Here is a 55,355-nt window from a genome sequence, read left to right on the forward strand (position 1 = left end):
CGAACTTCGAGACCACCGAGTACGTGCCGTTCACCGCCTATGGCCGCTCGAAGACCGCCAACATCCTGTTCGCCGTCGAGTTCGACCGCCGCCACAAGGATCGCGGCGTGCGCGCCGTGGCCGTGCATCCGGGCGGCATCCAGACCGAGCTGGCCCGCCACCTGGATCCGGCCTTCATCCAGGCCTGGATCGACGACCTGAACGCCCAGGCCGCGGCTCAGGGCAATCCGCCGATCGAGTGGAAGACGATCCCGCAGGGCGCGGCGACCAGCGTCTGGGCCAGCGTGGTCGCGCCGATCGAGACGGTCGCCGGCCTCTATTGCGAGGACTGCCACGTGGCCCCGCCGGTCGAGGACGCCTCGGAGGTCCGCTTCGGCGTGCGGTCCTACGCCCTCGACCCCGCCCGCGCCCAGGCCCTGTGGGCGCTGAGCGAGACGATGGTGGGGGAAACGTTCTAGTCAAACCACCCGTGTCATCCCGGAAGCCTCGCAGAGGCTATCCGGGACCGCCGGAAGCGCAGAGCTTTCCGCGGTCCCGGCTCTCCGCTTCGCTGCGGCCGGGATGACACGGGAAGGTGCGTTCGAGGATTTGAGCTCTAACCCGGCATCCTGTCGAACCGCGTCACGCCTGGGGCCACCGTGTCCCAGGCGTGGGCGCTGGATGCGAACAGGGCCACGGCCGGCTGGTAGCGCTCGGGCTCGTCCAGGCTGCCGGCGTGGACGATGAAGATCTCCGGCATGGCCGGGAAGGTCAGGTGGGTCGGCGTTCCGCAGGTGGGGCAAAAGTTGTGGCCCTTGACCGTGCCAAGGTCGCCGACGACCTCCCAGGTCGAGGCCTGGCCGGTGACCGTGACCGCCGCGTCCTTGAAGGTGACGTACGAGCCGTGGCCCGTGCCGCTGCGCCGCTGGCAGTGGCGGCACTGGCAGTCGTTCATCATCAGCGGCGCGCCGGCGACGGCGTAGCGGACCGCGCCGCAGGCGCAGCCTCCCGTAAAGGGCTTGCCGCTCATTGGGCGTCCTCGCCCAGCACGGTGTCCAGCTTCTGGACGACCTTGGTCCAGCCGTCGCTCATGTTGCGATAGGCGGTGTCGTTCCTGGGCAGCACGAAGCCGGCGTGGACCAGCCGTACGCGCGTGCCGCCCTCGCTGGGCGACAGAGTCCAGGTGACCACCGTCTCCAGGCGCGAGCCGTAGCCGACATTGGCCTCGTGGCCGCCGGTCCAGGCATAGGCGAAGCGCTGGTTCTCGACGACCTCCAGCACCTGGCAGCGGATGGTCCCGTCCCATTCGCCGGCCGGGGTCGTTTTGAACGTGAAGCGATGGCCCTCGACCGGGGCGAAGTCGGTCGGCGGCATCAGCCAGCGGGCGATCAGCGCGCCGTCGGTCAGGGCCTTCCAGACCACGGCGGGCGTGTGCGGGAAGACCTCGTCGACGACGATGTCCTGGGTGTCGGCATTCGGTTGGCGGGCGAGGCTGTTCATTTGGCGGTGTCCTTGCGGTCGGTGTCCTTGGGGGCGAATTCGGGGGGATCGATGTCCTTGAGCAGGGCGCGCAGGTCGTCGAAGCGGTCGCGCCAGAAGACACCGTAGTGGCTCATCCAGTCGACCAGCGGGGCCAGGCCCTGGGGCTGGACGCGGTAGTAGACCCTGCGCCCCTCGGGCCGCTCGGCGACCAGACCGGCCGTCTTCAGCGCCTTCAGGTGCTGGGAGACCGCGCCCTGACTGACGCCGCTGTGACGGGTCAGGTCGGCGACGGTGATCTCCTCGGCGCGGACGATCCGCTCATAGACCGCGCGCCGGGTGGGATCGGCCAGGGCGCGCATCACGGTGTCGATGGGGATGGTTTCGATCATGCAGACTGATTAGCAATGGCTAATGCATTAGTCAATACTAATTGATATGGGCAAAAGAAAACCCCCTCCCGTCGCCGGGAGGGGGCTTCGTCAATCGTCAGCCGTAGTGGATGTCGTAGCTGCCCGCGCCCGTGCCGACCGTCAGGCCGGTCACGCCGACCAGCTTGATCAGGCCGTCGCCGGTGTTGACGCTGGGGCCCATGTTGACGCCGACCGTGCCATCTTGGGCGTAGACATAGGTGTCGCCGTTCCAGGTGAAGACGGCTACGGTGTTGGCCGCCACGTGGGCCGAGACCGCGATCACGGCGTCGGTCAGGCTCGTCTTGCCGTCGGCATAGGTCTGGACGTTGGCGGTCACCGCATGCTCCAGGGCGTCCAGCACCAGGTGGTCGACGCCCTTCTGGAAGCCGATGATCTCGGGCGGCGTGTCGACGGTGAGGTTATTCTGGATGTGCAGGTTGGCCAGCGAGGTGGCGGCAAACACGTTGCCGCCGGTCGGCGACGGCATCGCGTCGCCCGTCAGCTTGATCGTGTCGACGCCGGCGCCCAGATAGAACTTCACTGACGCCGGGGTCAGGGCCGCGGTGTTGCCGTTGAAGAAGATGCTCAGCGTGTTGGTCCCGTCGCCCAGGCGGAAGGTCTGGGCGGTGGTCGAGGTCATCGCCTCGTAGGTCAGGTTCAGGTCGCCGGCCTGGGTGGCGTCGACATTGGTGAAGTTGCTGGAGATCTGGGCGGTCAGCTTGCCGGGGCCGGTGATCGTCAGGTTCTCGACGCCGTAGCGCGTGGTGGGGCCGAAGATCGTGTTGATGCCCCGGCCGTAGATCAGGCCCGCCGTGCTGTCGGTGTCGACGTGAAGGGCCAGGGTGGCGTGGCGATCCTCGACCGAGTCGGCGCTGAGGATGAGCCCGATGAAGCCGCCGTTGGGGCTGTAATAGCCGCCCATGCCGGTCGAGACCGCCGTGGTCGGCGCGCCCTTGTAGTTCTGCAGGTGGATGTCGACCTTAGTCCCGCCGTTCGCCAGGGGCGCCGTGTTGATGATGGCCGCGTTCGGCGAGTCCTTCAGGACCACCGTCTCCTTGGTGACGCCCAAGGTGATCGCGCCGGTGTCGGCGGCGTTGTCGACGACGCTGTAGAGCACGCCGGCGCCGGTCACCGGCGCCGCGCGGGTCGTGTGGTAGTACACCGTCTGGAAGCCGCTGATCGTCCCGGCGTAGGAGGCCGAGGCGCCGCCGTCGACATGCAGGGTGTTGGCCGTGCCGGTCGCCGTCAGGCTGGTCCCTTGGACCATGTCGCCCTTCAGCGTGACGGTCGTGCCGCCGCCGGCCAGGGTCACGGTCCCGTACTGGGCCGGCACGCCCAGGGTCGGGGTCGAGGCGCCCAGGGTCCCCAGCGTAATAGTGTCGCCGCCGTCGGCGGTGGTGATGGCGCCATAGATCGTGCCGGTCAGGTTGATCGTGTCGTGGCCGGCGCCGGAGTCGATGCTCTGGCCGGCGTTGAGGCCGGCGGTTCCGGTGATCGTGTCGTTGTTGGCCGTCGACCTCAGCGTCACGTCGGTCGCGGTCGGCGAGATCGACTTGTCGGGAGACACGGTCAGGGTCGCGCCCGTCGTCCCAGTGGTCGGCGTCCCGTAGGCCGTCACGAGGCCGCTGCGGAAGGCGGCGACGCCATCCTGGGCCAGGTCCGCCAGGAAGGCGTCATTGGCCTGGGCGTAGACGCCGGTGTCGGCCTTGATGGCCTCGGCCATCAGCCAGCCGACCATGGCGGCCTTGGTCCCCTGGCCGGTCAGGCCGTCGGCGCCCCAGCTGGCGAAATACATCTGGCGGGTATAGGTCCCGCCCACGCCGTTGGGCACCTGGGTGTTGAGGATGGCGTCGACCTTGGCCGCGTCGGGCGCCGTGCCGAAGATCTCGGTATAGGCCTTGATCAACGCGTCGCTCATGCTGAGCGCGCCGTAGTTGGCGGCGAACCAGCTGGCGCCTTCGCCACCCTTGCCCAGGTTGATCGCGAAGTTGATGTAGCGGTTCTCGAGCGTGACCGACTGGTAGTAGGCCGAGTTCAGGTTGTTGGGGTTCGAGCCGTTCGGCGACACCAGATAGTCGAAGCCGCTGGAATACGGGATGCCGCCGGTGAAGAAGCTGTAGGCCAGGCTGGCGACCGAGGTGGTCTCGCCGGCCAGTTTCAGCACCTGGCTCTGGGCCGCGGCCAGGGTCAGAGTCCCGCTATCGACTTGGTTGGACAGGTTGGCGATCAGCACCTGGTGCGCCGCCGGGATGTGGGCGAAGTCCGTCCGCATCAGGTTGTCGTAATAGGTTTTCAGGGTCAGCTGGGTCGTGGCCATTACGCGCGCTCCAATCCCTCGCGTTCGTGGGTGAACGCGTTTCAATCTAGGGATCTATATAGAGTTTACTAAACACCCTCAAGCTGAGCGTTAAAATTTTCCTAGCCGAAGGTGGAGCTCCGGCCGGCGCCCTGGGCCAGGCGTGTCGGGGCCAGGCGCGGCGGGGCCGGGGCGGCGATGTCCGGGGCGAGCGGAAAGGTCGCTTCCACCGTGAAACGGCTCCCCCGGCCCGGCTGGCTTTCGACGGCGAGGTCCCCGTCCATCATCTCGACGATCTGCCGGGTGATGCTCAGGCCAAGGCCCGCGCCGCCGCCGCGGCTCTCCTGGTCGCCGGCCTGCTCGAACGGGCGGAAGATGGTGTCGACCTGGTCGGCGGCGATGCCGACACCGGTGTCCTCGACGACGAAGCGCAGCCGTGTGGTCTCGCCATCGGAAGCGGTCCTTGGCGTGACCCTCTGGACCCGCAGGGCGACCTCGCCCCGCGCGGTGAACTTGATCGCGTTGCCGACCAGGTTGATCAGCACCTGACGCAGGCGCTTGCGATCGGCGACGACACTGGCCGGCAAGTCGGGCGCGAACTCGACGACGAAGTCGAGGCCCTTTTCCTGGGCGGGCAGGCGGAACATCTCGCCGACGCCGGTCACGCAATCCTCCAGGTCGAGCGGCGCGGCCAGCAGCTCGAACTTGCCGGCCTCGATCTTGGCGATGTCCAGGATGTCGCTGATCATGGCTAGCAGGTGCTCGCCGCTGGACTGGATGGCGCCGACCGCGTCGCGTTGCTTGGGATCGAGACTGGTGCGGTTCAGCCAGTAGGCGTAGCCGAGAACCGCGTTGAGCGGCGTGCGCAGCTCGTGACTCATATTGCCCAGGAACCGCGACTTGGCGCTGCTGGCCGCCGCCGCGGCGGCGTGGGCGCTGGCGAGCAGGCGGGCCTCGTTGGCCTGGTGGCGCTGGCGAGTCTCGTAGTCCCGCCGCATCCGCAGGACCCGGTAGGCCAGGAACGCTCCGGTCACGACCAGCCAGGCGCCCAGGATGATCAGGTAGAAGTGCTCGCTCGACAGGTGCGAGCCCTCCAGCGTGATGGCGTCGACCGACACGGCCATGTCGCTCGGCGGCTTGGCGTTGCTGCTGGTGATGGCGACGACGTGGACCTCGTCCAGGACCGGCGCGGCCTCTTCCGGCGACAGGCCGTGGCTGGCGATCCACCATTGCTCGGGCGCCAGCTGGGCCAGCGGCAGCCGCACCGTGTTGCGGCCTCGCACGACCGGGAAGTCCGTCGCCAGCGGTACGAACTGGTCCTTGAGCTTGCCGCGCAGGGCAGGCGGCGGCGCGCTTCGGACCAGCAGGCGCAGGCGGTCGCCGGTTCCGTGATAGGTGAACCGCAGGGTGATGGTTTGCAGGGGCGTGAAGTTCAGGCCCTCGACCTTCCCGGTCTTGCCGACGGTGTCCAGCTGCAAGCCGTAGCCGCAATAGGGATAGGTGACGCCCTCGCGGATCCGGCACGACCAGGATAGCGGCCTCTTCGGATCGGCCGAGATGGCCGAGCGGCCGCCATCGTCGGCGTCCGAGAAGGTGAAGCCCGCGAAGCGTCCGGAATCCGACGTCAGGTCCAGGGTCTGGGTGGTGATGGCGCCCTTGCCCAGCACCGCGGCGAAGGTCACGGCCAGCAGCAGGAAGATCGCCGCCTCGAGCTTGAGGTTGGCGTAGGCCAGCCACGGCGCGCGGCGCGCCTCCCGCCCGTCCTGGACGGGCGTTTGCGAAACGGCGAGCTCCGCCGTGGACGCATGGTGATCCGGACTCTTCGGCAACTCTTCCCCCGAACCCCGTCGAGGCGCGCTCGAGGGCTGTGGCGTCAGCCTTAAAGCGTCAGCGTTTCCCCATCGTTTAGGCTGAGGGGGTGCGACACTTTGTTCCGCGCGCCGGCGGACGTCGGCCGATCTTCTCGAGCGCCGCGCGCATGGCCTGCGCCTGGGCGGCTGGCGGCCTGGCGGGGGCGGCGTGGGGGACGTCCTCGACGGCGATGGCCTCGACATCGACATCGACGGCGGGCGGCGCGGCGCGAGCCGGGCCCCTGTCGCCGCGCGGCTCGCCGCGGGGCGGGGGAACCAGGGCGGCGATCTTGCGGGCCTCGGCCGCCATCTGGCCGGCCAGCCTGGCCTTGTCGCGGGCCTTGGCGATGACGGCCGGATCGTCGCTGCGCTCGGCCATGGCCCAGGCGGCGTCGATCGCGTCCATCAGCTTCTTCTGCAGGGTTTCGCACCAGGTGCGGGCGGGGGTCTGGGTGTCGCTCATGGGGAGAAGCATGAGGCCGCCGACAAGGCCGGGGACAGGAAACCTGCGTTTTCCTGTAAGACATTGTCGGGAAACGGAAACGTGGGTTTCCGAGCGGGGATATCCACGGGAATTGGGTGGCCGCGCGCCCCCTCCGTCACGATGCGGATACGCGACGAGACGAAGGGAGCGCTCCAGTGCTTGCCCTGTGGATAGCTTTTCCGCCTACGCCCCGAACCCCGCCGCCACGATCGCTCGGGCGACCTCGGCGTGGACCGCGTCGCGGGCGTCGTCGTCCGCGCTGCCCCGGTCGTGGAAGCAGGCGATCAGCACGGGCTTGCGGCCGCGCGGCCAGACGATGGCGATGTCGTTGGTGGTGTCCTTGCCGTTGTTGCCGGTCTTGTCGCCGACCCGCCAGCCGCGCGGCAGGCCGGCTCGCAGGCGCTTGTCGCCCGTCCGGTTGGCGACGACCCAGTCCGTCAATTGCTGGCTGGAGGCTGGGGAGAGGGCGTCGCCCAGCAGCAGGGTCTTCCAGGTCTCCAGGATCGCCGACGGCGTGGTGGTGTCGCGCGGATCGTCGGGCGCGCCGGTGTTCAGCTCGGGCTCGCGCCGGTCGCAGCGGGTGGTCTGGTCGCCGATCGCCCGCAGGAAGCGGGTCAGGCTAGCGGGGCCTTCTAGAGCATCGAGCAGCAGGTTGGCGGCGGCGTTGTCGCTCCTGGTGATCGTCGCCTCGCATAGCTCGGCCACCATCATGCCCGCGCCGACGTGCTTCTCGGTGACCGGCGAATTACCCATCAGCACCTCGGGGCCGTAGGCGATCCAGCGGCCCAGCCGCTCGCGGCCCTGGTCGACCCGGCGCAGGATGGCGGCCGCCAGCGGCATCTTGAAGGTGCTGCACATCCGGAAGCGGTCCTCGCCGCGCCAGGCGAAGCGTTGGCCGTCGTGGGTGTCCAGCACCGCCACGCCCAGCCGGCCGCCGCTGCGCTGCTCCAGGTCGCTGATACGTGAGGTAAGGGCTGGCGGCGCCGTTTGGGCGGCCAGCGACCAAGCGGGCAGGGCGGCGGGCGCGGCCGCCAGGGCCGTGAGGAACGTTCTGCGATGAAGCATGTGGGGTCTCCTTGCCCACGGACCGTGCCCCGGGACTGGTCATCGCCGCAAACGACGATACCTTGGCGGAGTCCCTAGTTTTATTTGGGTCTACCGCATGAGCCGCGCCCAACTGCCGCTGAACGCCCTGCGCGCCTTCGAGGCCTCGGCCCGGCACCTGTCGTTCACCCGCGCGGCCATCGAGCTGTGCGTGACCCAGGCCGCCGTCAGCCACCAGGTGAAGGGGCTGGAGGCCCGGCTGGGCGCGGCCCTGTTCCGCCGCCTGCCGCGCGGCCTGGCCCTGACCGACGAGGGCCTGGCCTTGCTGCCCAGCGTCCGCGACGCGTTCGACCGGCTGGGCGACACCCTGGCCCGGTTCGAGGGCGGGCGGGTGCTGGAGGTGCTGAGCGTCGGGGTGGTGGGCACCTTCGCGGTCGGCTGGCTGCTGCCGCGCCTGCCCGCCTTCCGCGAGGCTCATCCGTTCGTCGACCTGCGGCTCTTCACCAACAACAACCGCACCGACCTGGCCGGCGAGGGCCTGGACTGCGCGGTGCGGTTCGGCGACGGGGCCTGGCACGGGACCGAGGCCGCGCCGCTGTTCGAGGCGCCGATGAGCCCGCTGTGCTCGCCCGCCATCGCCGAGCGGCTGACCGATCCGGCCGCCCTGTTCGCCGAGATCCTGCTGCGCAGCTACCGGGCCGCCGACTGGCCGGACTGGTTCGCCGCCGCCGGCCTGTCGCCGCCGCCGATCCGCGGGCCGGTGTTCGACAGCTCCTGGGTGATGGTCGAGGCGGCGATGCAAGGAATAGGAGTAGCGCTCGCGCCGCCGATGATGTTTGCTCGCGATCTGCGGGAGGGCCGCCTGGTGCGTCCCTTCCCGACTCAGGTCAGCGCCGGTCGCTACTGGCTGACCTGGCTGAAGTCCAAGGCCCCGAGTCCGGCCCTGCGGACCTTCCAGCTGTGGCTTTCAGACACGTCCAAGGAATAAAAAATCTTGGGAACCAAAGTCCGGACACGGCGCTTGCGCGCGATATAAGAAGTGCTCGAATTGTTGAGCTGGATCAATGGTCTAGCTTGACCCCGAATGGCCGGAATCGCGCCCATCTTTGGCCTAGTTTGGCTTGCCGATTTGCAACGGCGAGCGTTGCAGGACGTCTCGCGCCCCCTTCTACGGACGAGACCCAGACAATGATAGCAAGCACGAAGACCATGATGGTCGCCGCCGCCCTGGTGATGGGCGGCCTGTCGGTCAGCGGCTGCGCGACCAAGAAGTTCGTCAACCAGCAGGTCGGTCAGGTCGAGACGCGGGTCAGCGCTCACGACACCCAGATCAGCGAACTCGACAAGACCGCCAAGGACGCGCTCGAGCGCGCCACCGCGGCCGGCAAGCTGGCCGAGGGCAAGTTCCAGTACGCCCTGGTGCTCAGCGACGACTCGGTGAAGTTCCCGGTCAACGCCGCGACCCTGTCGCCGGAAGCCGAGCAGCGCTTGGCCGAGTTCACCGAGAAGCTGAAGGCCGACAACAAGAACGTGTATCTGGAAATCCAGGGCCACACCGACAATTCGGGCGCCCCGACCTACAACCAGAAACTGGGTGAGGAGCGCGCCGAAACGGTCCGCAAGTTCCTCAGCATGCACGGCGTGGCCCTGAACCGGATGGCCACGATCTCGTACGGCGAAGACGCCCCCGTGGCGCCCAACGAGTCGCGCGAGGGCCGGGCCCAGAACCGCCGCGTCGTGGTGATGGTGCTCAGCTAGTTTTACGCGTTCCAGGCCGGCTTTCCCGGGAGGCATCAACCCGGAAAGCCGACCAGGGCGGACTCGCCGGCGCGGGAGTGAGCGCCGCGCCGGCGAGCTTTCGCCATATGATTTGTCATCCCGGAAGCCTCGCAGAGGCTATCCGGGACCGCCGGAAGCTCAGAGCTTTCCGCGGTCCCGGCTCTTCGCTGCGCTACGGCCGGGATGACAGTTCGTATTGTACCTTCACGCCGCCTTGAACCGATCCGCCGGATAGCGGCGCGACAGGTTCGGGGCCAGCTTGCCGCGGGCGCCTTGGAAGGCGGCCCAGTCGGCCGGATCCGGCAGCGACGGGATGGTGACCAGTTCGCCCTGGTCGAAGCCGGCCAGCGCCGCGTCGACCAGGTCGTCGACATCCATGACCATGTTCGGGTCGAGCTCGTTTACGTCGCGGCCGGCCCGCTCCCAGATCTCGGTCCGGGTCGCGCCCGGCAGCACGGCCTGCAGGCGCACGCCGGCGGGGAACTCCTCGCGCAGGGCCTGGGTCAGATAGAGCACGAAGGCCTTGGTCGCGCCGTACACCGGCGAGCGGAACTCCGGCATCAGCCCGACCACCGAGGCCAGGTTGATGATCGTCCCGCGCTCGCGCGGCACGAAGGCCGACGAGGCCGCTTGGGCCAGGCGCGCGACGGCCGTGACGTTCAGCTGGATAAGGCGGTCGATCGCGTCGCGGTCGGTGGTGGAAAAGCCCACGAAGCCAGCCGCGCCGGCGTTGTTGACCAGGATCTCGACGGCCGGATCGGTGGCCAGGCGCTCTTCCAGCGTCACCAGGTCGGCCTTGTCGGTCAGGTCGGCCTTGATCACCTCGACCTTGACGCCCGTCTCGGCCCGCAGGCGCTCGGCCAGGGCGTTGAGGCGGCCCTCGTCGCGAGCCGCCAGGATCAGGTCGTGGCCGCGCTTGGCCAGGCGGTCGGCATAGACCGCGCCGATGCCGGTGGACGCGCCGGTGATCAGGGCCACGCCTTTGCTGTTGTTGTCGCTCATCGTCGTCTAAGTCCTTTGCCGAGGCCCCAGCGGTCCGGCGTTTCCCTTAGCTATGAGGTAACTTGCATTTCGCAAGTGAGTAGCCAGATTATTCGTCATGAGCAAATCTGAACGTCCCCCCACCCAATGTCCGGTCGGCCGCACGCTGGAGCGGGTGGGCGACGGCTGGACCTTCCTGATCCTGCGCGACGCCAGCCATGGGCTGACCCGCTTCGACCAGTTCGAGAAGAGCCTGGGCGTCGCGCCCAACATCCTGACCAAGCGGCTGGCGGCTCTGGTCGAGAACGGCCTTCTCGAGAAGCGGGCCTACAACGAACGGCCGCCGCGCTTCGAATATGTGCTGACGGACCTCGGCCGCGATTTCGGCGGGGTGCTGACCGCGATGTTGGCGTTCGGCAATCGCCACTTCGCGCCCGAGGGGGCGGCGGGCCAGCTGGTCGATCGCCAGACGGGCAAGGTCGCCGAGCCGATCCTGGTCGACCGGGTCAGCGGCAAGCCGATCACCGCCGAGGCCTTCGCCTATGCCCCGGGACCGGCGGCGGGGCCGGAGGTGCTGAACCGGGTGGCTTTCATCGCCGAGCGGGCGAAGAAGCCTTCCCAATGATCCGCTCTCCCCGGCGAAAGCCGGGGCCCAGATCTCACGCTGTTTGGCTGACTGGAGGAACGCGGCGCTCCTAGCGCCCCACTCCAGCGCCCTTCCATCTGGACCCCGGCCTTCGCCGGGGAGAGCGGGAGTTGGTGTGGGCTAGGAAAGTGTGTTGTCTGAAGGCGCGCGCAACGGCAACGTTCGACCTCTGCCGTTCCGGAGTCCGCATGCGCCTGTCTCTCGCCCTCGTCGCCAGCCTCGCGGCGGCCAGCGTCGCTCACGCCGAAACCCCCGCGCCGTCGACCGACCAGCCGCTGCTGCGGTCCATCGCCGCCGACGTCGACGCCAAGGCGCTGGAGAGCACGATCCGCGCGCTGGTCGGCTTCGGCACGCGCCATACCTTGTCGGATGCGAAGTCGGACAAGCGCGGCATCGGCGCGGCCCGCCGCTGGGCCAAGGCCCGCTTCGAGGCGATCTCCAAGGACTGCGGCGGCTGCCTGACGGTCGAGACGCCCGCCCAGACGGTCACCGGCCGCCGCGTGCCCAACCCGACCGAGGTCATGGACGTCCTGGCCATCCAGAAGGGCACGAGCGACCCCGACCGGGTGATCATCATCGCCGGCCACATCGACAGCCGCGTCACCGACGTCATGGACTTCACCAGCGACGCCCCCGGCGCCAATGACGACGGCTCGGGCGTGGCGGCGGTGATCGAGGCCGCGCGGGTGCTCAGCAAGCACAAATTCCCGGCCACCCTGGTGTTCGCCGTCCTGTCGGGCGAGGAGCAGGGCTTGCTGGGCGGCAAGGTGCTGGCCGACTACGCCCGCGCCAATGGCTGGAAGGTCGAGGCCGACCTCAACAACGACATCGTCGGCAACAGCCGCGGCCAGAGCGGGGTGATGGACAATACCCACGTCCGGGTGTTCTCGGAAGGCACCAAGGCGGTCGAGACGCCGGAACAGGCCAATGGCCGGCGCTACAACGGCGGCGAGGTCGACAGTCCCTCGCGCAACCTGGCCCGCTTCCTGGACGGCCTGGCCGACCGCTACCTGACCAATTTCGACGTGACCATGGTCTACCGCACCGACCGCTACGGCCGAGGCGGCGACCAGGTCCCGCTGCTGGAGGCCGGCTATCCGGCCGTGCGCGTCACCGAGGCCGTCGAGAACTACGACCGCCAGCACCAGACCCTGCGCACCGAGAACGGCAAGCCCTATGGCGACGTGATCGAGGGCGTGGACTTCAGCTACCTGGCCCAGGTGACCCGCCTGAATACCATCGCCATGGCCAGCCTGGCCTCGGCCCCGCCGCCGCCGTCAGGCGTCAAGATCGAGGGCGCGGTCAGCCCGGACACCAAGGTCTCGTGGGCGGCGACGCCGGGCGCGGCCGGCCACCGGGTGTGGTGGCGCGTGACCACCGACCCGACATGGCGCTTCAGCCGCTGGGTTCCGGAAGGAACGGCCACGACCTTGAAGGACGTGGTGATCGACGACTTCTTCTTCGGGGTGTCCTCGGTCAGCGCCGACGGCTGGGAGAGCCCGGTGGTGTTCCCGGGCGCGGCGGGCAGCTTCGAGAGCGTGGTTCCGGCGGCGCCGGCTACGCCTAAATAACCCGCTCTCCCCGGCGAAAGCCGGGGCCCAGGTCGAACCCAGGGCGCTTGAATTGGCCAACTCGGCGTAAGGGCGCGATCACTCAAGCCGCTCAGGCTGAATCTGGACCCCGGCTTTCGCCGGGGAGAGCGGATTGTGGGGGTTCTAGGCGATCAGGTCCGGATCGTTCCGCTTCAGCCAGGCGGCCGCGTAGGAGCACAACGGGGTGATCCGCATGCCCTCCGCGCGCGCCGTCTCGGCGACCTTGCTCATCAGTCGTCCGGCCGCGCCGGTGCCGCGCAAGGCCATGTCGGCCTCGACGTGCGGGATCACCAGCCGGTGCCCGGCGCGCTGATAGTCGGCCACGGCCAGCAGGCCGTCGACCTCCAGTTCATAGCGGCTGAGTTCGGGGTTGTGGCGGAAGGTGTCGGTCATGACGAGGGAACGCGCCTTACGGGCAAGAGATGCTACGGCTTAGGTAAGCCGCTCCGGCAGCGCGGCAAGACGCATCAAATTCCGTCATCCCGGCGCTTCGCTGCGCTGCGGCCGGGATGACAGATCGGCTAAACCAGCTCGATCGCCATCGCTGTGGCTTCGCCGCCGCCGATGCAGAGCGAGGCCAGGCCCTTTTTGCCGCCACGCGCCTGGAGGGCCGAGATCAGGGTGCACAGGATCCGCGCGCCCGAGGCGCCGATCGGGTGACCCAGGGCGCAGGCGCCGCCGTTGACGTTCAGCTTGGCCGGATCGATGCCCAGCTCCTGCTGGGCGATCATGGCGACCACGGCGAAGGCCTCGTTGACCTCGAACAGGTCGACGTCCGAGACCTCCCAGCCGGCCTTGTTCAGCGCCTTGCGCATGGCCGGGACCGGGGCGGTGGTGAACAGGCCCGGCTCGTGCGCGTGGGCGGCGTGGCCGACGACCTTGGCGACGATCGGCAGGCCCAGGGCCTTGGCGACGCTCTCGCGGGTCATGACCAGGGCGGCCGCGCCGTCGCTGATCGAGCTTGAGTTGGCCGCGGTGATGCCGCCGTCGCGGCTGAAGGCCGGGCGCAGGGTCGGGATCTTGGCCGGGTCGGCCTTCAAGGGTTGTTCGTCGGTGTCGACGACCTCGGTCCCCTTGCGGGAGACGACGGTCACCGGGGTGATCTCGGCCTTGAAGGCTCCGCTCTCGATGGCGTGCTTGGCCTTGGCCAGGCCTTTGGTCGCGTAGTCGTCCATGGCCTCGCGGCTGAACTGGTAGGTCGCGGCCGTATCCTCGGCGAAGGCGCCCATCAGCTTGCCGGGGGTGTAGGCGTCCTCGAGGCCGTCCAGATACATGGAGTCCCACATCTGGTCGTGGCCGATCCGGGCCCCGCCGCGGTGCTTGGACATCAGATAGGGCGCGCCGGTCATGCTCTCCATGCCGCCGGCGACCACGACGTCGACCGAGCCGGCCGCCAGGGCGTCATGGGCCATGATCGCGGCCTGCATGCCACTGCCGCACATCTTGTTGACCGTGGTCGCCTCGACCGACAGCGGCAGGCCGGCGCCGATCGCCGCCTGGCGGGCCGGGGCCTGGCCGAGGCCAGCGGGGAGCACGCAGCCCATGATGATCTGCTCGACCTTGTCGCCCGCAACGCCGGCCCGCTCGATGGCCGCCTTGACCGCCGTCGCGCCCAGCTCGGTGGCCTTCACCCCGCCCAGCGCGCCCTGGAAGCCGCCCATCGGCGTACGGGCGTAGGAGACGATGACGACGGGATCGGACGCGGACATGAACTAGGCTCCCTGAGAGTATTTTGAGGCGAGATAGGCCCTGACTGTCCCGTCATACGCAAGAGGGTTGCGAGAATGTGATGAGAAAGGGGCGAGCGGCGCCGACGGGGGATCGCCAGGCCGCTCACCAGTCATGCAATAACCGAGAGAGTCAATTGCGATTAAAAACCTACGCCGGTTCATCTTCAAACGCAACGGTCTCTTGCTTTCCCTCGCGGAACGCCGCACCCTGCCAAAATGGGTCGTACAGCTGACTATACGAACGAACGTTGCTCGGTCGCCGCCACGCTGGAAGTGGTGGGCGATCCGTGGACCTTGCTGATCCTCCGCGACGCCTTCGCCGGGGTGAAGCGCTTCGAGCAGTGGCAGGAGCGGCTGGGCGTGGCCCGCAACGTCCTGGCCGCGCGGCTCAAGACCTTGGTGGGTCATGGGGTCATGGAAACCCGCCGCTATTCCGAGCGACCGCCGCGCCACGAATATTGGCTGACCCAAAAGGGCTTGGCCTTGTCGCCGGTGCTGCTGACCATGGCCGAATGGGGGGACCAGCACGTCTACGGACGCGACAAATCGCCGGCCTTGTTTCGCCACAAGAGCTGTGGCTGTGCGTTCCATCCCGTCCTGGCGTGCGAGGAATGCAAGGAGGTCGTCCAGCGTCGCGATCTCGAACGCATGCCGCAGGACGAGCAGATGCCGACCGTCGGCGAGGCGCTGGAAGCCTCCCGCATCGCGGCTGAGTGAGGCTGTCCGCCGCTAGTCCGCGACGCCGCCGCGCAGGGGATCCTCGCCGGTCAGTTCCTTGATGTGCTCGCGCTGACGCCGCACGCCTTCGGCCGTCGCCTCGTCCGCGGGTTCGGGCGCTGGTGGCGCCTCGGGACTTTCGTCCTTGGGCTTTTCCGTCGTCATCCGAACCCTCCTCAATGGCGGGGCAGGGCGCGCGTGACCAGCTGGGCCGCGCCGACGGTCAGGGCGTCCTCGACCAGGCCGGTCGAGGTCTGGCCGAAGCGGCGCATGGCCTTCATCCGCGCGCCGAACGTGACGTAGGCGGCCGCGACCGCCGCGCCGGCGCCGATCGCCGCGCCCAGGATCAACCACTTGCGGGGCGCCAGCGCCGCGCCCGCCAAGCCGCCGGTGACGACGCGCGCGGCGAGGCCGGCCGGCACGATCCGGTCGGGGGCGGAGGGCAGCTTGTCGCCCCACAGCTCGCCGGCCGCCAGGGCCTTGGAGCCCGCCGCGACCCAGGGATGGGCCAGCAGGCGCGCCGCCTTGTTGTCGGCGGCCAGGTGGCCGCCATGGGCCGCCTCGCTGACGGCGGCCAGCGGGGTCATCGAGCGGGAGCCGGCCGAGAGACCGATGAGTAGAGAGCGGAGCATGCGGGCGTCCTTCACGCGGAGGTCTGCCAAGACAAACCCCGCGCGCCCCGGTTTGATCCCGTCCGATCTACGCCTCGGCCAGGAAGCCCCGCACCAGGGCGTTATAGGCGTCCGGCTGCTCGACCATGGTCATGTGCGAGCAGCCCTTCATCACCACCATCCGCTTGGGGCCGCCCAGGCCGTCGCGAATGGTTTCGTGGCAGTCGAGGGTGACCTCGTCGAACTCGCCGGTGGTGATCAGGGTCTTCTGAGTGATGGTCTTCAGGTCCTTACGGCGGTCCCAGTCCTTGATGACGCCGGTGATATAGAACTCGTTGGGGCCGTTCATCACGCGGTAGGCGATCGACTTGGACAGGGCCTCGAACGAGACCAGGGCGTCCTGGGACGGCTGCACGCGCAGGACGAAGTTGTCGTAGAACCGCTGGGTCAGGGCCGCGTATTCCGGCGTGGCCATCTTGCCGGCCTTCTCCAGGCCGTGAAGCTTGGCGGCGAAGCCGTCGGGCATGCCGTCGATCAGGCGCTGCTGGCCGGCGATGGCCTGCGGCGTGCTGGCGAGCGCCCCGCCCAGGATCAGCTTCTCGACGCCCGCGCCGCGCCCTTGGCACAGATATTCGATGGCCAGCATCGAGCCCCACGAGTGGCCGAACAGCACGACCTTCTCCAGCCCCAGGGCCTTGCGCACGGCGTCCACCTCGTCGACCGAGCGCTGGATCGTGTAGATCGTCTCGTCGGTCGGGGCGTCGGCCTTACCCGTCCCCAGCTGGTCGTAGAAGATCACCGGCCGCTCGTCGGCCAGGGCCTTCATCGACAGCAGGTAGTTGTGCGCCGCGCCCGGGCCGCCGTGCAGGGTCAGCAGCGGCGTCTTGCCGCCCGAACCGAACCGCCGCCAGTAGATCTTGCCGCCCGGAACGGGCGCGTAGCCCTCGGCCTCGGGCATGGCGGCAAAGGCCCCTTGGGTCGTCCCAGCCGCGCCCAGCAGCGCGGCGCCGCCGGCCAGCGCGCCACGCCGGCTGATCATCGTTCGATCGGTCATCCGAGCCCCTCCGCGAGTCCTGGTCGCGGCGGGATTAATCGGCGGCTTCGGCCGCTTGGCAAGAGGGGTTCGGTTCGCTCGGACAGCGTGTACAGTTTTTTCGAAACACCCTCTTGATCGGCTTGATCGCTCCTCATACGGTCCGGCCCATCGCGGGGGCGCGATCGCTTACGGAGTTCAAGTAAGTGTTGAGTCTGTTTCACCGGACCGGCGCGCGCGCGCCGGCCACGGGTCGCGTCCTGCTGTCCGGCGCGATCCTCGCCATCCTCGCCCCCGCCACCCTGCTGGCGTCCCAGGAGGCCCAGGCCGCCGAGCCTCCGAAGCCCAGTCGGGCGTTCGGCGACACCGTTCTCACGGACGGCAATGACGACGTCACCAACAACAAGACGGTGGACCTGACGGAGGACGTCGACTTCGGCGACGGCTCCGACGCGCTGACCAACGACAGCGTCATCACGATCGGCGCGAAGGCGACCGCCCCCGTCCATGTGTCGATCCTGTCGCTCGACGCGCTCAAGAACAAAGGCCTGATCGATCTTCGCAACGGCCGTGGCGGCGACGTCCTGACCCTTTCCGGCGACTACAACGGGACGGGAAAGGCGCGCCTGGGCCTCGATGTCGGCCCGGACGGCGTCGACCGTCTGATCGTCGGGGACGTCGCCAATGGCAAGACCGCTGTCGTCCTCGGCGGCCTGTCGGCCCAGACCGCCGTCCTGACGGGCGACAAGGGCCCCGTCCTGATCCAGGCCGCCGCCGGGTCGACGGCTGACGCCTTCAGCATCGAGAACGACGAGATCGGGTTCATCCACTACGGCCTGGCCTTCGACGCGCAGGCGGCGACCTACCGCCTGAACGGCGTGGCGGGGCGACGGGCCTATGACGCGCTGAAAATCTCGGAAGGCGCCGCCAACGTCTGGCGCCAGTCGGCCGACGCCTGGAGCGCGCACGTGGCCAACCTCCGCGACGCCGGAGCCGACGCCGTCGGCGCGGGGGTGTGGGGCCAGGCCCATGGCGGATGGCAAGACCGCAATGACAAGGTCGCCGCGTCAGGTCGCGTCGTGCGGACCGACTATCAGCAGACCAGCTACGGCGGCCAGATGGGCGCGGACCTGATCAACGCCGAAATGGACGACGAGCGCATCCTGATCGGCGTGACGGGCGGCTATGCGGCGGCGCGGCTGCGGTTCGACGGCGTCGCGCAGGACGTGAAGCTGAGCGCGGTCAATGTCGGCGGGTACGTCGCCCTGGCTCGTGGCAGCTACTTCCTCAACGCCCTGGCCAAGGTCGACCGGCAGTCGATCAAGGTGCTGGGTGAGGCCGACGCCGTGGCCGCCGATTTCGACGGGACGTCCTACGGCGCCCAGATCGAGGCCGGGAGCCGGTCCGAGGGCGACGGCATGGCGTACGAGAAACTGCTCAGCATCAACTATGTCAGCACGCGCCTGGACGACATGAAGGCCTATGCGCAGCGTCTCGATTTCGACAACGCCACCGGCTTCGTGGCCAAGGTCGGGCTGCGAGGGTCGATGCAAGGCGAACTACTGGGCGGGGCGCTGACCTCGTACGGCGCCGCGTTCGTCGTTCACGACTTCACGGTCAAGAGCGGCCTGACCCTGGTCAGCGGCGACCAGAAGCAGCACCTGTCCGACGACGGCGGCCGGACCTTCGGCCAGATCACGGCGGGCATGAGTTTCCGGGCGGCCGGCGCGATGATCACGTTCCTGGAGGCCAGCGGCGACTTCGGCGGTGGTCGTAACGGCGGGACCCTGAGGCTTGGAGCCCGGATCGGCTTCTAGCGGCGGGGCCTTTAGGCGGCCGTCAGGTCCATCTGGCGCGTCGTGGCGGCGATGAAGCCGCCGCCCAGCACGCGCTCGGGATCAGCCGGATCGTAGAGCACGCAGGCCTGGCCCGGCGCGACGCCTTCCTCGGCGCCGTCGAACACGACCGCGATCTGGCCATCCTTCAAGGCCAGGCGGCCGGGGACGGGCTCGCGCGTGGAGCGGACGCGGGCCAGTACGCGCTGGGCCTCCTCGGCGGCGGCCTCCAGGCTGTCCTGGCCGCCCAGCCAGCTGCCTTCTTTCAGGGTCAGGGACGCGGTCAGCAGGGCCTCGCGCGGGCCGACGATCACTTGGCGCTTGTCGGCGTCGATCTTGACGACGAACAGCGGGTCGCCGACGGCGATGTTCAGGCCCCGGCGCTGGCCGATCGTGTAGCGGGTGACGCCCTCATGGCGGCCCAGCACGCGGCCGTCCAGATGCACGACGTCGCCCGCCTCGGCCCCTTGCGGGCGGATGCGGTCGATCACCGTGGTGTACTTGCCCTCGGGCACGAAGCAGATGTCCTGGCTGTCGGGCTTGTCGGCGATGGCCAGGCCCAGTCCCGCGGCGACGGCGCGCACGGTCGGCTTGTCCATGCCGCCCAGCGGGAAGCGCAGGAAGTCCAGCTGGTCGCGCGTGGTGGCGAACAGGAAATAGCTCTGATCCTTGGCCGGATCGGCCGCGCGGCGCAGCTGGGGGCGGTTGCCGCCGTCCGTCGGCATGGCGCGCTGCACATAGTGTCCGGTCGCCATGGCCTCGGCGCCGAGGTCGCGGGCCACGTCCAGCAGGTCGCGGAACTTGACCGTCTGGTTGCAGCGCACGCACGGGATCGGCGTCTCGCCGCGCAGATAGGCGTCGGCGAAGTCCTCGATGACCTGCTCGCGGAAGCGGCTTTCATAGTCCAGCACATAGTGCGGAATGCCGATCCGCTCGGCGGCCATGCGGGCGTCCAGGATGTCCTGGCCGGCGCAGCAGGCGCCCTTGCGCGAGATCGCCGCGCCGTGGTCGTAGAGCTGCAGGGTCACGCCGACCACGTCGTAGCCGGCGCGGGTCAGCAGGGCGGCGGTGACGGTGGAGTCGACGCCGCCGGACATGGCCGCGACGATCCGCGTCCCCTCCGGCAGACCGACGGCCGCGCGCGCCTGCTCGACGGCGCGCGCGATCAGGGCGTCGGCGTCTTGGGTCGGGGCAGGGGACAGCAGGTCGGCGTTCATCCGCCGCCATATAGCGGCTGGGGGCGGGTTTTGCGAGGTCCGCAGGGGCGGCGTGGTGACGCTGACCCGCTTCCCCTACTTCAGCACGTTCAGCAGCGACGAGGCCTGCAGGCTGGAGAACACCTGGGCCGAGGCCTGGACGGCCAGCTTGGCCGACTCCAGACGGGTCACGGCGTCGGCCATGTCGACGTCGGTGATGCCGCCGACCATGGTCGTCAGGGTGTCGGCCTGGTTGGACAGGTCCGACTGAGCGCTCTCGAAGCGCTTTTGGGTCACGCCGTTCTTGCCTTGCAGGTCGATGACGCCGGTATAGGCGCTGTCGAAGGTCGGCAGCAGACCCTTGAGGAAGGTGACCTGTGTGTCGGTCAGGTTGCCGGTGAACGGGCCGTTGGCGTCGACATAGGCCTGCACCTGCTTGAAGGCGTCGAAGACGTTGGTCCCCAGCGCGTCGCCCAGCACCCCGGTCTTGGCGCTGGTCTGCTCGTCGACGCGGTTGGTCGTGATGTACTGGTCGTTGTGGAACAGCGACGCCGTCGAGGGCGCGGCGGTCAGGTCGGCCATGGTCGTGGCCGAGGTCGTGGCCGTGTCGGTCTGGGCGCCGGAGAACACGTAGAGCCCGTTCGACTTGGTGTTCATCCCCTGGACGACGTCGCCGAAACTGGCCTGCAGCTGCTGCATCAAGGTCGCCGCGCTGCCGGCGGCCAAGGCGTTGGCGATGCTCTCACGGGCGCTTTTGGTGGCGTCGGCGACACGGCCGATGCCGGTGTTCTGCATCTCGAGGCGGTTGGTCACCAGCTTGGTCTGGTCGAGCAGGCCGTTGATCCGGGTCTGGGTCCCGCGCATGGCGGTCAACACCTCGGCGTTCTTGGCGTAGCCCTTCAGGTCGGTGGCGACCTTCTGGCTGGACACCTGGCCGCCCACGTCATTCTGGCGGATCTGCGCCTTCATGAGGTTGGACGTCATGATGTTGTAGTTCTGGACGGTGGAGACGCGGGTCATGGCTTACCCCAGGATTCCGGTGAGCACTTCGAACATGTCCTTGGTCGCTTGGATCAGGCGGGCCGAGGCGTTGAAGGCTTGTTGGTAGGTGGTCAGGTTGATCAGCTCTTCGTCGAGGTTCACGCCCTCTTCCGACTGGCGCTGACTGTTCACTTCGCTGGACACCGCGTCGGCGGCGTCCTTGCGGCTCTCGGCGGTGGCCGCCTTGCGGCCGATGGAGCCGCTGAAGTCCGAGGCGTAGCGCGAGACGGTCATGGTCACGGCCGACGCGTCGCCGGCCGCCGAGAAGTTGGTGGTGCTCTCGCCGGCCTTGGCCAGGGCCAGGGCCCCGCGGCCGTCGCCGATCGCCAGGGCGGGACTGCCGCCGACCGTCTGGGTCAGGTCCAGCTGGGCGAAGGGCAGCAGTTTGGGGTTCTGGTCCATCGCCGGATTGACGAAGAACTTCTCGCCCCGGGTGCTGCGCTCGGCCGGGCCGATGCCGAACAGCTGGCTGGCCGAAGGGCCGCCGACGCCGCGCTCGGTGGTGTCGGCCACGACCGACATGCTGACCGGGGTGGTGGTGTTCGAGGTGAAGCTGATCTGGCCCTTGCCGTTCAGCGAGAAGACGCCGTAGAGGCCCGTGCCCGAGGCGCGCGAGTTCAGGGCATCCAGCATGTCCTGCATGGTGCCGCCGACTGGCGGGTCGACGCTGATGTCGCGGATCCGGCCGCCTTCGACGTCGGTCAGGCGGATGGTCATCGTGCCCGAGGTGAAGCCGTTCGGATCCCCCGCGGTCAAGCCCGTCTCGTACGGCGAATAGCCGTTGGTGCGGATGATGTCGTTGAGGCCGAAATACTGGCTGAAACCCTTGCCGGTCTTGCTCGACGGCGTCGTCGGGTCGTCGGCGATGGCCACGCCCAGGCCGCCGACGCCGCTGAGGCTGAGCGCGCCGCCCGAGAAGCCGACCGTGCCCTGGCCGCCCATGGCGGTGTTCAGCTGGGTCATGAAGTCCGCGGGGGTGAAGGCTGGGCCGCCGCCGCCGTTGACGCTCATCGTGCCGGCGTCGAAGTCGATGTCGATCCGACGCTGGATGACGCCGCTGCTGTCGGTCAGGGCGATCGTCGTCTTGCCGGTGAAGCCGGTCATCGCCGCCTGGGCGTCGAGACCGGTGTTGCGGCCGTTCAAGGTGGTGGCGGCGGGCACCGACGAGGCGGCGTTGGCGGCGCGATTGATCTCTTCGGCCGCGCGCGAGGTGAACTCGCCCAACTGGTCGGACAGGGCGACCAGTTCGGTGTTGCGGACCTCCATCAGGCCCCGGATCTCGCCGCTCGAGATGTTCAGGGGCGTCGGCTGCACCGAGCCGTTGGCCAGCTGCACGGTCAGATAGCCGGTGGCCGTGGCCGAGGTCTGGTAGGTGACCTTGGCCGCGCCGTCGCCGGCCAGATTCAGGCCTTCCGTCGAGCGGACGACCACGCCGCCCATGGTGCGTGGATTGACCTGGACGTTCATCAACTTGGACAGTTCGTCGACCAGGCCGCTCTGGACGTTCTCGGCGCCCGTGGCGTCGGCCCCGGCCACCTTGGCGCGGGTGATGTCGGTGTTCAGGCCGTCGATCTGGCTCAGCAGGTCGTTGACCCGGTCGACATCGGCCGAGATGCGGGTGTCGGCGTCCTTGCCCAGCTTCGACAGGGACGAGGTGATCCGGCTGGACTCGCTCAGGAAGTCGTCCACCCGCGTGAGCGCCTGGGTGCGCAGCAGGGAAGACGACGGATCGTCCTGGGCCGACGAGAAGGCCGTGAAGATGTCGTCGAGGGTCGCGAAGAAGCTGGTCTCGCCGCTGGGATCGCCGAACAGCTGCTGGGCGCTGTTCAGGGCTTGGGAAATGGCCGAGGTGCGGCCGTTGTCCGAGCCGGCATTCAGGCTGGCCGACTGCAGGAAGCGATCGGTCGCGCGCTTGATGGCGTCGATGCTGACGCCGACGCCCATGCCGTTGGACAGCAGGTTCGACTGGCTGATCGTCTTGCGGACGTAGCCGGTGGTGTTGACGTTGGCGATGTTGTCCGACGTGACGCGCAGACCCGTCTGCGCGGCCATCATGCCGGACGTCGCCGTGTTCATGATCGCATTCAGCGACATGCGAAGACTCCTTCGAGCTCGGCAAACCGCGCAACGCACGATGCGTCATTGCCCGGCCAAACTTGCCGGGTCACGGAGGGAATGGCGTTCCCGATATTTGCCAAGCTACTGAATTTCATGGCGAAAAGTTCCGGTGGTCGGATATTCGACAAGTGACCATGCGCAAGGATGGCGCCAACTGGGCCAGGCGCGCCCTTGCGACGCGGCGACGCGGCAGTTCCCGTCCTTCACGACCGATCGGACTCGGCAAAAAGCGCCGCACGGGGAGTGTTTTCGTTCGTAAACAAGCCATTAAGATCAATAAAATCATATACTTGATTGCTGTTTGGCGAGTTGGCCCGACCGTTGCTCAGAGGAAGACCGACTAGAGGCGTGTTCGTCATGGACCGCCGCCTTAACCGAGCAACGACTGCGAATGACCGCGATCGCCGCCCCCACCGCCGCTCTGCCCGCCGCGCCGGCCCCGGCCGTGGGCGCCAAGTCGTCCAACGACGGCTTCGACGCTCTGCTGGCCATCGCCGGCAAGACCGACGACAAGCCCGCGCCCCGCGTCCAGCCCTCGCGCCCGGACAATAAGAACGACGACCGCGACGCCGATCGTGACGTCAAGGCCGCCGACAAGTCGGCCAAGGCCGACGACAAGACCGACGCCAAGGCCGCTGATCGCGCCGACGCCCAGGCCGACGCCAAGGCGGACGACCGCGCCGACGCGGCTCAGGCCGCCAAGGCCGCCGCCGCCGCCGACAAGGCCGCGGATCGCGCTTCGGATCGGGCCGACGCCGCCAAGGACGCCAAGAGCGACGCCGCCGCCGACAAGGGCGACGACAAGGCCGTGGCTAAGACTTCGGACAAGATCGCCGACAAGGACGCCGGCCAGGTCGACGCGGCCGACGCCGCCGCCCAGGCCGCCGCCACCCTGATCGCGGCCATGACGGTCCCCGTGCAAGCATCGGTCCAGACCGAAGCCGTCGCCGACGCCCAACCCGCGGTCGACGCCACGGCCGTCGCGGCCGACCAGGTCGCCGACTTCGCCGCCGCCGTGGAGGCCGCCCAGGTCGCTCCGGTCGCCGCCCAGACCGCTCCAGCCGTTCCGGCCGACCAGGCCGCGCCGGTCGCCGCGCCGGCCCAGGACGCCGTTCCGGCCGTTCAGCCCGCCGTCGCCACGCCGGAAGGCCAGGCCGTGGACGCCGCCGCCCTGGAGGCCCTGGCCCAGCTGGGCGCCGCCGATACGACCCCGCTCGCCGCCGACGACCTGACCGCGCCGCGGGCCCCGACCGCCCAGTCCGCCGAGACCACGGCCGCCGAGACCAACACCGCCGACGCCGCCAAGCCGGCCGACGCGCCGAAGGTCGTGATCGCGCAGCCCGTCGCGCCGACCCCGGCTCCGCTCGCCACGCCGATCGCCGCCCCCATCGAGGCTCAGGTCGTCGCCGAGGCCGCGCCGGCCGAGGCCGTCGCGACCGACGCCGTCGCCGAGGCCGTCGAGGCCGCCGCGCCGGAAGTCGCTTCCCAGACCAAGACCGCCGAGGCCCCGAAACCGGCCGCCTCGCCCCTAGCCGCTCAGGTCAAGGCCGCCGACGCCGTCGCGGTCGAGACCGCCCAGGCCGTGACCGCCGTCGCCGCCGGCGCAGCCGACAAGAGCGGCGGCGAGGCGAGCGCGGACGCGAAGGGTTCCGACAAGACCGCCACGGTGATCGCCCCGGTCGACGCTCCGGCCGCCGCCGGCGCCACGATCGACACCAACGCCCTGGCCGCGCCGGCCCCGGTCGCCCAGGCCCAGGCCTCGAGCGCCTCGGCCGCCGCGCCGGCTCCCGTGCGCGGCGCGCCCGAGACCGTCGCGGCCCTGTCGGCCGAGATCGCCAAGCGCGTCGACGCCAAGGCCACCCGCTTCGACGTCACCCTGACCCCGGACAATCTGGGCAAGGTCGACGTGCGCATCGAGATCGGCCGCGACGGCGCCATGACCGCGTCGATGAAGTTCGACACAGTCCACGCCGCCCAGGAGCTGCGCGGCAAGGCCGGCGAACTGCGCCAGGCCCTGGCCGACGCCGGCTTCACGGTGGCCGACAACGGGCTGTCGTTCGACGTCTCCAGCCAGAACAACGGCCAGAGCCAAAATCCCTTCCTCGCCTTCCAGGACTTCGGCGACCAGAACCAGCGCGCCTTCTCGGGCCGCGCGTTCCAGTCCGCCCTGACCGGCGAGGAAGACATCGCCATCACCCCCGAACTGTTGCCCGGCCTGAAGACGGTCGCGGACAGCGGTCTGGACATCCGGATCTAAGGAAGGACCGAGCCATGGCCACCGCCGTCTCGTCGCAGAACACCTCGTCGATCCTGGACAAGATCAACAACTCGCGCACGTCGCTCTCCAACAACAAGGAGACGTTCCTGAAGTTGCTGACCACCCAGCTGAAGAACCAGGACCCGCTGTCGCCCACCGACACGACCCAGATGACCCAGCAGATCACGTCCATGACGGGCGTGGAGCAGCAACTGGTGACCAACGACCTGCTGGCCGCCCTGGTCGGCATGAACACCGGCACGGGCCTGTCGGAAGGCGTGTCGATGATCGGCAAGCAGGTGACGGCCACCGCCGCCAACTCGACGCTGAAGGACAAGCAGGCGACGTTCTCGTGGTCCCAGCCGGGCGCTTCGACCTCGCTGACCGTGGAAGTGAAGAACGCCGCCGGCAAGGTCGTCCGCACGCTGACGCCCGAAGACCAGAAGAGCGGCAATCACCAGATCACCTGGGACGGCAAGGACGACAGCGGCGCTCAGCTGCCCGACGGCGGCGTCTACACCATCGCGGTCACCGCCAAGGGCGGCGACGGCAAGGAGCTGAAGGTCACGGACATCAAGGGTCGCGTCGAAGGCGTCGTGACCGGCGTCGACAACGCTTCGGGCCAGACCATGGTCCTGATCGACGGCCAATCCATCTCGATCGACAACGTGGTGGGGGTCAAGAACGTCCCCGCCGCGGCGGCCTAACACCGAATACCCGAATGAACGGGCGTCAGAACGACGCCGACGCGGCCTCCCGGAAACGGTTTCCCTCAGGCCCAAACGCAAACCGCGCTGAACCCTCGAACCCCTTCAACGCAGGATTATCGTTATGAGCATCAACAGCGCCATGCTCGCCGGCGTCTCCGGTCTGATCGCCAACTCGTCGGCCCTGGCCGCGATCTCGGACAACATCGCCAACGTCAACACGGTCGGTTACAAGCGCTCCAGCGCCAACTTCTCGACCCTGGTGACCTCGGGCTCGAAGAACCAGGCCTACAGCGCCGGCGGCGTGAAGGCCCAGACGCACCAGTATGTCAGCCAGCAGGGCCTGACCCAATCGACGACCTCGAACCTCGACCTGTCGATCTCGGGCTCGGGCTTCTTTGTCACCACCGAGAAGCCGGAAAACCTGACGGCGACCGACACCCGTTCGTTCACCCGCGCCGGCTCGTTCCAGCTGGATAACCTGGGCTACCTGCGCAACGACGCGGGCCTCTATCTGCAAGGCTGGCTGGCCGATCCGGTCAGCGGCATGATCACGCCCGACCCGTCGGATCTGACGCAGCTGTCGTCGATCAATGTCGGCAGCGTCGGCGGCACCGCCGAGAAGACCACCCGCGTCGGCGTCAACGCCAACCTGCGCTCGGAGCAGCCGGTGGCCGCGGCCGTCTCGTACAAGGTCGGCACCGCCGGCTCGCCGTCGAAGACCAACGTGCCCGACAGCGCCACGCCGTCGGTGAACCACAACTACGACGTGGTCTACAGCTCGACCGGCCTGGCCAACCCGGCCGCCTCGGGCAACAACGAGTACCAGGTCGACATCAAGGAAAACGGCGTCATCGTCGCCAGCGGGATCGTCGGCTACACGCCGGCCGGGGCCATCGCCAGCTCGACCCTGACGCCCAAGGGCGTGACGCCTAGCAACAGCTTGAGCACGGTCGACATCGACGGCGCCGGCACCACGGTCAACCTCTCGGCCCTGGGCATCATCGGCGGCGCCACCGACGACGCCGACGCCAAGACCGGCAAGCTGTACGACCCGGCCTCCTGGTCGATGTCCGACTACGCCCAGGACAACACCAAGGGCGTCAAGCCGGACTTCGAAATCCAGATCCCGCTGTCGGACTCCAAGGGCGGCCAGCGTACGGTCACCCTGTCGATGCTGAAGGGCCCCGGCCCGAACCAATGGTACGCCGAACTGCGCGCCAAGCCGGGCGACCTGGCCACCAACGGCAACGGCCTGATCAGCAGCGGCATCGTCACCTTCACCACCGACGGCAAGCTGCAGAGCACCGGCACCCTGTTCGGCACGACCAACCCGACCTCGATCACCATCCAGGCCTCGGGCACCCCGCCGGTCGTCCAGCCCGCTCCGCCGGCGCCGCAGCTGCCGCAGCCGCCGATCTGGGCCGACGCCTTGGGCATCGACACACAGGACGTCCAGATCGACCTGGCCAACGCCGCCGGCGGTCTGACCCAGTACAACAGCCAGTCGGTCGTGCAGTCGGTGAACACCAACGGTACGGCGTTCGGCAACCTGACCAACATCGAGGTGGATGACGACGGCTACGTCTCGGCCATCTTCGACAACGGCGTCACCCGCCGGATCGCCCAGGTCGCCGTGGCCACCTTCTCGAACCCGAACGGGCTGAAGGGCGTCAACGGCAACGCCTATCGCGTCACCAACGAGAGCGGCACCTACAGCCTCAAGGCTCCGGGCCAGGGCGGCGCCGGCGCGCTGGCGCCCTCGACCTTGGAAGCTTCGACTGTCGACTTGTCGACGGAGTTCACGGGCCTGATCACGACCCAGCGTGCTTACTCGGCTTCGTCCAAGATCATCACGACGGCCGATCAGATGCTTGAAGAACTTCTGAATATTAAGCGCTGATCATAGGGATTAACGCTCTTTAATTCTTGTGTTTCACACTGAGACACTACGGACTGCTTAGGAGCCGCTCTGTTTAGGCCTTTCTTTACTATTGGAATTAAGCCGCTGTTATTAGGCGGCGCCTATAGTGGGTCTCAACAGTGATGGTTGTGGGAAAGGCGTAAAGCCATGTTGCAGCAGCAGCGCACGAACAGCCGGGGTGAGAAGTACGTTATCGGTCCGACCGGTGCGCCTCTGACTCTCTCCGACTTGCCGCCGCCGGAAACCCAGCGTTGGGTGATCCGTCGTAAGGCCGAGGTCGTCGCCGCCGTCCGCGGGGGTCTGCTCTCGCTCGACGAGGCGTGCGATCGTTATAAGCTGACCAACGAGGAATTCCTCGCCTGGCAGCAATCGATCGACCGGCACGGCCTGGCGGGTCTGCGTACGACGCGGATCCAGCAGTACCGTTAAAGGTTGGCGTTTCGGGGGTGCGATAATCTGACCGCCCCCTCGCGCCCCTGAAAACCCCGCGGGCCTTGCGCCACAAGGGTTTGAAGACGTTCGGCGGCCGCTCCCGGAAGGGGGCGGCCGCGACGTTTTGGCGCCCACCTAAGCCCCTTCGACGGCCAAATATAAACGCCTCGTTTACCTTGAACTGGGTAAATCCTGCCTACCGACGGACGGTTCTCGTTCGTTCGCCGGTCCCTCCTCGGGGGGTGGTGGGATCAGGGGTGAGGCTTCGTGGAAAGCTTTCTGGGTTCAATTCAGCGTTTTGGCGTCGGGCGGCTGGCCGCGATGCTGGGCGTCGGCGCCGGTGTGGTGGCCGTGCTCGTGGCGCTGGTGATGTTCATGGGCAAGGAGCCCAATGAGCTGCTCTATTCGAACCTGGACCTGAAGGAAGCCTCGGAAGTCACCCAGGCCCTCGACCAGGCCGGCATCAAGTACGAGACCAAGGGCGACGGCTCGACGATCATGGTGGCGCGCGACAAGGTCGCCAGCGCCCGTCTGATGGTCGCCGGCAAGGGCCTGGTGAGCTCCGGCTCGATCGGCTACGAAATTTTCGACGGCAGCAGCGCGCTGGGCCAGACCGACTTCGTCCAGCAGCTGAACCGTCAGCGCGCCCTGCAGGGCGAACTGGAACGCACGATCAAGGCCATGCAGGGCGTCAACAGCGTCCGTGTCCACCTGGTGCTGCCCAAGCGCCAGCTGTTCGAGGAAGACGCCGAGCAACCGTCGGCCGCCGTCACCATCGGCGTCGGGGCCCGCGAGCCGGGCACCGACATGGTCCGCGCCATCCAGAACCTGGTGTCCTCGTCGGTCCCGAACATGAAGGCCGAGAAGGTCGCGGTCATCGACCAGCACGGCAAGACCCTGTCGGCCCCCAGCGACGAGAGCCTGGCCGGCAAGGAAGCCCAGGATCGCCGCACCGAGGCCGAGGCCCGCATCGCCAAGACCGTCAAGGACATGATCGAAGGCGTCCTGGGCCCGGGCAAGGCGCGCGTCAACGTCACCGCCGATCTCGACCTGAACCGCGTCACCACCCAGGAAGAGCGCTTCGATCCCGATGGCCAGGTGATCCGTTCGGAAAGCACGAACGAGCAGGGCAACAGCGAAACCAAGAACGACGACACCTCGGGCGTCACCGCGGCGGCCAACGTGCCCGGCGGCCAGGGCGCCAACGGTTTCCAGCAGCTGGGCTCGCGCTCCAACGCCAACGAGAGCGTCACCAACTACGAGATCTCCAAGTCCGTGAAGACCACGGTCCAGGAGCCTGGCACGATCAAGAAGGTCGCCGTGGCCGTGGCCATCGACGGGATCACCGCCCCTCCGGGCAAGGACGGCAAGCCGGGCGCCTACACCCCGCGCACCGCCCAGGAGATCGCGCAGATCGAGGAACTGGTGAAGACCGCCGTCGGCTTCGACGCCGCCCGCGGCGACCAGGTCAAGGTCACCAACATCAAGTTCCCGCAGCCCGAGGATCAGGGCCTGGAAAAGCAGGGCCTGCTGTCGGGCTTCGACAAGAACGACATCATGCGCTTCGCCGAACTGGGCGTGCTGGGCGTGGTGGCGCTGCTGGTCATGCTGTTCGCGGTCCGCCCGTTCATCAAGAACCTGTCGGCGCCCGCGCCGTCGCAGATGGCCCTGGCCGGTCCCGGCCAGCCGGTGACCCGCCTGGTCACCCTGTCGGACGGCACCCAGCAGCAGGTCGTGGTCGACCAGAGCGGCGAGCCGATCGCCATCGCCGGTCCCACCGCCACCAGCGACATCGACTCGCGCATCGACATCGCCAAGATCGAGGGTCAGGTTAAGGCCTCGTCGATTAAGCGGGTGTCCGAGTTCGTCGAGAAGCATCCCGACGAGTCGGTCGCGATCCTCCGTAACTGGCTGCACGAGTCGAACTGATGGCCATGAAAGTCGCCGTCAACGACATCAAGAACCTTTCGGGGCCCGAAAAGGCCGCGATCGTTCTGCTCGCGCTTGGCGAAGAACACACGAAAATCTGGGAAGCCCTGGACGACGAGGAGATCAAGGAAGTCTCCCAGGCCATGGCCGGCCTCGGCACGGTTTCCGCCTCCGTCGTGGAAGAGCTGCTGGTCGAGTTCGTCTCGGGCATGAGCTCGACGGGCGCGATCATGGGCTCCTACGAGCAGACCCAGCGCCTGCTGGCGTCGTTCATGCCGCAGGAGAAGGTCGACGCCCTGATGGAAGAGATCCGCGGTCCGGCGGGTCGAACCATGTGGGACAAGCTCGGCAACGTGAACGAGGCCGTGCTCGCCAACTATCTGAAGAACGAATACCCGCAGACCGTCGCGGTGGTGCTGTCGAAGGTCAAGAGCGACCACGCCGCCCGCGTGCTGGCCTGCCTGCCGGAAGACTTCGCCCTGGAATGCGTCACCCGCATGCTGCGGATGGAGCCGGTGCAGCGCGAGATCCTCGACAAGATCGAGATGACCCTGCGCACCGAATTCATGTCGAACCTGGCGCGCACCTCCAAGCGCGACAGCCACGAGATGATGGCCGAGATCTTCAACAACTTCGACCGTCAGACCGAGGCCCGTTTCATCGCGGCCCTGGAAGAGCGCAACCGCGAGGCCGCCGAGCGCATCCGGGCCCTGATGTTCGTGTTCGAGGACCTGGCCAAGCTGGACCCGGGCGGCATCCAGACCCTGCTGCGCGCCACCAGCAAGGAATCGCTGGCCCTGGCCCTGAAGGGCGCCTCGGACAAGCTGCGCGACCTGTTCTTCTCGAACATGTCCGAGCGCGCGGCCAAGATCATGCGCGAGGACATGGAGAGCATGGGCCCCGTGCGCCTGAAGGACGTCGACGCCGCCCAGGTGGGCATGGTGCAGGTCGCCAAGGATCTCGCCGCCAAGGGCGAGATCATGCTGGCCGGCTCCGGCGGCGACGATGAGTTGATCTACTGAGGCGGATGGCATGAACGACACCCCGCATCGCAGATTTGGCTTCGATACGGTCTTCGACGACCGCGGCGGCGTCGCCTACACCCCGCCGAAGGTGAAGAAGAGCTTCACCATCGAGGAGGTCGAGGCGGCCAAGGCCCAGGCCTATCAGGAGGGCGAGCGCTCGGCCGTGGCCCGCGCCGAGCAGGAGGCCGCCCAGGCCCTGGGCGAGGTCGCCCACGCCGTGCAGCAGGCCTTCGAGACCCTGACCCACGTCGCGCACGAGCACCGCGAAGGCTCGGCCATGCTGGCCCTGGCCTGCGGCCGCAAGATCGCCGACGCCGCCCTGACCCACTTCCCCGAGGCGCCGGTAACGGCGGCCCTCGAGGCCCTGGCCCGCGAGGTCGAAGCTCAACCGCGCATCTTCGTCCGGGTGTCTCCGGAGCTGGAGGAGCGCACCCAGCAGGCGCTGGAGCACGTGGCGGCTCAGATCGGCTTCCAAGGCCAGATCGTCGCCCGCGCCGACGGCGCCATGGCCCCCGCGGCCTTCACTTTCGACTGGGGCGAGGGCCGCGCGGCCTTCGACCCGGAAGGCGCCGCCCAGCGCGTCGCCGAAGCGCTGGAAGCGGCCATCGCCGCCGAAGGCCTCCACGCCGAACCCCTGTTCAACTAGTCCGATTACCTAGCGAAGGCTGACTAAGATGGCCGAAGACAATCTCCCGCTCGACGAATTCGGAGGCGCCATGCTGGCCTCCGAGGCTCAGGTCGAGATCGGTGACAAGACCGCCTCCGACCTGGCGCCGGTCTTCGACGTGCCGGTCAACATCTCGGCGGTGCTGGGGCGCGCCCACATGTCGGTGGCGCAGTTGCTGCAGCTGTCGCAGGGCTCGATCCTGGAGCTGGACCGCAAGGTCGGCGAGGCCATCGACATCTATGTCAACAACCGCCTGGTCGCCCGGGGCGAGGTCGTCGTCGTCGACGAACGCCTGGGCGTGACCATGACGGAAATCATCAAGGACGGCGACCAGGGCTAAGGCGCCCTTGGTCTGAAGGAGTGTAGAACATGCGGCTTCTTGTCGTCGGAAAATTGAACGGACAGCTCTCGGTCGCCGTGAAGATGGCGATGAACGCGGGCGCCAAGGTCTCGCACGTCGAAACGGCGGAGCAGGCGACCAACGCGCTGCGAGCGGGGCAGGGCGCCGACCTCTTGATGGTCGACTACGCGCTCGACATCGCCGGCCTGATCGCGGCCAACGAGGCCGAGCGGATGCGGGTGCCGGTGGTGGCCTGCGGCGTCGACGCCGACCCGATCCGGGCCGCCGCGGCCATCAAGGCTGGCGCCAAGGAATTCATTCCGCTGCCGCCGGACGCCGAGCTGATCGCCGCCGTCCTGGCCGCCGTGACCGACGACGAAAAGCCGATGGTCGTCCGCGACCCGGCCATGGAGTCGGTGATCAAGCTGGCCGACCAGGTCGCCCCGTCCGAAGCCTCGATCCTGATCACCGGCGAAAGCGGTTCGGGTAAGGAGGTCATGGCGCGCTACGTCCACGGCAAGTCGCGCCGGGCCAAGGCGCCGTTCATCTCGGTCAACTGCGCCGCCATCCCCGAGAACCTGCTGGAAAGCGAGCTGTTCGGCCACGAGAAGGGCGCCTTCACCGGCGCCATGGCCCGCCGGATCGGCAAGTTCGAAGAGGCCGACGGCGGCACCCTGCTGCTGGACGAAATCAGCGAAATGGACGTCCGCCTGCAGGCCAAGCTGCTGCGCGCCATCCAGGAGCGCGAAATCGACCGCGTCGGCGGCTCCAAGCCGGTCAAGGTCAACATCCGCATCCTGGCCACCAGCAACCGCGATCTGGCCCAGTCCGTGAAGGACGGCCACTTCCGCGAAGACCTGCTCTACCGCCTGAACGTCGTGAACCTGCGCCTGCCGCCGCTGCGCGAGCGTCCGGGCGACGTGCTCAGCCTGTGCGAGTTCTTCGTCAAGAAGTACTCGGCCGCCAATGGCGTGCCGGAAAAGCCGATCTCGGCCGAGGCCAAGCGCCGCCTGCTCGCCCACCGCTGGCCGGGCAACGTCCGCGAACTGGAAAACGCCATGCACCGCGCGGTGCTGCTGTCGACCGGTCCGGAGATCGAGGAATTCGCCATCCGCCTGCCGGACGGCCAGCAGCTGGCGGCCGCGCCGGCCCCGGACGTCGCGGTCGCCCGCGGCGCCCAGATGGCCGCCGACGCCGTCTCGCGCACCTTCGTCGGCTCGACCGTCGCCGAGGTCGAGCAGCAGCTGATCATCGACACCCTGGAGCACTGCTTGGGCAACCGCACGCACGCCGCCAACATCCTGGGCATCTCGATCCGCACGCTGCGCAACAAGCTGAAGGAATATTCGGACGCCGGCGTTCCGGTGCCGCCGCCGCAGGGCGGGATCGGCGCCGCCGCCTGATGATTTCTCCTGTCCTCCCGGCGAAAGCCGGGACCGCCATGGGCTCCGCGCTTGCCGCGGTCCCGGATCGGCCTTCGGCCGTCCGGGATGACAGGAAAAGGCAGTTTCTGGCCCTTGGGCCAACATGTCGCGGCGCCGCGACCATCCGTCCGGCGCCGAACATGGCTAATTTTGGTTAAGGAGATGGCGGCGGGCCGCAAATCGCTTCAAGCGCTGGTCCTGACTATCCCTCAACGGTTCAAGGTTCCGCATGGCTGACGCCGCCGCCCCGACCGCCCGATCCATGCCCAGCGCCAAGTCGATGCTGGACGGGTTCCTGCGCGGCGAGATGGGCCTGGCCCTGGGCGTCGTGGGCATCATCGTCCTGCTGATCCTGCCCGTCCCGCCGGTCCTGCTGGACCTGCTGCTGGCGATCTCGCTGACCGGATCCGTGCTGATCCTGATGACGGCGATCCTGATCAAGCGACCGCTGGAATTCACCTCGTTCCCGACCGTCCTGCTGGTCGCGACCCTGTATCGCCTGGGCCTGAACGTCGCCTCGACCCGCCTGATCCTCGGCCACGGCCAGGAAGGCTCCGGCGGGGCCGGGGCGGTCATCGAGGCCTTCGGTCACCTGATGATGCAGGGCAACTTCGTCATCGGGGTGATCATCTTCATCATCCTGGTGGTGGTGAACTTCATGGTCGTCACCAAGGGTTCGGGCCGGATCGCCGAAGTCGCCGCCCGCTTCACCCTGGACGCCATGCCCGGCAAGCAGATGGCCATCGACGCCGATCTGTCGACGGGTCTGATCGACCAGGAGATGGCCAAGCTCCGCCGCAAGGAACTGGAGCAGGAAAGCACGTTCTTCGGCGCCATGGACGGCGCCAGCAAGTTCGTGAAGGGCGACGCGATCGCCGGCCTGATCATCACCGGCATCAACATCGTCGGCGGCATCATCATCGGTGTCGTGCAGCACAAGATCCCGATCGGCGACGCCGCGTCCTCGTATACGATCATGACCATCGGCGACGGCCTGGTCAGCCAGATCCCGGCCCTGATCATCTCGATCGCGGCCGGCATGGTCGTCTCGAAGGCCGGCGTCGAAGGCTCGGCCGACAAGGCCCTGGTCACCCAGCTGGCCATGAACCCGGCCGGCCTGGGCATGGTCTCGGCCTCGTCCGGCATCATCGCCCTGATCCCGGGCATGCCGATCATCCCGTTCGCGGCCCTGTCGCTGGGCGCCGGAGCCCTGGCCTACAAGCGCATCCAGGATGCCAAGAAACCCAAGCCGATCGATCCGTCCCTGCTCGAATCCGCCGCCGCCCCGGCCGAGGCCGAGGAAGAGCCGATCAGCGCCTCTCTGGCCATCGACGACGTCAAGATCGAGCTGGGCTATGGCCTGCTGACCCTGATCAACGACCTGGACGGCCGCAAGCTGACCGACCAGATCCGCGCCCTGCGCAAGACCCTGGCCGGCGAGTTCGGCTTCGTCATGCCGCCGGTGCGGATCCTCGACAACATGCGCCTGGCCAACCAGGGTTACGCCATCCGCATCAAGGAAATGGAAGCCGGCGCCGGCGAAGTGCGCCTGGGCAGCCTGATGGCCATGGACCCGCGCGGCGGCCAGGTCGAGCTGCCGGGCGAACATGTGCGCGAGCCCGCCTTCGGCCTGCCGGCCACCTGGATCGCCGACGACCTGCGCGAGGAAGCCACCTTCCGCGGCTACACGGTCGTCGATCCGGCCACGGTGCTGACCACGCACCTGACCGAGATCCTCAAGGAGAACATGGCCGACCTGCTGTCCTACGCCGAGGTCCAGAAGCTGCTGAAGGAGCTGCCCGAGGCGCAGCGCAAGCTGGTCGACGACCTGATCCCGGGCACGGCCACGGCCACCACGGTCCAGCGCGTGCTGCAGTCGCTGCTGCGCGAGCGCGTCTCGATCCGCGACCTGCCGCAGATCCTGGAAGGCATCGGCGAGGCCGCGCCGCATACCGCCTCGGTCACCCAGCTGGTCGAGCAGGTTCGCGCCCGCCTGGCCCGCCAACTGTGCTGGGCCAATCGCGGCGACGACGGCGCCCTGCCGATCATCACCCTGTCGGCCGACTGGGAGCAGGCCTTCGCCGAAGCCCTGATCGGCCCCGGCGACGACAAGCAGCTGGCCCTGCCGCCCTCGCGCCTGCAGGACTTCATCCGCGGCGTCCGCGACGCGTTCGAGCGCGCCGCCCTGGCCGGCGAGGCCGCCGTGCTGCTGACCAGCCCCGGCGTGCGCCCCTATGTCCGCTCGATCATCGAGCGTTTCCGCGGCCAGACCGTGGTGATGAGCCAGAACGAGATCCACCCCCGCGCCCGTCTGAAGACGGTGGGGATGGTCTAGGACGGGAACGCCTTCTAACTGGTTGCGTTTTGCAATCGGATGGAAGGAGTAATCCCATGCCCCACTTCGTCACGATCGGGTACGGCGACCGCGAAGGCTACGACCGTACGCCCGAGCCGCTGCGCCAGGCCGCCCACGCCCAGGACGCCGAATTGCAGCGCCAGGGCGCATTGATCGGCGTCGCCGGAAAGCCGGTGCAGGTCCGCAACCCCGAAGCCCAGGGCGTCGAGACGACCGACGGTCCGTACTTGTCTTCGCAACTGCCGATCGCCGGCTTCGCCATCATCGAGGCGGCCGACCTGGCCGAGGCCATCGAGAAGGTCTCCAAGGCCCCCTGCGCCATCTGTCGCGGCGTCATCGAGGTCTGGCCGCTGACGACCCCTTAGGCCAGCGCGGTTTCCCGCCCCAGCGCGGACAACAAACCGTTCAGCGAGTAGGGCTTGCTCAGCAGCTGGAAGCCGTGGGCGCCTTCCTCGGCCAGGACATGGCTGTAGCCGCTGGTCAGGATCACCTCCAGGCGAGGCCAGGACCGCCGGATCTCCTTGCCCAGTTCGATGCCGCTCATGCCCGGCATGACGACGTCGGTGAACACCAGGTCGAAATCCTTCTGGCGGGCCCGTAGGATGTCCAGCGCCGCCTGGGCGTCGCCCACCCAGGTCACCGTCTGGCCCAGCTCCCGCAGCAGGCCCGCGGCGAAGCCGCCGACCCCCTGATTGTCCTCGACCAGCAGGATCGACCGGTTGGGAACGACGGCCAAGTCCACGGTGGCCGGCGCCGGCGTCGGGACCGCCTTGCCCGTGGCGCGGGGCAGATAGAGGGTGAAAGTCGTACCCACGCCCGGCGTGCTGTTCACGGCCACCTCGCCGCGGGATTGCTTGGCGAACCCGTAGACCTGGCTGAGGCCCAGACCCGTGCCCTTGTCGACAGCCTTGGTGGTGAAGAACGGTTCGAAGATCCGGGCGAGCGTGTCGGGCTCGATGCCCGAGCCGTTGTCGACGATCTCGATCGCCACGAAGTCGCCGGAGGCGGCGGCGTGGCCGCGCACCGCCGGAACGCCGTCGGTCGCGCCGGCGGTGATGCGGATCTGGCCGCCGCGCGGCATCGCGTCCCGCGCGTTGATGATCATGTTGAGCACGGCGGTCTCGAACTGGCTGGGATCGGCCAGGACCAGTTGCGCGGCGTCGCGGACCTCGACCTCGACGCTGACCGTCGACCCGATCGTGGTCGAGATCATCTCCTGCAGGCTCCGCAGGCGCACGCCCACGTCGAACACTTCCGGCTGCAGCGGCTGGCGGCGGGCGAAAGCCAGCAACTGGCTGGTCAGCACGGTCGCGCGGCCGGCGGTCTCGGCGATCGCCTCGACATAGCGCGCGCGCTTTTCCTCGGACAGGCCGGGGCGACGCAGATAGTCCGCCGACGCGCGGATGACGGTCAGCAGGTTGTTGAAGTCGTGGGCGACGCCGCCGGTCAGCCGGCCGATGGCCTCCATCTTCTGGGCCTGGATCAGGGCCTCGCGCGAGCGGTCGATCGCTTCCTGGGCCAAGCGGCGCTCGGTGATGTCGCGGGTGATCTTGGCGAAGCCGATCAGTTCGCCGGCGTCGTCACGGATCGGATCGATCAGAACATGGGCCCAGAAGCGCTCGCCGCCCTTGCGGACCCGCTGGGCCTCGCCCTCGAACTTGCCTTCGCGCAGCGCCGTGGCCAAGGCGCGGGCCGGCGCGCCGGCGGCCTGGTCCTCGGGCGTATAGAAGATGGAGAAGTGCCGCCCGACGATCTCCTCGGCCGTGTAGCGCTTGATCGCCTCGGCGCCGGCGTTCCAATTGCTGACGTTGCCTTCGCTGTCGAGCATGTAGATGGCGTAGTCGCGCACGCCCTGGACCAGCAGCCGGAAGCGCCGCTCGCTTTCGCGCAAGGCGTCGTCGATGGCCTTTTTCTCGGAGATGTCGCGGGTGATCTTGGCGAAGCCGATGATCGCGCCGTTCTCGACGACGGGGTCGATGACGACATGGGTCCAAAAGCGCGTGCCGTCCTTGCGCACCCGCCAGCCCTCGGCCTCGAAGCGACCCTGTTCGCGCGCGGTCCGCAGAGCCTCGGCGGGCTTGCCCCTGGCTCGGTCCTCCTCGGTGTAGAAGCGCGAGAAGTGCTGGCCGATGATCTCGTCGGCGGAATAGCCTTTGAAGCGTTGGGCGCCGGTGTTCCAGGTCGCGACATTGCCATCGGCGTCGAGCAGATAGATCGCGTAGTCCTTGACCGCGCCGATCAGCAGCTCGAAGCGCTCGGACTGAGCCAGATCGGTCAGAAGGCGGGGCGCGGGCTCGTTCATGAATGTGTTGTCGGCGCCTGAATAACGACAGCAAGGGTCAACGTGCGGTGACGCTTGAGGTTCCGGAACAAGCGTAAAGGCTATATTTCGGCGCCGCCGGCTACATAAAACGCGCGCAGGTGGAACGCCGCGTCGACTGGCCGACGGAACCCGGGCGGCAAGGCTACGTTGTTTCCGCCGGGTGGGGCCCTCGACGGAGAGTACAGAAATGACCAACAAGCTTGCCCTGCTCGCCGCCGCCGCGTCCCTGACGTTCGCCGGCGCCGCCTTCGCACAGAGCACCCATTCGGCCGGCCATGCCTCGCCCAGCGCGGCGACCGCGCCGGGTCAGACGATGACGTCGCCCGGCCAATCGATGACGGCGCCCGGTATGTCGACCGCTCCCGGCCAATCCACGACCAAGCCCGGCGCCACTCCGGCGACCCCTGCGACCCCCGCGGATCCTGGTGTGAGCTCGGCTCAGCCGGCGACCCCGGCCACGCCGCCTTCGGCCAGCACGGCCGATAGCGCCGCCACGCCCAGCTCGGCCAATGTCGCCAGCTTCAAGGTCGGTTCGTCGGTGAAGGACGCCGGCGGCGTCGCCGTTGGTCAAATCACCGGCACCAGCACCGGCGCCGACGGCTCGACCAACGTCATCGTCACCAATGGCGGCGTGAAGTTCGCCCTGCCGGCCAACAGCCTCAGCGCGGGCGCGGACGGCAGCGTCTCGACCACGGCCACCAAGGCTCAGATCGACGCGACCGTCGCCGGCGCCAAGCCGCAACAATAAGGTCCGCGCACAGGACGATATGACCGCGAGCCCGCTCGGCATTGCCGAGCGGGCTCGTCACTGATAGCGATGGCCGTCATTGAGGGGCGTTTGTCGCCGACTTGGGGTTCCGTATGCCTCCGGCCAATAAGACCAGGCGTGGGTCAAACTCGCTGCTGTGGGATCTGCTGACGTTCGACCGCCTGGTTACCGGGCCGGTGATTCACTTCATCTATTGGGCTGGCCTCGGGGTCGTGGCCCTGTTCGGCTTCTCGGTCGTCGGCGCCGCCGTGGGCCTGGCGCTGAAGGAGCCCGGCGTCGGCTCGCTGCTGCTGGCCTTCCCGGTGCTGATCGCGGGTCTGCTGGTCGCCGGCGCGCTGGTGCTGCTGTGGCGCGCGTTCTGCGAGTTCTATGTCGCCATCTTCCGGATCAGCGAGGACCTGCGGGCCCTGCGCCAGACCAGCGACGCCGACCACGCCGTCTACCGGGCGCGCCAATCGCCGCCGCCCCAAGGGCAGGGGCAGGGCCAGCCGCCTCGGCAGGCCTAAGAGGGCCTATTTCGCCAACGTCTTCAGGCGTTCGCGCAGCGTCCCCATCGCCTCCAGCGGCATGTCGAGGGCGCAGAACAGCTTTTCGGGAATCGTCTCGGCCTGGTCGCGCAGCGCGCGGCCCTTGTCGGTCAGGGCCACGATGACCCGCCGCTCGTCCTCGAGATCGCGGCGGCGCTCGACGAGGCCGCCCGTTTCAAGGCGCTTGAGCAGCGGGGTCAAAGTGCTGGAATCGAGGTCCAGGGCGTCGCCTAGAGCGCCGACCGTGCGCGGGCTCTGCTCCCACAGCACCAGCATGGCCAGGTACTGCGGATAGGTCAGGCCCAGGGCGTCCAGCATCGGCCGATAGAGCCGCGTCATCCGGTTGGCCGCGCCGTAGAGGGCGAAGCACAGCTGATTGTCCAGGCGCAGGGCCTCGGGCGAACGATCGGACGACGCGGGTTTCTGGCTCATCGGACTATCAACTAGGCCGCCTTGACGGTGATGGCCACGTCGACATTGCCGCGCGTGGCGTTGGAATAGGGGCACACTTGGTGGGCCGTGGCGACCAGCGCCTCGGCGTCGGCCTGGCTGAGGCCCTGGGTTTCGACTTCCAGCGCGACTTCCAGGCGGAAACCGACCTCCTGGGTGGCGAGGCCGACCTGGCCGGTCACGGTCGAGCCGGTCAGAGCGATCTTCTGGGTGCGGGCGACGTGGGCCATGGCGCTTTGGAAACAGGCGGCGTAGCCGGCGGCGAACAGCTGCTCGGGATTGGTCCCCGTCTCCTTGCCGCCAAGCGCCTTGGGCATCGACAGCTGCACATCCAGCAGGCCGTCCTCGCTGCGGGCGTGGCCGTCGCGGCCGCCGACGACGGTGGCGCGGGTGGTGTAGAGGGTGGTCATGGGGAAGCTCCGTTGGCTCGAATGATGTGAACGATTTAATCGTGCACGATCTAACTTCAAGAGTGGAGCTGTAAAAAAGATCGCGCGCGATTGAATCGGCTTGAAAGAGCGGGGACGCTTAAAGCTCTAAGCCGCCCAAGCCGCCGCGAAGCGCTTCAGCAGCGAGCGCGCGGGGCTCTCGGCGCCGGCCTCGGCCGCTTCCAGGCGCAGGAATAGATCTCCGGCCCTATGCGCGGCGCGGGCGGGCAGGCCCTGGCCGGGCAGGCGGACCAAGCCGCGGGCGGCGGCCTTGGTCGAGATCCAGGCCGGGCGCGGGCCCAGCGGGGTGTCGGCGTCGACCCGGCCGCCTTCGGAAAGGACGCGGGGATCGACCTTGCCGGTCAGCCAGAGGTCGTCGCCACGCACCAGGGCCCCGTCCTGGGCGCGCAGCCGGACCTCGAACATCACGCCCTCAACCCGCACCTTGTCGCCCTCGCGCAGGCCGGCCGGCAGCTTCAGCCGCAGGCGCCGGCCGTCGATGGCCAGGTCCTCGGCGCCGCCGGCGACGGCGGTGGCGATGTCGATCTCCAGGAAGACGCGGTCGGCGATCGGGACGGCGCTTGCCACGGCCGGCGGGAAGCTGGTGGGCTGGAACGGATGGTCCTGCAGCAGGCGATAGGCGGCCAGCACGTCGCGGAACAGGGCCGCGTCGCCGGTCGGGCGATCCGGATGGGCCCGCTTGGCGGCCTCGCGATAGGCCTTGCGCAGCTCGCGCTCGTCCGCGTCCGGGGCCACGCCAAGCAGGGCGCGGGCGGCCGAAAGGGTCAGGGCGGAGACGCGGGCAGTCATGCGGCGACCCTGACGTCCGGATGGTCAACGGCGGGTTAAGTTAAGACTTTCGCTGGCGGTGGCCCCCGCGGCGCTGCCGGCCTATATCAATCCCATGAGCGCCGACCCGACCCTGATCCCCGCCTCGCCCAGCGAGGACGACTACATCCGCCAGGTGACCGAGGCGGTCCCGCCGGCCCTGCTGTCGGAAGAGGATCCGTTCGCCCTGTTCGCCGAATGGCTGGAGGAGGCGGGCAAGAAGGAGCCCAACGACCCCAACGCCATGACCGTCTCGACCGTCGACGCCGACGGCATGCCCGACTCGCGGATGGTGCTGCTGAAGGATTTCGATCCGCGCGGTTTCGTCTTCTACACCAACACCCACAGCGCCAAGGGGCGCGAGCTGCGCGGCCAGCCCAAGGCGGCGCTGCTGTTCCACTGGAAGTCGCTGCGCCGCCAGGTGCGGATCCGGGGCGTGGTCGAGCCCGTGACGGAAGCCGAGGCCGACGCCTATTTCGCCAGCCGCGCCCGCCACAGCCAGATCGGCGCCTGGGCCAGCGACCAGTCGGCGCCGCTGCCCGACCGTCTGGCTCTGGAGAAGCGGGTGGCCGAGATGGGCCTGAAATTTGGCCTCTCTAAGGTGCCGCGCCCGCCGCACTGGTCGGGCTATCGCGTCGTCCCGGTCAGCATCGAGTTCTGGCGCGACCGACCCTTCCGCCTGCACGAGCGGCTGGTGTTCGATCGCGCCGAGGGTGGATGGACGACGAAGCGGCTATTTCCGTAGCGGGCCGCACGGGCTCGCGCCGGCCTTCGCCGTCGTGGTGAACTCGATCAGCATGCCGAGGTCGCCCTGCGTCGGGGCCAGGAACGCCTCGCCCGTCAGGCCGACATAGCGCGTGAGCTTGGTCTCATAGCCGCGCTCGACCCAGCGCTGGGCGCGGGGCAGGTCGGCGGCGGCCAGGCTGACACCCAGGATGCGCGGGCCTTGGGCCAGGGTGTCGGCCGCCGCGCCGGGGCCGTCCGGGGTCAAGGTCAACAGGGCCGTCGGCCCCACCGGCACGCAATAGCCCTTGGCCCCGACCGCCGGCAGGCTGACCGGGACCGCGCCGCCGTGGCCCATCCGCGCCAGCGCCGCGCGGTCGGCCTCCGGGTCGCCGGACACCAGCCAGATCGCCGACAGGGCGCGAACGCTGTTGGGATGTTCGCGCGTCACCCGCCAGTCGTCCTTGTTGCTCGGATCGGCCTGGTCCGGCGCGTAGTCGGGCTTGTAGTCGATGTAGAAGGTGTTGCTGGACAGCGGGGCCTTGTCGAAGGCGAACAGCCGCCAGGTGGGCTTTTGGCTATCGGGGCCGGCGAACATCGGGGTGACCGCATAGCCCAGGCCCTTCAGCGAGGCCTGGATCGTATCGACGTCCGACGAGCGGAACCCGAAGGTGCGCGCGCCGGGCTGCTCCTTCAGGGCGACGCGGTCGTCCTTCATGCCCGGGTCATAGTCGGGATTGGCGCGGGTGACGCCCAGAAGCTCGATGAAGCTGGTGTCGGAGAAGCGGACATAGCGGTTGGCGACGCCGCCCGGATCGCGCCCGGCCCGCACCTGGAAGCCCAGCTTCACGGCCATGATCGAGGTCACCTCGTCGATGCCGCGCCCCCACAGCAGGACGTGGTCGAGCCGGGTCGTCGGCGGGGCCGTCGCCGCGGTGGCCGGCGCCGCGGCCGAGAGCGCCAGCATCAGGCCGATGGACAGAAAGGGTTTCACGCGAGGTCTCCTGGAAGAAGCCGGCAAGCTAGGGCTTGGCGTGACAGAGGATCAATGACCTCGGGGTCATGACGCCATGACCTCCTGGGTCATTGACGTCGCGACCTCGTGGCTTAGCCTTGGCGCGTGCTCATGACCTCGCAATTCGGCGCCTTGCTGCGCGGCTGGCGTGTCGCGCGCCGGATGAGCCAGATGGACCTCGCGGCGGCGGCCGACGTCTCGCCGCGTCACTTCAGCTGCGTCGAGACCGGCAAGGCTCAGCCCGGCCGCGACGTCGTCGTCCGCATCGCCGAGACGCTCGAGATCCCGCTGCGCGACCGCAACGCCCTGCTGATGGCGGCCGGCTACGCTCCGATCTATCCCGAGACGGCCTTGGCTACCTCGCATCTCGTCGAGGCGCGCAAGGCGGTCGACCTGTTGCTGGCTCAGCAGGAGCCGTTCCCGGCCAGCGTGCTGGACCGCCACTGGAACATCGTCGAGTCCAACCAGGGCTTCGATCGCCTGGTCTCGCACGTGCTGGGCGGCCGTCCCTCGCGGCACGCCAACATGATCCGCCAGATCTTCGACCCCGAGGACGTGCGCCGGATCATCGTCAATTGGGACGAGATCGCCGGGGCGGTGATCGGTAACCTGCAACATGCCCTGGCCGCCACGCCCGGCGATGCGGTCGGCCACGCCCTGGTCGCCGAGGTCCTGGCCTATCCCGGCGTGCCGGCCCGCTGGCGCCAGATGGATTTCGCGACGCCGCCGACGCCGCTGCTGACCACGGTCATGCACGACGGGGAGGGCGAGCTATCGTTCTTCTCGACCATCACCACCTTCGCCATGCCCCGCGACGTGACCCTGCAGGAACTGCGCATCGAGTGCTGCTTCCCAACCGACGCAAGGACGCGGACGGTGCTGGAGGGGCTGGCCGGCCGGTAGATTCCCCGGAGGTCCGTCGGGCGCTCAGACCGCCGCGACCGCGAAGCCCGCGCGATGCAGTTCCTTCTGGAAGGTGCATGCGGGGCTGTGTATCTGCGGCGTCTCGCCAAGGACGCCGCAACCCAATGCGATGTGGGTCTCGCACGAACCGCTGGCGGTGAAGCCGACGTTCCCCAGTCCCGGCAGTGAGTTGTACGCTCGAGGGCAAAAGATCGGTCGTCCGTCCATGAGGGCTCGGACAAACTCGTCCGCAAAAGCGACCCGCCACCACGCGCGCTGAACCCGTTCGGGTGTCTCGGGGCTGAAGGAGATGCGGCCAGAGACGACGCGAGCGCTGGGAACGACGAGGTTCAGCGCATCCAGGAAGCCATTGCCCGTCCTGAACGTGGCGTGCTTGGTCTCGCGCCGCAAGCGCAGCAGGGGAACCGAGAAGTGCTGCGCCGCGTAGGATTCCCAAATACGGACATCGGCGTCGAGGGAGCTGTCGTCGAACACGGTGTCCCAGTCCCCGCCCTGTTCGAGCTGGGCGAGCATCGCGTCATAGGCCGCCTCCGCCAGCGGCGAGGCGGCGACGACGCCCTTGGTGAAGTCGTCGATGTCGCCGCCTTTCAGAAGCGACAGCAGTCGCTCGCCCATGGGAAAGATCTCCGCCGCCGCCAACCCGTTGCCCAGGTCCTCGACCTTCAGGGCGGAGCAGGACAGGAGCTCGTCGGCGACGCCGAGCACGAGATCGCGGGAGAAGCGCGGACGCCCCCGATCGTTCATGAATCTGGAGATCAGAAGGTCGAGCACCATGTAGGGCATCGTCGCTTCGGCGAGGCTGTCCTCGTTGTCCATCGCAACGTGGAGGCGCTGTTCGAGGGCCTCGATCAGCTCCGCCGAAGCCTGGTCCCCGATGAAGGACCGTGTGATTGCGTGCGCGCTGGCTTCAAAAGCGGCTTCGACGCCAAAGGGATACAGGACCGTATAGTATTCGGGCGGATCGCTGTCCTTGACGACGTTTCTGAGCGTAGCGGCGTCTACGGTTCGCCCCAGGTCCGTATCCATCGGTATGATCAGGTCATCGATCCGCCGATTGACCGAGAGCGGCTTGAAGTTCCCGATGAGGACGCGGGACCCCATCGCATCGGCGCGGGCGATCCGCGCGAAAGCCCGGACTTCAGATGGGCAGGTCTCTTCGCGTATCCATTCGGAGAGCGGCGTCCGCCAGGTCTCGCCCGTCCGGGCCAGCTGTCGAGATGCGCGCGCGAAGCTTCGCAGGACCTGCATCCGGGTCGAGAACAGGCTCATGCCCGCGAACGTCCCGAACTGGTCGTAGAAGTGCCGGGTCTCATGGATCGGGCTCAGCGCGGTATAGACCGTCTCGATTGGGTCGCCTTCGATCGTCTCGCCTGACGCCAGGCGCTGGGCCATAGCTATCGCCTCGGACGACAACTGGTGCTCAACCAGCGCCAGCGGGTAGTTGAACGACCCGAACTGGACGCCGGACCGGCGCGACCGGAACCGCATCAGAGCGTGATCCTCAGTCGATTATCCGGATGGGACCTGTCCTGCGCCTGATCGCCCCAATGGACGATCTCGACGATCTTCTTGTCGAGCAGCATGTCCAGGGCAGGGGTCACGGCGAGAGACGCACCCAATTTCAGCGATACCTCAGACCAGGTCGGCGGCTCGGGCGACTTGGCCAGCTTCCTTTCGGCCTGCGCGAGAGCGAGGGCCTTCAGCAGCGCGATGGCGTCGGCATGTTCCGGGGCCTTTAATATCGAAAGCCGACTCCAGAGTTTCTGCAAGATGTCCACGCCGGTGGGCAGATCGGCCCAGCTCAACGGATTGGCGCATAGCGACAGGATGAGCCCGAACAACGGCAGGGCGGTTTCCTGGAACGCGTCCTTGAAGTTGAAGACGATCATCCGCGGAGGCCCCTTCGCGCCGCTTTGCCAGACGACACTCTTGAAGTCCGGCGGCGTCGGGAGATCCGACTCCCGCGCTGTCACGTAGCGGTCGTCTACACCGTTCGCCGCCTGGCTCAGGAAGCTGGCCATGGCGCGACGAAGCGCGTCGCTGCGCCCCTCGCCCAAATCCTCGATCAGTTCGGCTTGCCGTCCGTCGAGAGGCTTTAGGAAGAATCCGAGCAGCTGGTTTTCGTTGACGTTCATGGATGTGCGGCTCTTGGCCCGCGTGGCCCCGACAGGCGGAGGATCGCCTTACGGGCGTATTGTTCAATTCTTCACCCCGAAATTGTCAAGCCAAGCGTGACTGTAAGATTTACCGCGCCCCATACCGCGCCAGGAAGGTCTCGACCGCGTCCTCGGCGACGGCCTTGATCGGACGCCGCGGCTGGACGTCGTCGCCGGCCGAGAGGCCCAGGACCAGGGTCACGTGGTCCAGCATGCCCATCAGCTGGCCGGCGGCCCACGAGGGCTTGGCGACCTTCAGTTCGCCGGTCTTGACCAGGTCGTTGATCACCGAGATCGCCGCCCCGCCAAGCTCGTCACGGGCGCTCTGCAGGAAGTATTCGGCGACGTCCTCGAACCGGCGGCGCTCGGCCGTGACCATCCTGAACATGGCCCGGGTGTCGGGGCGCGAGAAGAAGGCGGCGTAGGCCGTGGCCAGGGCGGTCAGCCGCGCGCGGGCGTCGCCCTTGGTCCGCACGGCCTCGCGCACGGGCGCGGCGATGCCGCTGACCGTCTCCAGGACGATAGCCTTGAACAGGTCGGCCTTGCTGGGGAAGTAGGCGTAGAGGGTGGCCGTCGAGACCCCGGCCACGCGGGCCACCACCTCCATGCCGGCGTCGGCGTAGCCCTGGCGGAGAAACAGGGTTCTGGCCGAGCCGAGGATCTCCTCGCGCTTGTGCCCCGATCGCTTCAGACCCGCGCCGACAAGCATATGAGTACTCGCACTGATTGGCTTCAATGCAATCTAGCCGCGAAAACGGAGCTTAAGCAAGGCTTGGGCGAGAGGACTCGCGGGCTTGTTTCGGCTATGCAGCCCCGGCGCCGGATTTCGGGCGCGGGAAGACGGGATCGAAGGCGTGATCAAGGACGCGGAAGCCGCGCGCGAGCAGGAAGTGGCCGCCTGGTTCGAGGGCCGGGCCGAAAGCACGATCGAGACCTCGTGCGCCCGGGTGTTCCTGATCGGCGGCTCGGCCTTCAAGGTCAAGCGCCCGGTCGATTTCGGGTTCCTGGACTATTCGACGCTGGAGCTGCGCCGCTGGGCGCTGGAGCGTGAACTGACCTTCAACCGCGCCGCCGCGCCGGACATCTATCGCGAGGTGCGCTGCCTGACCCGCGCGGCCGACGGCGGTCTCGAGCTGGAAGGCTCGGGCGAGATCGTCGAGTACCTGCTGGAGATGCGCCGCTTCGACCAGAACGGCGTGCTGGCCACCCAGCCCTGGGCGATCGACGACGCACTGGAGGATTCGCTGGGCCGCACGGTGGCCCGTTTCCACGCCGGTTCGGCCCTGCGTCCGCAAGGCGGCGGGGTGTCGGCCCTGGGCTACACCATTCGCTCCAACGCCAATCTGCTGCGCGGTCTGTCGGGGCGGCTGGGCAAGCAGGCCGTCGAGCGCCTGGTGCACGAGACGGACATCGCCCTGGAGCGCCTGGCGCCGCTGCTAGACGGCCGCGCCAAGGACGGCTTCGCCCGTCACTGCCACGGCGACCTGCATCTCGGCAACATTCTGATCGAGAACGGCCAGCCGATCCTGTTCGACTGCATCGAGTTCAACGACACCCTGTCGGACATCGACGTGCAGTACGACCTGGCGTTCCTGCTGATGGACCTGGACTTCCGCCGTCGCCGCGACGCCGCCGGCCGGGTGCTGAACGCCTATCTGGACGAGGCGGCCCGCACGTTCGGCGAAGGGTTGTGGACGGGCCTCGCCGCCCTGCCGCTGATGCTGAGCGTCCGCGCCGCCGTGCGCACCCACGTCTGGGCCTATACCGGCGACGACGAGGCCGCGCGGGCCTATCTGGCCACGGCGCTGGAGCACCTGGCGCCGCGTCCGGTCAGCCTGGTGGCGGCCGGCGGCCTGTCGGGCTCGGGCAAGTCGACCTTCTCGCGGGTCTGCGCGCCGGGCCTGGGCTCGGCGCCGGGCGCGGTGGTCCTGCGCACCGACGAGATCCGCAAGCGCCTGTGGGGCGTCCCCTCGCTGCAGCGCCTGCCGCGCGAGGCCTATACGCCGGAGATGAGCGCCCGGGTCTACGACCAGCTGTTCGGCGACGCGGCCCTGTGCCTGAAGGCCGGCCGCTCGGTGGTGCTGGACGCGGTGTTCCTGAAGGCCGAGGAGCGCGCCCGCGCCGAAGCCCTGGCCAAGACCTGCGACGTGGCCTTCCAGGGCGTCTGGCTGGAGGCGCCGCCCGAGGTGCTGCGCGCCCGCGTGGCGGCCCGCGTCAACGACGCCTCGGACGCCGACGTCGCGGTGCTGGAAAATCAGCTGACCCGCGACACCGGCGAGATCGCCTGGCGCAAGGTCGACACGGTCAGCGCGTTCGAGGACGAAGCCCGGGCCCTGGCGGAGGCGATGGGGTAGGGGCGCTTGCAGCCTAAGCCGCTTGCCGGCCCTCGTCCGGCGGTTCCGGATTCACGGCCCGTACAATGGCCATGATCAGGTCCATCGGCTTGACCGGCTTGCCCAGGTGGTCGTCGAAGCCCAAGCCCAGGAACCGCTCGCGGTCGCCGGCCATGGCCGAGGCGGTCAGGGCGATGACCGGCAGGCCGGGATCGCCGGCCCGTCCGGCGCGGATAGCCTCCAGGGCGGTGATGCCGTCCATCACCGGCATGTTGATGTCCATCAGCACGCAGTCGTAGTGCTCCTGGGACATCGCCTCCAGCGCTTCGGCGCCGTTCTCGACGACGGTCAAGGCCACGCCGGCCGGCTCCAGCATGGTGCGCACCACCAGCTGGTTGACGGCGTTGTCCTCGGCCATCAGCACGTGGATCTGGGTGAGGGCGTCCTCGTCGACCTCGGCGGGCGGCGCCGCGAGGATCGGCGGCTCGGCCGGGGCCGCGCGGACGCTGAACACGAAGCAGGCGCCAGCGGCGCCGGGCTGCAGCACCAGGTCGCCGCCCAGCTGGCGGGCCAGGGCGCGCGAGATGGCCAGGCCCAGGCCCGCGCCGCCGTGGCTGCGCGAGATCGTCTCGTCGGCCTGGGTGAAGCTGTCGAACACGCGGTCGGCCGCCTCGGGCGGCACGCCGGGGCCGGTGTCGGCGACCGTGAACCGGATCAAGCCGTCCGCTGGCGAGGCGCTGACCGAGACCCGCACATGGCCTTGCGACGGCGTGAACTTGACGGCGTTCGACACGAGGTTGGTCAGGACCTGGCGAATGCGCCGCGGGTCGGCGAAGATCCAGGCGGGGACCTCGGCGCCGAAGTCGGCGAACAGCGAGAGGCCCTTGGCTCCGGCCGCGTCGCGCCAGGCGTCGATCACGTCGGCGACGATGGCGCGCGGCTCCACCGGTTCGGGCGCCAGCTCCACCTTGCCGGCCTCGACGCGCGACAGATCCAGGACGTCGTTCAGCAGCTGCATCAGGCCGTGGCCCGACTTGATCATCAGCTCGACCTGCTCGCGCTGCCGCGGGTCGAGCCTGGAGCGTTCCAGGGCGTGGGCCATGCCCAGCAGGCCGTTCATCGGGGTGCGCAGTTCGTGGCTGGCGACGGCCACGAAGGTCGACTTGGCGCGGGCGGCGGCCAGGGCTCGTTCGCGCTCCTCGCGCAGGCCCCGGGTCAGCTGGTCCATGCGCTGGGCGGCGGCGCGGTTGCGCAGCGCCACGTTCACGGTGACGCCGATCAGCAGCACCAGCGACCAGCGCATCGCCTGGGTTACCGGATCCCAGCCGGCCAGGAAGAAGAAGGGAAAGACGATCAGGCACAGGACCGGCGCCAGGCCGCTGATGATCAGCAGGGCCAGGGGCTGGTGCCGGTATTGCTGGGTGAAGACCAGCTGGCCGCACCAGATGGCCACGGCCGCGATCTTCAGCTTGTCCGAGCCGTTCGTCCACAGCAGCGCCGCCAGCGCCGCCCAGCTGCCGTTGACCGGGATCGCGGCGAGCATGAACGCCGCCCGCTCGCGCCGCGTCCCCGGGCGGCCCCGGCCGAAGGAGCGGGTGGCCAGGAAGGCCAGGCCTTCGGCGACCAGGAAGCTGGCCAGCCAGGCCGCGGCGACGCCGTAGCCTAGGCCCAGGCCGATCACCGCCGCGCCGAGACAGCCGGACACCACGCGCGAGGGACCCAGCCGACGAATGTCGGCGGCGACCTCGTCCAGTCGCTCGTCCGCGAGGGTCTCAGCCAGCCAGCCCAAGGATGATCTCCAAGCCGGCGAACCACGTTCGCCCAAACGATGACTATCCCGCGATCGCAACCAAGAGTCTCCCGACGGGACCTGCGACCGATTAACGCGGAGGTCGGCTAGTCGACCAACCGGCGCGCATCCGTTCACGGAGGTTTGCGCGGATCTTTCGCCCCTCGGGGGCTGCGCGTTGCGCCCTCCTTTCTCTTTAGAAGGGCCGCGCGTTGCGCGGCTGGCCGCGCGCCGATAGCCTCGCCTGAACAACGATAAGCAAACCGAGAGAGCGGGTTTTCGATGCAGGGGCTGATGCAGCATGGGGCGCTGACCCTCGACAAGATCATCGACCACGCCGCCAAATGGCACGGCGGCCGCGAGGTGGTCAGCCGGTCGGTCGAGGGGCCGATCGTCCGCACGACCTACGCCCAGATCCACGATCGGGCCAAGCGCGTCTCCAACGCCCTGCTGGCCCTGGGGATCAAGCCTGGCGACCGCGTCGGGACCCTGGCCTGGAACACCGGCCGGCACATCGAAGCCTGGTACGGCATCATGGGCATCGGCGCGGTGTGCCACACCCTGAACCCGCGGCTGTTTCCCGAGCAGATCGCCTGGATCGCCGACCACGCCGGCGACCGGGTGATCTTCACCGACCTGACCTTCCTGCCGATCATCGCCGCGATCCTGCCGCGCCTGCCGCACGTCGAATACGTGGTCGTTCTCACCGATCGCGGCCACATGCCCGCCGACTTCGCCCCCGCCGGCGATGCGCCGCATTTCAAGGGCCTGCTGGCCTACGAGGACCTGGTCGAGCAGCACCACGCCGACTGCGCCTGGGGCGGGTTCGACGAGGGAACGGCGGCGGGGCTCTGCTACACCTCGGGCACGACTGGCGACCCCAAGGGCGTGCTGTACTCGCACCGCTCCAACTTCCTGCACACCTTCATCACCATGCAGCCCGACGTGATGGGCCTGTCGCAGAAGGACGTGGTCCTGCCGGTGGTGCCGATGTTCCACGCCAACGCCTGGGGCATGGCGTTCTCGGCCCCGGGGACGGGCGCCAAGATGGTCATGCCGGGCGCCAAGATGGACGGCGCCTCGATCTTCGAGCTTCTGGACACCGAAGGCGTGACGTTCTCGGCCGCCGTGCCCACCGTCTGGCAGATGCTGCTGCAGCACCTGGAGGCCACCGGCGCCAGGCTGCCGGTGCTGAGGAAGGTGGTGATCGGCGGGGCGGCCTGTCCGGAGAGCATCATCCGCGCCTTCCACGACAAGTACGACGTCGAGGTGGTCCATGCCTGGGGCATGACCGAGACCTCCCCTGTCGGGACCCTGTCGGTGATGACCGACGAGTTGGAAAAACTGCCCTACGACCAGCAGATGCCCTATCGCCTGAAGCAGGGCCGGCCGCCGCTGGGCGTCGAGATCTGCCTGCGCGACGACCAGGGCCAGCCGTTGCCGCACGACGGCAAGGCCTTCGGCCACTTGAAGATCCGTGGCCCGATCATCGCCGCCGAATACTTCCGGAGCGCGGGCGGCAGGATCCTGGACGACGAAGGCTATTTCGACACGGGCGACGTCGCCACGATCGACGACCATGGCTTCATGCAGATCACCGACCGGGCCAAGGACGTCATCAAGTCCGGCGGCGAATGGATCAGCACGATCGAGATCGAGAACATCGCCGTCGGCCATCCCAAGGTCGCCCTGGCGGCGGTGGTCGGCGCGGCCCATCCCAAGTGGGACGAGCGGCCGGTGCTGCTGATCAAGCTGAAGGACGGCGAGACGGCGACCAAGGCCGAGTTCATCGACTATCTGCAGGGCAAGATCGCCAAGTGGTGGATGCCCGACGACGTGCTGTTCGTCGACGAGATCCCGCTGGGCGCGACCGGCAAGATCGACAAGAAGCTGATCCGCAAGCGCCTGGCCGACCAAGGGTACGCATTGCCGGAGACGCCGGTTCAGCCGAGCCCCGCGCCGGAGCCGGCCGTGGCCCCGACCCTGGCGGCCGCCGACGGGGCGCACGCCTCGGTGATCTACGCGCCCGATCCGCCTCGGGAGATCGAGCCCGAGAAGGCGTCCGGGACGCCCGAGTTGGAGGTCGAAGCCGCGCCGGAACCCGTCGCCCACGTCGAGTCCGCGCCCGAGGAGCCAAAGGCCGAGACGATGTCGGCCACCGACGCGATCCTCGCCGAGGCCGCGGCCATCGCCGCCGGGGAGCAACCGGCGCCGGCCGAACCCGAGCCCAAGGCGGATGCGACGACCATCACCGCGCCGCCGGAGCCCGAGCCGCCGCTGCGCCTGCACGAGCCGGCCAAGGCCCAGCCCGTCAGCGCCGAGGCCTCCGAGCCCCTGCCGTTCGCCATGCCGATCACGCCGGGCAAGCGCGGCAAGGCGAAGGCGGCCAAGGCGGCCAAGTCGGGCGGCAAACCGCCGGGCTGGGCCAGGCTTTATCTGGATCTGGCGATCCTGGTCGCGCTAGCGCCCGCCATCCTGGCCGGCGGCGGCGCGCTAGGCGTCAAGCTGGGCCTGATCGGCCTGCCGCTGGGCTACACGGCCATGACCCTGGACTGGGCGCCGAAGATCGCCTTCATCAGCGTCGCCACCGGCCTGCTGGCCCTGGTTGTCGCCCTGATCGGCGGCTTTGGTCGCCTGTGGCGGGCCGCGCTGCTGGCCCTGATGGTCACGGCCGTCACCTTCGCGGTGATGTACGGGGCCAGGGCCCTGCAGGGCCAGTCGCCGCCGATCCACGACGTCTCGACCGACTGGAAGACGCCGCTGGCCTTCTCGGACGCGGCCATGGCCGCGCGGGGCGGCTCGGCCGAGATCGTCGACGACGACCCCAGCCTGCCGGTCGGCTCGGCCGCCTATGCCGGCCGCCGCCTGGCCGAGATCAACGCCGAGACCTGCCCGGCGGCCCGCCCGCTGATCAGCGAGCGCGCGCCGAGCGACACCTACGAGGCGGTGAAGGCCGCGGTGATGGCCGCGGGCATGACCCTGGTCACCGACGACCCGGTGGACGGCCGCCTGGAGGCCACGGCCCGCAGCTTCTGGTACGGCCTGACCGACGATCTGGTGGTGCGGGTGCGGCCGGACGCGCAAGGCTCGCGCCTCGACCTGCGCTCGATCGGCCGCGACGCGGGCCCCGACCAGGGCCGCAACTGCGCCCGCATCGGCGCGCTGATCAAGGCGGTGAAGGGACAGTAGCAGGAGGCTAGGGCAAATCGACCTTCAGCCCCAAACACCGCTCATCCCCGCTTTCGCGGGGATGAGCGGATTTAGGGGATGGCCGACGTTGAATGTCGATCCGCCCCTAGTCCTCGATGGCCTCGATCCCGAGCCGTTTCAGGTTCGCCAGGTGCTCATGCATGGCCTGGAGCTGCTCGGGCGTGTGGCCCGTCCACGCCTTGACCTCGCCGACGATCCGAAGCGGATCGCGCGTGCGGTAGGACTTGGTCGGATTGCCCGGGAACCGCTTGTCCGTCAGGTTCGGGTCGTCCTCGAACGGTCCTGTCGGCTCGACGATATAGATCCGGCCCGGCCCGTCGCCCACCGCGAGCTCGGCCCCCCAGGTGGCCGCCTCCAGGGTGGCGCTGAAATAGACAAAGGCCGCGGCTTTCCGCTGGCCGTAGTTGGAGGCGAAGCCGGCGCTGACCAGGTCGCCCTCTTTCAGGTCCGCCTTGGCGCCGTGATAGTATGTGGGAGTGGCGGTCATCGGTCGTGGCCCTTTCGAAAACGGGGACGGGTGTCCCCTGCGTCGAGGGCGCTACAAACTGCGCATAAATCGCCGTTCGCCAATTCTTGAACTCGAGTTTTTCGGCCCCAAATCCCTATCGGGCGAGGGCGGCGCCGCTCAGGCGAGCCGGTATTCAGCGTCCAGGTCCAGCGCGCCGTCGCTGACGACCCGACCTTCCCGAACCAGCTGAATCATATGAGCCAGCACCGAGTGGGCGGCCGCCGGATGCAGCCGCGGGTCGACGGCGGCGTAGAGGCTGGGCACCATGGCCTTGATCGTCGTGAAGCCCGCGCCCAGGGCCTCCAGGATTTGAGCCTCGCGCGCCCGGCGGTGGGCGGCATAGGCGTCGACGAACGGCCCGACCTCGCGCACCGGCGCGCCGTGAGTCGGCCATAGCGTCTCGAAGTTGCGGGCCCGCACCTTGGCCAGACTGGCGAGGTAGTCGCCCATGTCGCCGTCGGGCGGGGTGATCACCGTGGTCGACCAGCCCATGATGTGATCGCCGCTGAACAGGGCGTTTTCTTCCTTCAGCGCGAAACAGACGTGATTGGACGTGTGGCCGGGCGTCGTCACCGCCTCCAGCGTCCAGCCGGGGCCGGACAGCAGGTCGCCGTCCGAGAGTTCGACATCGGGCCGGAAGCGGCTGTCCGCGCCTTCCTCCAGGCCCGGCGAAGCGGCCTCGCCATGATCGCCCGGGGCCGGCAGGCCGTAGACCTTGGCGCCGAACGCCTCGGCCAGCGGGTGGGCGAGGGGCGAGTGGTCCAGATGGTGGTGGGTGACCAGCACGTGGGTCACCCGCTCGCCGGCCAAAGCCGCCTTCAAGGCCTCGAAGTGCTCGGGCAGATCGGGGCCGGGGTCGATCACCGCCACCTCGCCCTGGCCGACGATGTAGACGCCGGTGCCGGTGTAGGTGAACGGCCCCGGATTGCGCGCGATCACCCGCCGGATCAGCGGCGAGACCTGATCGCAGCGGCCGTACTCGAACGCCAGCTCGCGAACGAAGGGGATCATCACGGCGCTCCCACACGCGGCGCCGGTCTTGCGCTTGAGCCCTCCAGTAACCCTTGGAGGACTGGCCATGGCGGCGGACGCGGCGATTTTTGTTTCGAAACGGCTCCAGCGCGCGGCCTTCGCCATCATGTGTATCATTCTGGTCCAGTTCGTCCTGGCCAGTTGCCAGGCCGAACCTACGCCCATGGCGGCCCGCGAGTCGGCCGCCTTCTAGAAGGCGCTAGCCCGGTAGGACGCCCGACAGGTCGTAGCCGGCCTGACGGCCCTGGTTCACCAGGGTCTCGCGATCCTCGCCCGCCAGGGCCTGGCCGATCGACCAGGTGACGATGGAACGCGTGCCCGAGCGGCAGAAGGCCAGGACCGGCCCCTTCGCGGCCTCGATCGCGACTCGCACCGCGTCCACCTGCTCCTGCGAAGGTCCGCCGCGCACCGGCACATGCAGATAGTCCAGCCCCGCGGCGCGCGCGGCCGCCTCG

At 68.6% G+C, this 55,355-nt stretch carries 53 protein-coding genes (2 of these 53 cut by a window edge); 25 read left to right on the top strand and 28 right to left on the bottom strand.

The annotated features are described in order from the left end of the window. On the top strand, window positions 1-458 hold the 3' end of the coding sequence (locus tag ABIC66_RS09595; RefSeq protein ID WP_354069738.1) for an SDR family NAD(P)-dependent oxidoreductase. It extends 508 nt beyond the left edge of the window; only the last 458 of its 966 coding nucleotides appear in the window; the start codon falls outside the window, past its left edge; the stop codon is at window positions 456-458. A 137-nt stretch (window positions 459-595) separates the two neighbouring features. On the opposite strand, the gene ABIC66_RS09600 is transcribed toward ABIC66_RS09595, so the two are convergent. The 7 genes from ABIC66_RS09600 to bla form a co-directional block, all read right to left on the bottom strand. Continuing rightward, a complete protein-coding gene (locus ABIC66_RS09600; protein WP_354069740.1) occupies window positions 596-1,009 on the bottom strand; it encodes a GFA family protein in 414 nt (137 codons plus the stop codon). Then, window positions 1,006-1,479 (bottom strand): SRPBCC family protein, encoded by a 474-nt coding sequence (locus ABIC66_RS09605; RefSeq protein WP_354069742.1) that lies wholly within the window; start codon window positions 1,477-1,479, stop codon window positions 1,006-1,008. The genes ABIC66_RS09600 and ABIC66_RS09605 overlap by 4 nt, the downstream gene beginning before the upstream one ends. Next, window positions 1,476-1,850 (bottom strand): ArsR/SmtB family transcription factor, encoded by a 375-nt coding sequence (locus ABIC66_RS09610; protein ID WP_354069743.1) that lies wholly within the window; start codon window positions 1,848-1,850, stop codon window positions 1,476-1,478. The genes ABIC66_RS09605 and ABIC66_RS09610 overlap by 4 nt, the downstream gene beginning before the upstream one ends. 97 nt (window positions 1,851-1,947) lie before the next feature. After that, the gene (locus ABIC66_RS09615; RefSeq protein WP_354069744.1) at window positions 1,948-4,188 is read right to left on the bottom strand and encodes a hypothetical protein; all 2,241 of its coding nucleotides are present in this window, start codon (window positions 4,186-4,188) and stop codon (window positions 1,948-1,950) included. A gap of 101 nt (window positions 4,189-4,289) precedes the next feature. Further along, on the bottom strand, window positions 4,290-5,996 hold the full coding sequence (locus ABIC66_RS09620) for a sensor histidine kinase (protein WP_354069745.1): 1,707 nt from the start codon (window positions 5,994-5,996) through the stop codon (window positions 4,290-4,292). 76 nt (window positions 5,997-6,072) lie between these two features. Then, window positions 6,073-6,492 (bottom strand): hypothetical protein, encoded by a 420-nt coding sequence (locus ABIC66_RS09625; protein ID WP_354069747.1) that lies wholly within the window; start codon window positions 6,490-6,492, stop codon window positions 6,073-6,075. A gap of 192 nt (window positions 6,493-6,684) precedes the next feature. Then, window positions 6,685-7,566, bottom strand: coding sequence for a class A beta-lactamase (gene bla, locus ABIC66_RS09630; RefSeq protein WP_354069749.1), 882 nt, complete (start codon window positions 7,564-7,566; stop codon window positions 6,685-6,687). Window positions 7,567-7,663: 97 nt separating this feature from the next. On the opposite strand from bla, the gene ABIC66_RS09635 reads away from it, so the two are divergent. Together ABIC66_RS09635 and ABIC66_RS09640 are read left to right on the top strand one after the other, a co-directional pair. Then, a complete protein-coding gene (locus ABIC66_RS09635; protein ID WP_354069751.1) occupies window positions 7,664-8,533 on the top strand; it encodes a LysR family transcriptional regulator in 870 nt (289 codons plus the stop codon). 200 nt (window positions 8,534-8,733) lie between these two features. Continuing rightward, window positions 8,734-9,303: an OmpA family protein gene (locus ABIC66_RS09640; RefSeq protein ID WP_354069753.1), complete on the top strand. Its 570-nt coding sequence runs from the start codon at window positions 8,734-8,736 to the stop codon at window positions 9,301-9,303. A gap of 225 nt (window positions 9,304-9,528) precedes the next feature. On the opposite strand, the gene ABIC66_RS09645 is transcribed toward ABIC66_RS09640, so the two are convergent. After that, a complete protein-coding gene (locus ABIC66_RS09645) occupies window positions 9,529-10,326 on the bottom strand; it encodes an SDR family NAD(P)-dependent oxidoreductase (RefSeq protein ID WP_354069754.1) in 798 nt (265 codons plus the stop codon). A gap of 97 nt (window positions 10,327-10,423) precedes the next feature. Between ABIC66_RS09645 and ABIC66_RS09650 the strand changes: the two genes are divergently transcribed. Together ABIC66_RS09650 and ABIC66_RS09655 are read left to right on the top strand one after the other, a co-directional pair. Next, window positions 10,424-10,930, top strand: coding sequence for a winged helix-turn-helix transcriptional regulator (locus tag ABIC66_RS09650; RefSeq protein WP_354069756.1), 507 nt, complete (start codon window positions 10,424-10,426; stop codon window positions 10,928-10,930). Between the two features lie 209 nt (window positions 10,931-11,139). Next, entirely contained in the window at window positions 11,140-12,522 is a 1,383-nt protein-coding gene (locus ABIC66_RS09655; protein WP_354069758.1) for a M20/M25/M40 family metallo-hydrolase, read from the top strand. A gap of 144 nt (window positions 12,523-12,666) precedes the next feature. Here ABIC66_RS09655 and ABIC66_RS09660 read toward each other — a convergent pair whose 3' ends face one another. After that, window positions 12,667-12,936 carry a GNAT family N-acetyltransferase gene (locus tag ABIC66_RS09660; protein WP_354069760.1) on the bottom strand — a complete coding sequence of 90 codons (270 nt, stop codon included), beginning with the start codon at window positions 12,934-12,936 and terminating at the stop codon, window positions 12,667-12,669. Window positions 12,937-13,064: 128 nt separating this feature from the next. Beyond that, window positions 13,065-14,252 carry an acetyl-CoA C-acyltransferase gene (locus ABIC66_RS09665; protein ID WP_354069761.1) on the bottom strand — a complete coding sequence of 396 codons (1,188 nt, stop codon included), beginning with the start codon at window positions 14,250-14,252 and terminating at the stop codon, window positions 13,065-13,067. Window positions 14,253-14,489: 237 nt separating this feature from the next. On the opposite strand from ABIC66_RS09665, the gene ABIC66_RS09670 reads away from it, so the two are divergent. Further along, entirely contained in the window at window positions 14,490-14,990 is a 501-nt protein-coding gene (locus tag ABIC66_RS09670) for a winged helix-turn-helix transcriptional regulator (RefSeq protein WP_354069763.1), read from the top strand. 12 nt (window positions 14,991-15,002) lie between these two features. Here ABIC66_RS09670 and ABIC66_RS09675 read toward each other — a convergent pair whose 3' ends face one another. From ABIC66_RS09675 to ABIC66_RS09685, 3 genes are all read right to left on the bottom strand, one after another. Next, the gene (locus ABIC66_RS09675) at window positions 15,003-15,155 is read right to left on the bottom strand and encodes a hypothetical protein (protein ID WP_354069764.1); all 153 of its coding nucleotides are present in this window, start codon (window positions 15,153-15,155) and stop codon (window positions 15,003-15,005) included. A gap of 11 nt (window positions 15,156-15,166) precedes the next feature. Further along, entirely contained in the window at window positions 15,167-15,622 is a 456-nt protein-coding gene (locus ABIC66_RS09680) for a DUF4126 family protein (protein WP_354069765.1), read from the bottom strand. A 67-nt stretch (window positions 15,623-15,689) separates the two neighbouring features. Then, window positions 15,690-16,655: a proline iminopeptidase-family hydrolase gene (locus ABIC66_RS09685; protein WP_354069767.1), complete on the bottom strand. Its 966-nt coding sequence runs from the start codon at window positions 16,653-16,655 to the stop codon at window positions 15,690-15,692. A 188-nt stretch (window positions 16,656-16,843) separates the two neighbouring features. Here ABIC66_RS09685 and ABIC66_RS09690 point away from each other — a divergent pair, with 188 nt between their 5' ends. Beyond that, complete coding sequence (locus tag ABIC66_RS09690) at window positions 16,844-18,451, top strand: autotransporter domain-containing protein (RefSeq protein ID WP_354069768.1); 1,608 nt, start codon at window positions 16,844-16,846, stop codon at window positions 18,449-18,451. Window positions 18,452-18,462: 11 nt separating this feature from the next. On the opposite strand, the gene mnmA is transcribed toward ABIC66_RS09690, so the two are convergent. The 3 genes from mnmA to flgK form a co-directional block, all read right to left on the bottom strand. After that, entirely contained in the window at window positions 18,463-19,686 is a 1,224-nt protein-coding gene (gene mnmA / locus ABIC66_RS09695; RefSeq protein WP_354069769.1) for a tRNA 2-thiouridine(34) synthase MnmA, read from the bottom strand. Between the two features lie 75 nt (window positions 19,687-19,761). Continuing rightward, on the bottom strand, window positions 19,762-20,685 hold the full coding sequence (locus tag ABIC66_RS09700) for a flagellin (protein ID WP_354069771.1): 924 nt from the start codon (window positions 20,683-20,685) through the stop codon (window positions 19,762-19,764). Between the two features lie 3 nt (window positions 20,686-20,688). Further along, entirely contained in the window at window positions 20,689-22,800 is a 2,112-nt protein-coding gene (flgK, locus tag ABIC66_RS09705; protein WP_354069772.1) for a flagellar hook-associated protein FlgK, read from the bottom strand. A gap of 415 nt (window positions 22,801-23,215) precedes the next feature. Here flgK and ABIC66_RS09710 point away from each other — a divergent pair, with 415 nt between their 5' ends. The 11 genes from ABIC66_RS09710 (at window position 23,216) to ABIC66_RS09760 (ending at window position 36,250) form a co-directional block, all read left to right on the top strand. Continuing rightward, entirely contained in the window at window positions 23,216-25,081 is a 1,866-nt protein-coding gene (locus ABIC66_RS09710; protein ID WP_354069773.1) for a flagellar hook-length control protein FliK, read from the top strand. 14 nt (window positions 25,082-25,095) lie between these two features. After that, window positions 25,096-25,788 (top strand): flagellar hook assembly protein FlgD, encoded by a 693-nt coding sequence (locus ABIC66_RS09715; RefSeq protein WP_354069774.1) that lies wholly within the window; start codon window positions 25,096-25,098, stop codon window positions 25,786-25,788. A 124-nt stretch (window positions 25,789-25,912) separates the two neighbouring features. Next, window positions 25,913-27,691 (top strand): flagellar hook protein FlgE, encoded by a 1,779-nt coding sequence (gene flgE / locus ABIC66_RS09720; RefSeq protein WP_354069776.1) that lies wholly within the window; start codon window positions 25,913-25,915, stop codon window positions 27,689-27,691. A gap of 168 nt (window positions 27,692-27,859) precedes the next feature. After that, on the top strand, window positions 27,860-28,141 hold the full coding sequence (sciP, locus tag ABIC66_RS09725; protein WP_047410412.1) for a CtrA inhibitor SciP: 282 nt from the start codon (window positions 27,860-27,862) through the stop codon (window positions 28,139-28,141). A 270-nt stretch (window positions 28,142-28,411) separates the two neighbouring features. Then, entirely contained in the window at window positions 28,412-30,073 is a 1,662-nt protein-coding gene (gene fliF / locus ABIC66_RS09730) for a flagellar basal-body MS-ring/collar protein FliF (protein WP_354069778.1), read from the top strand. After that, complete coding sequence (fliG, locus tag ABIC66_RS09735) at window positions 30,073-31,095, top strand: flagellar motor switch protein FliG (protein ID WP_354069780.1); 1,023 nt, start codon at window positions 30,073-30,075, stop codon at window positions 31,093-31,095. Before fliF ends, fliG begins: the two co-directional genes overlap by 1 nt. Window positions 31,096-31,105: 10 nt before the next feature. Further along, window positions 31,106-31,744, top strand: a complete 639-nt coding sequence (locus ABIC66_RS09740) for a FliH/SctL family protein (RefSeq protein WP_354069782.1) — start codon at window positions 31,106-31,108, stop codon at window positions 31,742-31,744. 28 nt (window positions 31,745-31,772) lie between these two features. After that, complete coding sequence (gene fliN / locus ABIC66_RS09745) at window positions 31,773-32,105, top strand: flagellar motor switch protein FliN (protein WP_354069784.1); 333 nt, start codon at window positions 31,773-31,775, stop codon at window positions 32,103-32,105. Between the two features lie 29 nt (window positions 32,106-32,134). Then, complete coding sequence (gene flbD / locus ABIC66_RS09750; protein WP_354069786.1) at window positions 32,135-33,508, top strand: sigma-54-dependent transcriptional regulator FlbD; 1,374 nt, start codon at window positions 32,135-32,137, stop codon at window positions 33,506-33,508. 250 nt (window positions 33,509-33,758) lie between these two features. Beyond that, on the top strand, window positions 33,759-35,864 hold the full coding sequence (gene flhA, locus ABIC66_RS09755) for a flagellar biosynthesis protein FlhA (RefSeq protein WP_354069788.1): 2,106 nt from the start codon (window positions 33,759-33,761) through the stop codon (window positions 35,862-35,864). A gap of 56 nt (window positions 35,865-35,920) precedes the next feature. Next, window positions 35,921-36,250, top strand: coding sequence for a YciI family protein (locus tag ABIC66_RS09760; protein WP_354069789.1), 330 nt, complete (start codon window positions 35,921-35,923; stop codon window positions 36,248-36,250). Here ABIC66_RS09760 and ABIC66_RS09765 read toward each other — a convergent pair. Further along, window positions 36,247-38,187 carry a hybrid sensor histidine kinase/response regulator gene (locus ABIC66_RS09765; RefSeq protein WP_354069791.1) on the bottom strand — a complete coding sequence of 647 codons (1,941 nt, stop codon included), beginning with the start codon at window positions 38,185-38,187 and terminating at the stop codon, window positions 36,247-36,249. The genes ABIC66_RS09760 and ABIC66_RS09765 overlap by 4 nt on opposite strands. Window positions 38,188-38,395: 208 nt before the next feature. Between ABIC66_RS09765 and ABIC66_RS09770 the strand changes: the two genes are divergently transcribed. Then, entirely contained in the window at window positions 38,396-38,956 is a 561-nt protein-coding gene (locus ABIC66_RS09770) for a hypothetical protein (RefSeq protein WP_354069792.1), read from the top strand. Between the two features lie 101 nt (window positions 38,957-39,057). Then, the gene (locus ABIC66_RS09775) at window positions 39,058-39,483 is read left to right on the top strand and encodes a DUF4282 domain-containing protein (RefSeq protein ID WP_354069794.1); all 426 of its coding nucleotides are present in this window, start codon (window positions 39,058-39,060) and stop codon (window positions 39,481-39,483) included. A gap of 6 nt (window positions 39,484-39,489) precedes the next feature. Here the strand turns inward: ABIC66_RS09775 and ABIC66_RS09780 are convergent, their stop codons facing one another. The 3 genes from ABIC66_RS09780 to ABIC66_RS09790 all read right to left on the bottom strand — a co-directional run bounded on the left by ABIC66_RS09780 (window position 39,490) and on the right by ABIC66_RS09790 (window position 41,192). Next, window positions 39,490-39,936 carry a MarR family winged helix-turn-helix transcriptional regulator gene (locus ABIC66_RS09780; protein WP_354069795.1) on the bottom strand — a complete coding sequence of 149 codons (447 nt, stop codon included), beginning with the start codon at window positions 39,934-39,936 and terminating at the stop codon, window positions 39,490-39,492. Window positions 39,937-39,947: 11 nt separating this feature from the next. Further along, the gene (locus ABIC66_RS09785; protein ID WP_354069796.1) at window positions 39,948-40,364 is read right to left on the bottom strand and encodes an organic hydroperoxide resistance protein; all 417 of its coding nucleotides are present in this window, start codon (window positions 40,362-40,364) and stop codon (window positions 39,948-39,950) included. 126 nt (window positions 40,365-40,490) lie between these two features. Further along, a complete protein-coding gene (locus ABIC66_RS09790; protein ID WP_354069798.1) occupies window positions 40,491-41,192 on the bottom strand; it encodes a DnaJ domain-containing protein in 702 nt (233 codons plus the stop codon). A gap of 94 nt (window positions 41,193-41,286) precedes the next feature. On the opposite strand from ABIC66_RS09790, the gene pdxH reads away from it, so the two are divergent. After that, a complete protein-coding gene (gene pdxH, locus ABIC66_RS09795) occupies window positions 41,287-41,955 on the top strand; it encodes a pyridoxamine 5'-phosphate oxidase (RefSeq protein ID WP_354070313.1) in 669 nt (222 codons plus the stop codon). Here the strand turns inward: pdxH and ABIC66_RS09800 are convergent. Next, window positions 41,944-42,927 carry a VOC family protein gene (locus ABIC66_RS09800; protein ID WP_354069800.1) on the bottom strand — a complete coding sequence of 328 codons (984 nt, stop codon included), beginning with the start codon at window positions 42,925-42,927 and terminating at the stop codon, window positions 41,944-41,946. The genes pdxH and ABIC66_RS09800 overlap by 12 nt on opposite strands. 132 nt (window positions 42,928-43,059) lie before the next feature. Here ABIC66_RS09800 and ABIC66_RS09805 point away from each other — a divergent pair, with 132 nt between their 5' ends. Then, window positions 43,060-43,851 (top strand): helix-turn-helix domain-containing protein, encoded by a 792-nt coding sequence (locus ABIC66_RS09805; protein ID WP_354069802.1) that lies wholly within the window; start codon window positions 43,060-43,062, stop codon window positions 43,849-43,851. A 24-nt stretch (window positions 43,852-43,875) separates the two neighbouring features. Here ABIC66_RS09805 and ABIC66_RS09810 read toward each other — a convergent pair whose 3' ends face one another. The 3 genes from ABIC66_RS09810 to ABIC66_RS09820 all read right to left on the bottom strand — a co-directional run bounded on the left by ABIC66_RS09810 (window position 43,876) and on the right by ABIC66_RS09820 (window position 46,737). Further along, window positions 43,876-45,360, bottom strand: coding sequence for a hypothetical protein (locus ABIC66_RS09810; protein WP_354069804.1), 1,485 nt, complete (start codon window positions 45,358-45,360; stop codon window positions 43,876-43,878). After that, window positions 45,360-46,007, bottom strand: a complete 648-nt coding sequence (locus tag ABIC66_RS09815; protein WP_354069805.1) for a hypothetical protein — start codon at window positions 46,005-46,007, stop codon at window positions 45,360-45,362. Before ABIC66_RS09815 ends, ABIC66_RS09810 begins: the two co-directional genes overlap by 1 nt. Window positions 46,008-46,116: 109 nt before the next feature. Beyond that, on the bottom strand, window positions 46,117-46,737 hold the full coding sequence (locus ABIC66_RS09820) for a TetR/AcrR family transcriptional regulator (protein WP_354069807.1): 621 nt from the start codon (window positions 46,735-46,737) through the stop codon (window positions 46,117-46,119). Between the two features lie 145 nt (window positions 46,738-46,882). On the opposite strand from ABIC66_RS09820, the gene ABIC66_RS09825 reads away from it, so the two are divergent. Continuing rightward, a complete protein-coding gene (locus ABIC66_RS09825) occupies window positions 46,883-48,382 on the top strand; it encodes a bifunctional aminoglycoside phosphotransferase/ATP-binding protein (protein WP_354069808.1) in 1,500 nt (499 codons plus the stop codon). A gap of 13 nt (window positions 48,383-48,395) precedes the next feature. Here ABIC66_RS09825 and ABIC66_RS09830 read toward each other — a convergent pair whose 3' ends face one another. Next, a complete protein-coding gene (locus tag ABIC66_RS09830; RefSeq protein WP_354069810.1) occupies window positions 48,396-50,150 on the bottom strand; it encodes an ATP-binding protein in 1,755 nt (584 codons plus the stop codon). Between the two features lie 282 nt (window positions 50,151-50,432). On the opposite strand from ABIC66_RS09830, the gene ABIC66_RS09835 reads away from it, so the two are divergent. Then, the gene (locus ABIC66_RS09835; protein WP_354069812.1) at window positions 50,433-53,339 is read left to right on the top strand and encodes a long-chain-fatty-acid--CoA ligase; all 2,907 of its coding nucleotides are present in this window, start codon (window positions 50,433-50,435) and stop codon (window positions 53,337-53,339) included. Between the two features lie 106 nt (window positions 53,340-53,445). Here ABIC66_RS09835 and arr read toward each other — a convergent pair whose 3' ends face one another. Further along, a complete protein-coding gene (gene arr / locus ABIC66_RS09840) occupies window positions 53,446-53,847 on the bottom strand; it encodes an NAD(+)--rifampin ADP-ribosyltransferase (RefSeq protein ID WP_354069814.1) in 402 nt (133 codons plus the stop codon). Between the two features lie 138 nt (window positions 53,848-53,985). Further along, the gene (locus ABIC66_RS09845; protein WP_354069815.1) at window positions 53,986-54,879 is read right to left on the bottom strand and encodes an MBL fold metallo-hydrolase; all 894 of its coding nucleotides are present in this window, start codon (window positions 54,877-54,879) and stop codon (window positions 53,986-53,988) included. Window positions 54,880-54,946: 67 nt separating this feature from the next. Here ABIC66_RS09845 and ABIC66_RS09850 point away from each other — a divergent pair, with 67 nt between their 5' ends. After that, window positions 54,947-55,093 carry a hypothetical protein gene (locus ABIC66_RS09850; RefSeq protein WP_354069817.1) on the top strand — a complete coding sequence of 49 codons (147 nt, stop codon included), beginning with the start codon at window positions 54,947-54,949 and terminating at the stop codon, window positions 55,091-55,093. 6 nt (window positions 55,094-55,099) lie between these two features. Here the strand turns inward: ABIC66_RS09850 and ABIC66_RS09855 are convergent, their stop codons facing one another. Then, window positions 55,100-55,355: the 3' portion of a TIGR01244 family sulfur transferase gene (locus ABIC66_RS09855; protein WP_354069819.1), read on the bottom strand. 152 nt of this gene lie beyond the right edge of the window; 256 of the gene's 408 nt are visible here — the last part of the coding sequence; the start codon falls outside the window, past its right edge; it ends in the stop codon at window positions 55,100-55,102.

It is taken from the genome of Caulobacter sp. 1776 (genome assembly GCF_040545685.1).
GTDB lineage: Bacteria > Pseudomonadota > Alphaproteobacteria > Caulobacterales > Caulobacteraceae > Caulobacter.

Excerpts from the sequence above, each read along its gene's own strand:
- ABIC66_RS09605 (WP_354069742.1), bottom strand. The coding sequence starts at position 1,479 with ATGAACAGCCTCGCCCGCCAACCGAATGCCGACACCCAGGACATCGTC.
- ABIC66_RS09780 (WP_354069795.1), bottom strand. The coding sequence starts at position 39,936 with ATGAGCCAGAAACCCGCGTCGTCCGATCGTTCGCCCGAGGCCCTGCGC.
- pdxH (WP_354070313.1), top strand. The coding sequence starts at position 41,287 with ATGAGCGCCGACCCGACCCTGATCCCCGCCTCGCCCAGCGAGGACGAC.
- fliG (WP_354069780.1), top strand. The coding sequence starts at position 30,073 with ATGGCCATGAAAGTCGCCGTCAACGACATCAAGAACCTTTCGGGGCCC.
- flbD (WP_354069786.1), top strand. The coding sequence starts at position 32,135 with ATGCGGCTTCTTGTCGTCGGAAAATTGAACGGACAGCTCTCGGTCGCC.
- ABIC66_RS09740 (WP_354069782.1), top strand. The coding sequence starts at position 31,106 with ATGAACGACACCCCGCATCGCAGATTTGGCTTCGATACGGTCTTCGAC.
- ABIC66_RS09815 (WP_354069805.1), bottom strand. The coding sequence starts at position 46,007 with ATGAACGTCAACGAAAACCAGCTGCTCGGATTCTTCCTAAAGCCTCTC.
- ABIC66_RS09790 (WP_354069798.1), bottom strand. The coding sequence starts at position 41,192 with ATGACTGCCCGCGTCTCCGCCCTGACCCTTTCGGCCGCCCGCGCCCTG.
- ABIC66_RS09760 (WP_354069789.1), top strand. The coding sequence starts at position 35,921 with ATGCCCCACTTCGTCACGATCGGGTACGGCGACCGCGAAGGCTACGAC.
- ABIC66_RS09640 (WP_354069753.1), top strand. The coding sequence starts at position 8,734 with ATGATAGCAAGCACGAAGACCATGATGGTCGCCGCCGCCCTGGTGATG.
- flgE (WP_354069776.1), top strand. The coding sequence starts at position 25,913 with ATGAGCATCAACAGCGCCATGCTCGCCGGCGTCTCCGGTCTGATCGCC.
- flhA (WP_354069788.1), top strand. The coding sequence starts at position 33,759 with ATGGCTGACGCCGCCGCCCCGACCGCCCGATCCATGCCCAGCGCCAAG.
- ABIC66_RS09670 (WP_354069763.1), top strand. The coding sequence starts at position 14,490 with ATGGGTCGTACAGCTGACTATACGAACGAACGTTGCTCGGTCGCCGCC.
- ABIC66_RS09765 (WP_354069791.1), bottom strand. The coding sequence starts at position 38,187 with ATGAACGAGCCCGCGCCCCGCCTTCTGACCGATCTGGCTCAGTCCGAG.
- flgK (WP_354069772.1), bottom strand. The coding sequence starts at position 22,800 with ATGTCGCTGAATGCGATCATGAACACGGCGACGTCCGGCATGATGGCC.
- ABIC66_RS09660 (WP_354069760.1), bottom strand. The coding sequence starts at position 12,936 with ATGACCGACACCTTCCGCCACAACCCCGAACTCAGCCGCTATGAACTG.
- sciP (WP_047410412.1), top strand. The coding sequence starts at position 27,860 with ATGTTGCAGCAGCAGCGCACGAACAGCCGGGGTGAGAAGTACGTTATC.
- ABIC66_RS09625 (WP_354069747.1), bottom strand. The coding sequence starts at position 6,492 with ATGCTTCTCCCCATGAGCGACACCCAGACCCCCGCCCGCACCTGGTGC.
- ABIC66_RS09805 (WP_354069802.1), top strand. The coding sequence starts at position 43,060 with ATGACCTCGCAATTCGGCGCCTTGCTGCGCGGCTGGCGTGTCGCGCGC.
- ABIC66_RS09675 (WP_354069764.1), bottom strand. The coding sequence starts at position 15,155 with ATGACGACGGAAAAGCCCAAGGACGAAAGTCCCGAGGCGCCACCAGCG.
- ABIC66_RS09845 (WP_354069815.1), bottom strand. The coding sequence starts at position 54,879 with ATGATCCCCTTCGTTCGCGAGCTGGCGTTCGAGTACGGCCGCTGCGAT.
- ABIC66_RS09770 (WP_354069792.1), top strand. The coding sequence starts at position 38,396 with ATGACCAACAAGCTTGCCCTGCTCGCCGCCGCCGCGTCCCTGACGTTC.
- arr (WP_354069814.1), bottom strand. The coding sequence starts at position 53,847 with ATGACCGCCACTCCCACATACTATCACGGCGCCAAGGCGGACCTGAAA.
- ABIC66_RS09835 (WP_354069812.1), top strand. The coding sequence starts at position 50,433 with ATGCAGGGGCTGATGCAGCATGGGGCGCTGACCCTCGACAAGATCATC.
- ABIC66_RS09635 (WP_354069751.1), top strand. The coding sequence starts at position 7,664 with ATGAGCCGCGCCCAACTGCCGCTGAACGCCCTGCGCGCCTTCGAGGCC.
- ABIC66_RS09600 (WP_354069740.1), bottom strand. The coding sequence starts at position 1,009 with ATGAGCGGCAAGCCCTTTACGGGAGGCTGCGCCTGCGGCGCGGTCCGC.
- ABIC66_RS09655 (WP_354069758.1), top strand. The coding sequence starts at position 11,140 with ATGCGCCTGTCTCTCGCCCTCGTCGCCAGCCTCGCGGCGGCCAGCGTC.
- ABIC66_RS09710 (WP_354069773.1), top strand. The coding sequence starts at position 23,216 with ATGACCGCGATCGCCGCCCCCACCGCCGCTCTGCCCGCCGCGCCGGCC.
- ABIC66_RS09645 (WP_354069754.1), bottom strand. The coding sequence starts at position 10,326 with ATGAGCGACAACAACAGCAAAGGCGTGGCCCTGATCACCGGCGCGTCC.
- ABIC66_RS09715 (WP_354069774.1), top strand. The coding sequence starts at position 25,096 with ATGGCCACCGCCGTCTCGTCGCAGAACACCTCGTCGATCCTGGACAAG.
- ABIC66_RS09820 (WP_354069807.1), bottom strand. The coding sequence starts at position 46,737 with ATGCTTGTCGGCGCGGGTCTGAAGCGATCGGGGCACAAGCGCGAGGAG.
- ABIC66_RS09850 (WP_354069817.1), top strand. The coding sequence starts at position 54,947 with ATGGCGGCGGACGCGGCGATTTTTGTTTCGAAACGGCTCCAGCGCGCG.
- ABIC66_RS09650 (WP_354069756.1), top strand. The coding sequence starts at position 10,424 with ATGAGCAAATCTGAACGTCCCCCCACCCAATGTCCGGTCGGCCGCACG.
- bla (WP_354069749.1), bottom strand. The coding sequence starts at position 7,566 with ATGCTTCATCGCAGAACGTTCCTCACGGCCCTGGCGGCCGCGCCCGCC.
- fliN (WP_354069784.1), top strand. The coding sequence starts at position 31,773 with ATGGCCGAAGACAATCTCCCGCTCGACGAATTCGGAGGCGCCATGCTG.
- ABIC66_RS09615 (WP_354069744.1), bottom strand. The coding sequence starts at position 4,188 with ATGGCCACGACCCAGCTGACCCTGAAAACCTATTACGACAACCTGATG.
- ABIC66_RS09785 (WP_354069796.1), bottom strand. The coding sequence starts at position 40,364 with ATGACCACCCTCTACACCACCCGCGCCACCGTCGTCGGCGGCCGCGAC.
- ABIC66_RS09680 (WP_354069765.1), bottom strand. The coding sequence starts at position 15,622 with ATGCTCCGCTCTCTACTCATCGGTCTCTCGGCCGGCTCCCGCTCGATG.
- ABIC66_RS09610 (WP_354069743.1), bottom strand. The coding sequence starts at position 1,850 with ATGATCGAAACCATCCCCATCGACACCGTGATGCGCGCCCTGGCCGAT.
- ABIC66_RS09810 (WP_354069804.1), bottom strand. The coding sequence starts at position 45,360 with ATGCGGTTCCGGTCGCGCCGGTCCGGCGTCCAGTTCGGGTCGTTCAAC.
- ABIC66_RS09700 (WP_354069771.1), bottom strand. The coding sequence starts at position 20,685 with ATGACCCGCGTCTCCACCGTCCAGAACTACAACATCATGACGTCCAAC.
- mnmA (WP_354069769.1), bottom strand. The coding sequence starts at position 19,686 with ATGAACGCCGACCTGCTGTCCCCTGCCCCGACCCAAGACGCCGACGCC.
- ABIC66_RS09685 (WP_354069767.1), bottom strand. The coding sequence starts at position 16,655 with ATGACCGATCGAACGATGATCAGCCGGCGTGGCGCGCTGGCCGGCGGC.
- ABIC66_RS09665 (WP_354069761.1), bottom strand. The coding sequence starts at position 14,252 with ATGTCCGCGTCCGATCCCGTCGTCATCGTCTCCTACGCCCGTACGCCG.